Consider the following 57,671-nt stretch of genomic DNA (forward strand, 5'->3'; position numbering starts at 1 on the left):
AAGGCGGCACCTGGAACGACGGCACCCGCGTCCACCTGTGGACCTGTCACACCGGCGCGAACCAGAAATGGACCCTGCCGTAGCAGGAGAGGAGGCAACCGATATGCGTACCACTCTCACCCGGGCCGGCTGCCGGCTCGCGGCAGCGCTGCTGCTGTGCGTGGCCGCCGCCCCCGCCGTGGCCGCGAGCGGCCGGGCACCGGCCGAGCCCGCGCGGACCGCTGTCCGGGCCGCTGTGGCGGATCCGGCGTACAAGGTCCTCGCGTTCTCCAAGACGGCGGGCTTCCGCCACGGTTCCATCGACGACGGCCTGGCCGCGCTGCGCGAGCTGGGCGGCGCGAACAACTTCACCGTCGACGCCACGGAGAACTCCGCGGCCTTCACCACCGCGAACCTGGCGCAGTACAAGGCCGTCGTCTTCCTGTCCACGACGGGGGACGTGCTGAACGGCACCCAGCAGACGGCGTTCGAGCAGTACATCAAGGGCGGGGGCGGCTACGTCGGCATCCACGCGGCCGCCGACACGGAGTACGACTGGCCGTTCTACGCCGGCCTCGCCGGAGCGCTGTTCCACTCCCATCCGCACAACCAGACCGCGACGGTCAGGGTGGAGGACCGGGCCCACGACGCGACCGCTCATCTCGGCGCCACCTGGCAGCGCTTCGACGAGTGGTACAACTACCGCACCAACCCGCGTACGACGGCCCGCGTCCTGGCCTCGCTCGACGAGTCCAGCTACACGGGCGGCACGATGTCCGGCGACCACCCGATCTCCTGGTGCAAGGGGTACGAGGGCGGCCGGGCCTTCTACACCGGCGGCGGTCACACCGACGAGTCGTACACCGAACCGGCCTTCCGCAGGCACCTGCTGGGCGGCGTCCGGTGGGCGGCGGGGATGACGGAGGCCGACTGCCGCCCGGAGACCGGGTACACACCGCTCTTCGACGGCACGGGCACGGCGGGCTGGAAGCAGGCCGGACCCGGTTCGTTCACGCTGGCCGACGGCACGCTGACGTCGCAGGGCGGGCTGGGCATGCTGTGGTACTCCGCCAGGGAGTTCACCGGCGACTACTCCCTGAAGCTCGACTGGCGGGCGGACGGTGACGACAACTCGGGGGTCCTGCTCGGCTTCCCGGCGTCCGACGATCCGTGGTCCGCGGTCGACAACGGGTACGAGGTACAGATCGACGCCACGGACAGCGCCGACCGGACGACGGGGTCCGTGTACGGGTTCAAGTCCGCCGACCTCACCGCCCGTGACGCCGCGCTGAACCCGCCCGGCGAGTGGAACACGTACGAGCTCCGCGTGACCGGTGAGCGGCTGGAGGTCTTCCTCAACGGCCGCAAGATCAACGACTTCACCGGCACCGACCCCGCGCGGAGCCTGCGCCAGGGACACATCGGCCTGCAGAACCACGGCGACGGCGACCAGGTGTCGTTCCGCAACGTCCGGGTCAAGACCGCCGGTGGTACGCCGCCGGGCCCGCGCACCGGAGCGATCAAGGGGGTCAACGGCAAATGCGCGGACGTCGCGGGCGGCGCGTCCGGCGACGGCACCCGAATCCAGCTGTGGACGTGCAACGGCGCGGACGCGCAGAAGTGGTCCCTGCCGGGCGACGGGACGATCCGGGCCCTGGGCAAGTGCCTGGACGTGAGCGGCGGCGGGAGCGCCGACGGCACGAAGATCCAGCTGTGGACGTGCAACGGAACCGGCGCGCAGCAGTGGCAGCCCCAGGCCGACACGACCGTACGCAACCCGCAGTCCGGCAAGTGCCTCGACGCGGAAGGCGGCACCTGGAACGACGGCACCCGCGTCCACCTGTGGACCTGTCACACCGGCGCCAACCAGAAATGGACCCTGCCCTGAGTGGCCGGGGCGCCCGGGGCGAGGGCCTCAGGCGCCCCGGTCCATCACCGTGGCCCGGGCGATGAGCAGAGCGACGTCGTCGTGGTCCCCCGGGTGACGCAGGGCGTGCAGCAGCAGATCGCAGGTCTCCTCCAGGGACCCCGGCGGATCGCCGAGGTACGTGAGGAGGTCGTTCAGCCGGTCGTCGATGGCCTGGTCGCGCGTCTCGACCAGGCCATCGGTGTAGAGGACCAGCCGGTCGCCCGGGTTCAGCCGCACGGCCGTGGTGTGGAAGGTGACCTCGCCGACGCCCAGCGGCGCTCCGGTGGGCAGGTCGAGCAGCTCGGGCGGCCGGCCGGGGCGTACCAGCACGGGTGCCAGGTGGCCGGCGTTGGAAATGAGGCACTCGGCGCTGTGCGGGTCGTAGACGGCGTAGATGCACGTCGTGATCGTCTGCCCCATGCGGTCGGTGATGCGGTCGAGGTGGTGCAGCACCTGGTCCGGTGGGAGGTCGAGTTCGGCGAGGGTACGGGTGGCGGTCCGCAGCTGGCCCATCGTGGCGGCGGCGCTGATGCCGCTGCCCATGACGTCGCCGACGACGAGGGCGCTCTTGTCGCCCGTCAGCGGTATGACGTCGAACCAGTCCCCGCCCACCTCGTCGGCGGCCTGCGCGGGCTGGTAGCGGCTGGCGATCTGCAGGCCGGGCTGGGCCGGCGGCCGCTCGGGAAGGAGGCTGCGCTGAAGGGTGAGGGCGGTGTTGCGCGCCTGGCGGTACCAGCGCGCGTTGTCGATGCACACGGCCGCCCGCGCGGCCAGCTCGCCCGCGAGGATCTCGTCGTCGGCGCTGAAGGGTTCGGGATTGCGGGTGCGCTTGAGGTCGAGGGCGCCGAGGACCGTGCCGCGCGCGATCAGCGGCACGGCCAGATAGGAGTGCAGCCCCGCGCCGGCCAGCAGCTCGGCGGCCTCGGGGCTGCGGGCGATGGACGGCAGGTCGTCGGCGCTCACGTGGGACACGCGCACGGGGCGCCCCGTGTTCACGCACTGGGTGACGAGCCGGTCGGCCTCGTACCGGGCCACCTCACCGGGTGGATCGGCGGCGCGCACCGCCTCGCTGGGGTAGGCGCTGGCCACGGCGAGGGCCCGGAACACCGCGGGCCCTGTCTGCGCCGCGACCGCCGCGCGGCCGTTCAGCACGCTGTCCAGGACGTCCACGGCGGCCACGTCGGCGAGCTCCGGAACCGACACGTCCGCCAGCTCGCGGGCGGTCTCGTCGAGGTCGAGCGTGGTGCCGATGCGAATGGAGGCGTCGGCCACGAGCGACAGACGCTGGCGGGCCTGGGCGGCCTCGATGGTGGCGCGCCGCCGCTCGGTGACGTCCACGACGGAGGTGGCGACGCCGAGCACCTTCCCGTTGGACCCCTCCAGCCGGTAGAAGGACACCGACCAGGCCTTCTCCCGGTCGGGGTCGGCGGCGGTGCGTCCGATGGACTCCCGGTCGACGATCGGCACACCGGTGTCCATCACCTCCCGCATCGCGGCCTCGATGGACTCGGTGTCCAGGAACGGCAGGGCCTCGTGGACGTCGCGGCCGACGTGCTCGGCGGCGGACAGGCCGTTGATGCGCTCCAGCGCCGGATTGACCGTGACGTACCGCAGATCGGTGTCGACGACCGCGAGGCCGATCGGGGACTGGGCGACCAGCCGGGTGGTCAGCGCGAGATCCTGCTCCAGCCGGTGCAGCGTGGCCTGGTCGGTGGCGAGGCCGAGGGCGTACAGGTCCTTGCGGTCGTCCTCCAGCCGCATGTTGCGGAACTCCACCAGCCGCGTACTGCCGTCCCGGTGGCGCATCGGGAAGACGCCCGCCCAGTCGGCGCCGCCCGCCATGACCTCCTGGAACAGGCCGTTCACCAGGTCCAGGTGCTTCTCCTGGACCAGCAGCCGGCCGGCGAACCGGCCGAGCGCCTCCTCGGCGGAGTAACCGAACAGCTCCCCGGCCTGCGGGCTCCACAGCACGATCCGCCCCCGCGCGTCCAGCACCACGGCCGCGACGCTCAGCAGATCCAGCAGGCCGCCCGGTGCCGACGGGGCGCCCCCCGCCTGTTCGAGGGGGGCAGGCACGGGGTCGGTCGCGCGCATCCCGGGCTCCTTCCGCCCGCCGCCGTTGTCTCCCATCCTCTCTTACCCAGCATGCGCCTTCATCCCCTGCGCCGACGCCAACCCGTTGCCGCGCGGGCGAACCGACAACCCCCTGGACAGCGTGATGATGGACAAGGGAGCTGTGTCGCCGCGCGGCACGCCCGGCGCGCTCCCCGGTCCGACCGGAAGGTGGCAGCCATGCCCGCAACCCGTGCGAAGAGATCAGCCGCGGCCACGCTCGCCACGCTGACGCTGCTGCTCGCGGCGGCGTGCGGGGGCGGGGGCGGGGGCGGCGGGGGTACGGCGGACAGGACGTCGCCACCGGGCGGCCGCGTCCTCGCGGTGAAGATCGACAATGTCGGGGCCGCCCGGCCGCCGACGGGCCTGGAGCAGGCCGACCTCGTCTACCTGGAGCAGGTGGAGGCGGGCCTCAGCCGCATACTCGCCGTCTACTCCTCCGAGGTGCCGCCCGTCGTCGGCCCGGTGCGCAGCGCCCGCGAGACGGATCTGGAGCTGCTGCGGCAGTTCGACCGGCCCACGCTCGCCTACTCCGGCGCGCAGGGCAGGCTCACGCCGCTCATCGAGGCCGCGCCGATCGACGCGCTGCCCCCGTCCAAGGCCCCGGGCGCGTACTTCCGCGGCGGCGACCGGCCCGCGCCGCACAACCTGTATCTGCGGCCGGGCGACATCCCGTACCGCGCGTCCGGTACGGACGCCGCCGAGGACATCGGGCTGAGCTTCGGGCCGGCCCCGGCCGGCGGTTCGCCCACCGGCGAGCGGACCGTGCGCTACCCGGCGGCGAGCTTCACCTTCACGTGGTCGGCGGACCAGAAGCGGTGGCTGGTGACGATGGACGGCGCTCCCGCCCGGACCGCCGCCGGGGGCCGGCTCGCCGCGGCCTCGGTGATCCTGCAGGAAGTGACCGTACGCCCGTCCGACTTCGGTGACCGCTCGGGCAACAGGACGCCGTTCACGGACACCGTGGGCTCGGGCTCGGCGACCGTACTGCGCGACGGGAAGGCGTACGAGGCGCGGTGGTCGAGGGACGACGCCGCTTCCGGCACCGCGTTCACGGCCCCCGACGGCAAGCGCATGACGCTCGCCTCCGGGCAGACGTGGATCGCGTACGTCGCACGCTGAGCGGCGCCGTGCCCCGGCCCGCCCCCGCCGGGCGAGCCGGGGCGCGGGGGGCACGAGGCACCGGTCACGGAAGCGCGAGGCGACGGGTCACGGCAGTACGACGCGTTCGACGGCGGCGGCGACGAGTGCGTCGCGCTCGGCCTCCGAGAACACCCCCGGCAGCGTGAGCTGTTCGACGATCAGCCAGTTGAACGCCAGATACAGCAGCCGGACGGCGGTCGCGTCGCCGGGCAGTCCCGACTCCTCGTGGTAGGCCACGTTGGCCTCGACGTCGGCGCGGACGCGCTCGGTCAGCACCGCGCTCAGGTCGGGACGCCGGGTGGCTTCGAGGCGCAGTTCGAGCAGCGCGAGATATCCGGTGCGAAAGCCGCTGACCCGGCCGACCAGCTCGCGCATCAGCTCGACGTACGTGTCGCGGTCGGGCGCGCTCGCCCGCTGCCGCGCGATCGTCTCCTCGTCGGGCTGGAGCCGTTCGTAGACCCGGGCGCCCGCCTGGGTGAGCAGGGCGTCGCGGTTGGTGAAGTAGTTGGAGGCGGTGCCCGCGGGCACGCCAGCCTCCGTGTCGACGGCCCGGAAGGTCAGCCCCCGCGCTCCTTCCCTGGCCAGCACCTCGATCGCGGCGTCCACGAGGGCGGCCCGCCGCTCGTCGTTCCTGCGCACCATCGGCACCACTCCATCCGTAGCACTACATTCAGAGCACTTCGCGCAGAGTACTACGGTAGAAGGGTCCGCACGCCCGCGGCCCGGAACAGGGAGGGGCCCCGGTGCGTCCGGCACCGGGGCCTTCGGGGTTCAACACCATCTATCGGCGCTCGGCGCCGACTCTCGTTGCTCCGCACGTCCGCCGGGAAGGCCGGAAGTGCGGGGATTTCGGATGCCTGACCGGGGACCACCTTCCAATCCGGGGTCTGCGGTACCTGGGTCGACTGCTGGTGACTCAGGCGCTCCTGATGGCGTCTGCTCCTCCCTTTGCGATCAATTCCAACAGGTCTCACTCTTCGTGCGGCGTCGTCGGCCGCACGCGCCGGTCGTCTGTGCCGCGCTGTGCTGACTTCGTTGGTTACGTCAGAAACTCTAATCACCACGGTCTCGGATGTCTACCATCGCCGGGGCAGATATGTGCGTGAAGGAGCGGGCGGCCCCTCCCCGGAACCTCAGCGCCCCGGGTTACTGAGGTGGGCCCTGCATGGTGACCAGGTCGGTCAGCGCCCGCATGCCGCCCTCAGCCAGGGCCCGGCGCTGGAGGTCCGCCGAGGTGCCCTGTTGCAGGAGACGGTGGACCAGGGCGCCGACCTCCCGCGCGTCGCCCGCTTCCTCCAGGGCGGGTGCGATGTGGTCCATCAGCTGGGCGATCACGTCGCCGGCGCTGCGCAGTCTGCCGTCGGGGGCCACCAGTGAACCGCTGATGCCGTCCCGCGCGGCGTACCAGTTCGCGCCGTGCAGCAGCTCCGGCGCGCACGCGGTCAACGGGAGACCGGCCTTCTCGTCGCTGATGGCGGTCGCGACCAGGGCGCGCACGATCCCCGCGAACATGACCGCCTCGTCGGCCTTCAACTGCACGTCCATGCACCGCACCTCGATGGTGGGGTACTTGTCGGACAGCCGGGCCTGCCAGTAGATCTGCCCGGGGTCGGTGATGATCCCGGACGTCAGCAGTCCGCGGACCCGCTGCTCGTGGTCGGCCAGGCCGTCGAAGTGCGGCGGAGGGCCGCTGACGGGCCAGCGGCCGAAGATCACGGTGCGCCAGCTGGAGAATCCGGTGTCACGGCCGTCCCACACCGGTGAGTTCGCCGACATGGCCACCAGGACGGGCAGCCACACCCTGATCCGGTTGAGTACGGCGACGCCCATCGCCGGGTCGGACACGGCCGCGTGCACGTGCATGCCGTTGACCAGTTGCTCGGCGACCAGCTGAGGGGCCTGGGTCTGTATGGCCAGATACCGCGGGGACCGGGTCACCGGCACCGGTGCCACCTCCCGGAAGGGCGCCGTGGCGCACGCGGCGAGCCGGCACCCGAACTCCTCGGCCGCGGCGCCGAGCGCGTGGCGCAGGCGCAGCAGATGCCCGCCGACCTCCTCGAGGTCGGTGCACACCGGAGTCGCGACCTCCACCTGTGCCTGGAGCAGCTCCGCCTGCACCTCGCGGCGGTCCACGACCGGCTCCAGACCGGAGCACCCGCGCACCTCCTCGGCCAGTGGCACCGGCAGGCCCGAGTCCGGATCGAGAAGGAGGTACTCCTCCTCGACCCCCACGGTGATCACGCCGGCCCCCGTCAGCGCGCCGCGCCGGTACGCGGGCGGCGGACGGAGACACCCCGGACCGTCACGGCAGCCGGCAGCGCCCCCTGTCGCACACGGGCCCAGGCGAGCGACGTCGTACGGTGCTGAGCACTCATGACCGCACTTCTTTCTCCTCGGGGCAGCCCACGGCCGCCCGATCGGTCCCGGTACTAGGCATTGTGTACCCAGACGGTCCGCTCGACCAGGCGGTCTTCGGCCGCTGCCGCGCCGCTCACCAGCGGTGAGCGGGCCGGTGCTCGGTACGCGATGCCGGTGCGCTGTGCCGGGTGCGCGGTGCGCCGTGTGTCGCGGAACCCTGGCCGGGCCCTCAGGTGCAAACGACCCTGTGGTGCCCGTCCTGCCCGTCGGCCTGGCCGTCGTGCCTCAGGATCTCCGCCCGCCTGCCCCCGGGGCCCTTGTCGCTGCGCCGACGGCACCGCCGGTCGCCCGGATGGCGCACGCGCCGCTGGGTCAGGCGAGGGCCGCCCCCTGGCCCAGCAGCAGGGCGACGTCGACCGCCGCGACGAGGACCGCCGCCAGGAACGGCAGCCCGGGCCTGCGCCGGCCCAGCAGCGCGCCGCCCGCCGCCAGTGCCGCGGCGACCGCCGACGCGGTGGCCCCGGCCGCGCCGACCGGGCCGGGCCGGGCGAACACCAGCAGCGCGGTGGCCGCCACGAGAGGCACCGGCAGCAGCAACCGCGCCCGGACGGCACCCAGCCGCTGGGGCCAGCCGCGTACCCCGGTGGCCAGATCGTCGCCGATGTCGGGAAGCACGTCGGCCAGGTGCGCGCCGACACCGAGCAGCGCCGCCGCGGCGACGGTCCACCACGGCGGCCAGGACCGCCCCGGCAGCCCGAGCGAGGCGAAGGCGGGCAGCGCCGCGAACCCCGCCGCGTACGGCAGCCAGGACATGGCGGTCGCCTTGAGCCCGAGGTTGTACGCCCAGCCCGCGGCCACTCCGGCGAGGTGGACCGTACCGGCGAGGGGCCCGCACGCCAGGGACAGCGGTACACACAGGGCCAGGGCCATGACGGCGGCCAGGCGTACGGCGGCGACGCCGACCGTGCCGGCCACGACGGGTTTGCCGCGCCGCCCGGCGGCGGCGTCGCGCGCGGCGTCGACGGCGTCGTTGCTCCAGCCGACGGACAGCTGTCCCGCCAGCACCGCGGCTGCCACCAGCGCGCATCCGGCCGCGTCCTGCCCGCCGGCGGCCGCCATCGCGGTCACCAGGGCGACCACGGCGAGCGTCGCGCCCAGATGGCACGCCGTCAGAAGCCCGCCCACCGCCGGGAGCCGGCGCCTCGCGGCGACGGCGGGCGGGGCCGGGCCGACGGCGGGCGCTGCCTTCGGATCCGCGTCGGCGTCCACGTCCACGCGGTCATGCTAGGCCGCCGGACGAGCGACAGGGCGTGTGGCGGCGGCGCGCCGGGGCTACTCATTGCAAGGTCTCCCGCCCCCGGCCTCGGACCGCACATGACCCGGATCGCAGCTGTTCACGGTGTGCTCGCTCCCCACCGGCACGCCCAACGAGAGATCACGGACATGATCGCCCGGGTGAGCCTGCCCGAGGGCGCCGACCGCCGCGTTCTCGACCGGCTCCACGACAGCGCGAAGGTGAGCACCCGGCACACCGCCCTCCCGCTCGGCGCGTACGCGCGACTCCACGACTTCGGCGCGGTCAACGACGCCTTCATCGAGGGCGCGGTGGCTCTCGGCGCCGAGGCCGTCGGCTCGGCGCTCGACGCGGCCGGCCTCTCGCCGCGCGACGTCGACCTGCTGATGTTCACGTCGGTGACCGGCATCGCCACGCCCTCGATCGACGCGCGCCTGGTGGGACCCCTGGGGCTGCGGCCGGACGTCAAGCGCCTCCCCGTCTTCGGTCTGGGCTGCGTCGCGGGGGCCGCCGGCGTCGCGCGTCTGCACGACTGTCTGCTGGGGCGTCCCGACGGCGTGGCGGTCCTGCTGTCGGTGGAACTGTGCTCGCTCACGTTCCAGCGCGGCGACGCCTCACCCGCGAATCTCGTCGCCGGCGCGCTGTTCGGGGACGGCGCGGCGGCGGTGGTCGCCTGCGGCGCCCGCCGGGCCGCGGCCGGCGCCGGCCCCACCGTCGTCGACTCGCGCAGTCATCTCTACCCGGACAGCGAGCATGTGATGGGGTGGGACGTCACCGGCTCGGGCTTCCGCGTCGTCCTGGACGCGAGCGTCCCGGACGTCGTACGCAAGAACCTGGCCGCGGACGTCGACGGTTTTCTCGCCGGGCACGGCCTGCGCCGCGAGGACATCACCGCCTGGGTGTGTCACCCCGGCGGCCCGAAGGTGCTGGAGGCGGTCGACGAAACCCTCGAACTGCCCGCGGGCGCGCTCGACGTCACCTGGCGGTCGTTGGCGGCCGTGGGCAACCTGTCCTCGGCCTCGGTGCTCCACGTCCTGCGCGACACCCTGGCCGAACGCCGGCCGCCCGCCGGCACCGCCGGGCTGATGCTCGCCATGGGGCCGGGGTTCTGCTCCGAACTCGTCCTGCTGCGCTGGTAGAAGGAGGACACGCATGCTCGGTTACACCGCACTCGTCCTGGCGGTCGGCGCGGAACGCGTCGCCGAACTCGTCGTGGCCCGCCGCAACGCACGCTGGAGCCTGGCGCACGGCGCCGTCGAGGCGGGACGCGGCCACTACCCGGCCATGGTCGTCCTGCACACCGGGCTGCTCGTCGGCGCTCTCGCCGAAGTGCGCTTCGGCGGGCGGCCGTTCGACCCCGCGCTGGGCTGGAGCATGACCGCCGTCGTGGTGGCCGCGCAGGCGCTGCGCTGGTGGTGCATCCGTACGCTGGGGCCCCGCTGGAACACCCGGGTGCTGGTCGTGCCCGGTCTGCCGCTGGTGGCGGGCGGCCCGTACCGCTGGATGAGCCACCCGAACTACGTGGCGGTGGTCGCCGAAGGACTGGCCCTGCCGCTCGTGCACGGCGCGTGGGTGACCGCGGCGCTCTTCACCGGGCTCAACGCGGCGCTGCTCACCGTGCGGATCCGCTGCGAGAACGCGGCCCTCGGGCTCGCTCCCCGGCGCGCCGCCGGCAGCCGGGCCGGTGCCGGACTGTGATCGACCTGCTCGTGGCGGGCGGCGGGCCGGCGGGGCTGGCCACCGCCATCCACGCGGCGAGGGCCGGCATGGAGGTGGTCGTCGTCGAGCCGCGCGCCACGCCCGTGGACAAGGCGTGCGGCGAGGGCATCATGCCGGGCGGCGTGCTGGCACTGGAGGCACTGGGCGTGCGGGTCGGCGGGCGCGCGCTGCGCGGTATCCGTTACGTCGACGGGCGCCACCACGCGCAGGCGTCCTTCGCCGGCGCACCGGGCCTCGGAGTGCGCCGTACGGACCTGCACGCGGCGCTCGCGCGGCGGGCCGCCGAGGCCGGCGTCGCGGTGGTCCCCGGCCGGATCACGGAGGTGCGCCAGAGCGCGGACGCGGTGACGGCGGGCGGCCTGCGGGCGCGCTGGCTGGCGGCGGCGGACGGCCTGCACTCGCCGCTGCGCCACACGCTCGGCCTGGACGTGCCGAGCGGCCGGCCCCGGCGCTTCGGGCTGCGCCGCCACTACCGGGTGGAGCCGTGGACGGACTTCGTCGAGGTGCACTGGTCCGGCTGCGGCGAGGCGTACGTGACCCCGGTCGGCGACGGCCTGGTCGGGGTGGCCGTGCTGAGTACGGCGAAGCGTGGGTTCGACGCGCACCTGCGCCACTTCCCGCACCTGCGCCGGCTCCTGGACGGGCGGCCTCCGGACGGCGCGGTGCGGGGTGCGGGTCCGTTGCGGCAGCGGGCCCGTCGCCGTACCGCGGGCCGGGTCCTGCTCGTCGGCGACGCGGCGGGCTACACCGACGCGCTGACCGGCGAGGGCGTCGCGCTCGCGCTGGCGTCGGCCGAGGCGGCCGTGCGGTGCCTGCGGGCGGGGAGGCCGCAGGCGTACGAGCGGTGCTGGCGGCGGCTGTCCCTGCGGCACCGCCTGCTGACCGAGGGGCTCGTACGGATGAGCGGTCACGCGGCCGTCGCCCGTCTGGTCGTACCGGCGGCCGCGAGGATGCCGTCGCTCTTCACGGCGGCCGTCCGCGCGCTCCAGTGAGACCCCGGACCGAGGGGCCCGGACCCCCGGATGCGGATCGGGGACGGCAGGGGTGCCATGGATGCAGAAGGAGGTGGCAGCGGCCATGGCGCGTCCGGTGTGGAGTGGGGCCCTGACCTTCGGGCTGGTGTCCCTGCCCGTACAGATGTTCACCGCGACGGACAGTCACACGGTGCACTTCCACCAGTTGCAGCGCGGTACGTCGGACCGGGTGCGCAACAAGCGGGTGAACGAGCGCACGGGTGACGAGGTGCCGCTCGACGAGATCGTCAAGGGATACGACGCCGGGGACGAGTACGTGCTCATCGAGCCCGGCGAGCTGGAGGACATCGCTCCGGGGCGCTCCCAGGCGGTGGAGATCACCGGCTTCGTCGATCTCGAACAGGTCGAGCCCGTCTTCTTCGACAAGACGTACTACCTCGGCCCCAAGGGCAAGGAGTACGCGAAGATCTACGCCCTGCTGGAGAAGGCGCTGGCGGAGGCGGGCAAGGCGGGCATCGCCACGTTCGTCATGCGCAACCGCCAGTACCTGGTGGCCGTGAAGGCGGAGGGCGGTCTCCTGACGCTGCACACCCTGCACTGGGCCGACGAGATCCGCGATCCGCGCAAGGAGATCGGCGCCCTGCCGCAGGACACCGAGGTCACCGGCCGCGAGCTGAGGATGGCCGAGCAGCTCATCGACACGCTCAGCATGGACTGGAACCCCGAGGACTTCCACGACACCTTCCAGGAGCAGGTGACGAAGCTGATCGAGGCGAAGCGCGGCGGCGAGTCGGTCGAGAAGGCGGAGCCCCCGGCGAAATCCACCAACGTGGTCGACCTGATGGAGGCGCTGCGCGCCAGCGTCGACCAGGCGAAGAGCCCCAAGGGCGGCGGCAAGGAGAAGGCCACCGCCTCCGGCGCCCCCGTCGCCCGGATCAAGGACGCCGCCGACAAGCACCGCTCCGGCCGCGACGCGAAGCCCGAGGGGAAGGCCAAGGCGGAGGACAAGCAGACGAAGGCGTCGTCGCTCGACTCCCTGACCAAGGCGGAGCTCTACCGGCGCGCCACGGAAGCCGGCGTTCCCGGCCGTTCCTCCATGACCCGCGAGGAACTGGTCAAGGCCCTCGGCGGCAAGCGCGGGCGGCGCAAGGCCCAGGCGTCCTAGGCGCACACGCGGCGGCACCCGCACGGACGTGGCGCCGCTGACCGGCCCCGGGACGGCGTTCCGACAGCGGGGGCATTAAGACCCCGGTGCAGGGCAGAGGGATAGAAACCGCATCGCGGGGTGCCTCGTCCAGGTGTGACGTCGGTCGCGTGCGGTGCAGATACGGAACTAGAGCTTGCGCCCGTGCCGCGTCCCCCCGGCCGGCCGTGCCGCGGAGAGGCAGTCGTCGTGCGTAGTGTCGGAGTGGAGGAGGAGCTCCTCCTGGTGGATGCCCGGACCGGTGAGCCGCAGGCGTTGTCCACAGCGGTTCTGGCCTCGGTGTCCCGGGAGGGCGGCGGTGACGCCGAGGTCTTCGAGGCCGAGCTGCACCGGCAGATGCTGGAGTTCGGCACCCGGCCGCAGACCAGCATGGGCGATCTGGCGGAGGAGATCCTCCGCTGGCGCGCGGAGGCCGCGCGCCACGCGGAGGGTCTCGGCGCCGCCGTCGTCGCGCTGGCGACCTCCCCGCTCCCGGTCAGCCCGTCCATCGGCCACGGTGAGCGCTACCGGTGGCTGGAGGAGGAGTTCGGGCTGACCACCCAGGAGCAGCTGACGTGCGGCTGCCACGTCCATGTGTCGGTGGACTCCGACGAGGAGGGCGTGGCGGTACTGGACCGGATCCGGCCCTGGCTGTCCGTACTCCTCGCGATGAGCGGGAACTCGCCCTTCTGGCAGGGCAAGGACAGCCAGTACAGCAGCTACCGCAGCCGGGTGTGGGGCCGGTGGCCGTCGTCCGGGCCGGTGGAGATCTTCGGCAGCGCCGACCGGTACCACGAACAGGTCGACGCCATGGTCGGCACGGGGGCGCTGCGGGACGAGGGGATGATCTACTTCGACGCCCGGCTCTCCCGCCACTACCCCACCGTCGAGGTGAGGGTCGCCGACGTGTGCCTCGACCCCTCCACCACGGTGCTCATGGCCACCCTGGCCCGTGGCCTGGTGGAGACGGCGGCCCGGCAGTGGCGTGACGGCGAGCCGCCCGCCCGGCACGGCGTCGGGCTGCTGCGGCTGGCCGCGTGGCGGGCGGGCCGGTCCGGGCTCGAGGGCGAGCTGATCCACCCGGAGACGATGCGCCCGGCGCCGGCCGAGACGGTCGTACGAGCACTGTTCGACCACGTCCGGGACGCTCTGGAGGACAGCGGCGACGTGATTCCCGCGCAGGAGGGGCTCGCGGCCCTGCTCAAGGGCGGGAACGGGGCGCGTGTCCAGCGGGAGCTGCTGAGCCGGTTCGGTGGCCTGCGCGAAGTGGTCACCGAATGCGTGAACAGGACCCGCGGGTAGTCGCCCACCCCACCCGGGACAGGCCCAGAGGCCCAGAAGGGTCGAAAAGGGGAGCGCCGGCCGACAGTGACGTCGGCCGGCGCGCTCACGGCGGAGACCCGGGAACCGGGAGCCGGTCAGAGAACGCCGGAGTCGGCGATCGTGACCTTGGCCTTCGGGCGGCCGCTGGACGTGCCGTAGCTCTCGATCTTCCTGACGAGCTTCATGCTGTCCTCGTCGGCGACCTCGCCGAACACGACGTGCTTGCCGTCCAGCCACGGCGTCACCACGGTGGTGACGAAGAACTGGGAGCCGTTGGTGTTCGGGCCGGCGTTGGCCATGGAGAGCAGGCCCGGCCGGTCGTGCTTGAGCGTGAAGTTCTCGTCCGCGAACTTCTCGCCGTAGATGCTCTTGCCGCCGGTGCCGTCACCGCGGGTGAAGTCGCCGCCCTGGAGCATGAAGTCCGGGATGATCCGGTGGAAGGAGGAGCCGGCGTAGCCGAAGCCCTTCTCGCCCGTGGCCAGCGCGCGGAAGTTCTCCGCCGTCTTGGAAACCACGTCGTCGAACAGGTTGAACGTGATCCGCCCGGCGGGCTCGTCGTTGATGGTGATGTCGAAGTAAGCCTTGATCGTCATGGTTCCATCCTGACATCCCGGGCGACGTCTCGTGCATCCGGCATCCCGTGAAGGCGATTTTGGTGTCTTCCGCGAGGCCGACGGCATATGCCGCAAGCACCACCGTATCGAGTGTTGCCAAAGCCCTTACGGGCCTTTCCCGGCTGTGCCACAGTCGTACTGGTCCATCCTTCCGGTCCATCCCTCAGACCTGGCTTGGCCGCGCCTGTATCGGAGTACGACATGCCGTCCCATCTGTTCGCGGACCCTCCGGCTCCCCACCCTCCCGAGCGGGGCTCCGTCGACGCGCTGATCTCGCAGACGCGCCGGCTGCGCGTGGACGTGGACGCGGTGCGCAGGGACGCGGCCGCGGGGGACGACGAGGACCCGCAGGGGCGCTGGCAGCGGGCTCTGTGCGACCTGGCGGTCCATCAACTCGATGATCTGGGCGCCCAGTTGGGGCACCTCAAGGCCGGGCTGCCCGCCCAGGCCGCGGAGGCACCCGCCGGCCGCCCTCCGGCCGCGCGCGGTACGTCGTTGCTCTGCCGGGTCGGCAGCGCCGAGTGGAACCTCCTGACCGACGAGGCGCACTGGTCGGACGAGCTGTACGAGATCTTCGGCCGGGCGCCGGGGAGCGGGCCGCTGACCCTCGACGAGCTGCCGTCCATGCTGCTCCCCGAGGACCAGGGCTTCCTCGCCTCGATGGTCACGGACTGCCTGGTCGACGGGAAACCGATCGACGGCGAGTTCCGCATCCGGCGCACGGACGGCGCCGTACGGACGCTGCACATGATGGGCGAGCCCGTACTCGACTCCGACGGCTGCACCGCCTCCATGTGGGCGGTCCTGCGGGACGTCAGCGCGCTGCGCAGCAGCCGGCAAGCCGTGCACGAGACCCAGGACACCCTGCGGCGCCAGCAGCACATCGCCCGGACCGAGCACCGGATCGCCGTCGAGCTCCAGGAGTCCGTACTGCCGCCGTGGCGCGGCTCCCTGCTGCTCCCGCACGGCGGCCCGGCCGCGCTCGACCTCGCCGCCCACTACCTGCCGTCGGCGTCGAGCGAGCTGATCGGCGGCGACTGGTACGACGCGCTGGAGCTGCCGGACGGGCAGACGCTGCTGACCGTGGGCGACCTGACCGGTCACGGGGTGGCCGCCACGTCGGCCATGGCCATGCTGCTGGGCGCGCTGCGCGGGATGGCCGTGGCCGGGATCGCGCCCGGCGCCCTGATGAGGCACCTCAACCAGTTGCTGGAGGCGTCGGCCCAGCCCGCGCTCGGCAGCGCGATGTGCTGCCGCTACGACCCGGTCACCCGGGTCCTCACCTGGGCGCAGGCGGGCCACCCCGCCCCGCTGCTGTTCCGCGACGGGACGGGGCGCTTGCTGACGCCGCCCGAGGGTGTGCTGCTCGGGGCGACGTCCGGGGCCGTCTACGAGCAGGCCGAAGTACAGCTTCGCGCCGGTGACCTGCTGGTTCTGCACACCGACGGGATCTCGCGCCGCACCGCCACCGACGATGCCGGCGCGTCCAGGCTGCTGGATCTCGCACCGCGCTTCGCCGAGGCCCGCAGCGCGCAGGAGTGCGTGCGGCTGGCCGTCGAGGAGTTCGGTGAGGCGGAGCGGGAGAACGACGCGTGCGTGCTGATCGCCCGGATCGCCGCATAGGGGCGGGAACGCCGCAGTGGGCGTGGCGCTCGTCGCGGTCGTGGTGGTCGAAGGAAGCGCGGAAGTCGTAGGGCTCGAACGGTGAGGGGAGTCGGCGGACCGGAACAGCCCGCTCAGATGCTGGTGCTCCGTTTCGCCTTCTTCGCCGGCAGCGCGAGCTGGATCTCCTCGCGCAGGTTTTCGATCTTCGGGTAGCCGGCGTACTCACCGGTGAGCCGGTACATCTGGCGCAGCCGGTCCCAGGTGCGGTGCGACGAGGTCTCCCCCATCGACACCAGCGCGAGGCGTGCGTACCGGTCGGCCTGTTCCGGGTCGTCCGCGATGAAGCACGCGGAGGCCAGTGAGAGGTAGTCGAAGATCTTCGACCGCTGACGGCCGCCGGCCCGGAGGTCGAGCGCCTGCTTGGCGTGCCGCTGGGCCGTGATCGCCGCCGAGGGGTCGTGCTCGGCGAGGGTACGGAAGGCGAGGGCCTGCATCCCGTGCATGTCCGCCTCGTCGAACATCTGCATCCAGCTCGGCGGCGGGACGTCGCCCTTGTCCGAGACGAAGAGGTCCTCCGCCTCCCCCAGCGTGCGCCGCATCGCCTGACCACGGCCCATGGCGGCCTGCGCCCAGGCCTCGATGGTGTGCAGCATGGCGCGGGTACGGGGCAGCATCTGGTCGCCGGATCCGGACTTGGCGAGCTTCATCAGGTCGAGTGCGTCGTCGGGTTTCCCGAGGTGCACCATCTGGCGGGCGGCCCGGGAGAGGGCCTCGCCCGCGCGGGGGCGGTCACCCCCCTCGCGTGCCGCGTGGGCGGCGATGACGAAGTACTTCTGGGCCGTGGGTTCGAGGCCGACGTCGTGCGACATCCAGCCGGCGAGCACCGCCAGGTTGGCGGCGACGCCCCACAGGCGTCGCTGGAGATGGTCGGGGTGGTGGTAGGCGAGCATGCCGCCCACTTCGTTGAGCTGGCCCACCACCGCCTTGCGCTGGAGCCCGCCGCCACGGGCGGCGTCCCAGGCGCGGAACACTTCGACGGACCGCTCCAGCTCTTCGATCTCCTGCGACCCGATGGGGGCGGCCTCGTAGCGGTCGTACCCAGCGGGGTCGGCGTGCAGGGGATCTGCGGAGCGTGGAGCGTCGGCCGTCAGAGCGGGGTCGGTGTGCATCCAGTCGTGCATGGCGCTGCTGAGTGCGGAGCCTGCGGCGAGCGCGGCGCCCGCGCCCACCAAGCCGCGTCGGTTGAGCATGAGGTCCATTCCCGTGAATTCGGTGAGGACCGCCGCCGTCCGTTCGGGCGCCCACGGAAGACCGTCGGGATTATCTGTGTTCCTGACGTCCCGCCGTTTCCCCGTGCGCCCGTGCCGGTCGAACCCGAGGTCCTCGATGGTCACGACACGGCCGAGTCGCTCGGTGAACAGAGCTGCCAGCACTTTGGGCACGGGATCGCGCGGGGCTTCCCCCATGTCGATCCAGCGTCGAACGCGCGAGGTGTCGGTCGCCAGTTGCGGATGGCCCATGGCCGCCGCCTGCCGGTTCACCAGTCTCGCGAGTTCGCCCTTGGACCAGCCGGCGAGACCGAACAGGTCTGCCAGGCGGGTGTTGGGTTCTCCGGTCACTTCAAGCCCCCAGGTTCTCGGCTGATTTCGACAGTAACCCCGTGTCAGAGGCGCCGGGCATATTCGCCAGGGTTCGCCAGGGTTCGCCAGGGTCCGCCAGATGGTGTGCCACCCGCAGGCGGGTGTCAGGTAAGAAAGCGCCACCCCGTTCCGGCAACCGGCCGGCATTCCCCAGGGTGCTGACCGGTTGCCGGGGCGGGCGGCGCACGTAACTCGTCGGCGCGCGAAGGGATCTGTCCCATGTACACAGCATCGTCCTCCGTGTCCGCCCCGCCTCGGCCGTACCGTCCCGTGGCAACGGGCAGCGGACCGTATCTCGACCCCAACCACGCCGGCGGAGCGTCCCTCGGCGCGGGACGGGCCCGGCGCGCGGCGGCAGGGCTGGGTTCCCCACCGCTCAGCGGGAGACTCGACTTGTCCGGCCCCCAGGGCGCGCAGCTGAGGAAGGCCATCGCCTCGGTGCACCGGATCTGCCCGGAGTTCAACCCGGTGCAGGTACTGCGTCGCAGCGGACGTTCCGTACTGCTCGTCGGCACCACAGGCCGCGCCACCGCGGTCGCCAAGTGCTTACTCGATCACTCCCCCGCCTGGGCGGAGCGGTTCCGGCACGAAATAGCTGCTTACCGCGCGTTCGTCCGGCACCGCCCGCCTGTGCGGGTGCCCCGGCTGATCGCCGCGGATCCCGACAACTGCACGCTGGTGATCGAGCGGATGCCCGGCCGGGTCGCCGCCCTCACCCGGCACCCGGTCGAGGCGCCGCCGCGCGCCGACCTGCGGGCCGTGCTCGGCGCGATCACCCGGGTCAACGCGTGGCGGCCGCCGCCCGGCATCTTCGAGGCACCGCTCGACTACGCCTCGCGGATCTCCCGGTACCACGCACTGGGGCTGCTCACCGACCGCGACCTGGGTGACCTCCAGAAGCTCCTGCACGGAGTGGCGCACGCGGCCGGCGGCCGGCAGAACATGGGCCAGTTCTGTCACGGCGACGCGCTGCTCTCGAACATCCTGATGTCGCCGGCCGGGCCCGTCCTGGTCGACTGGGAGCACGCCGGCTGGTACCTGCCGGGGTACGACCTGGCGACGCTGTGGGCGGTGCTGGGCGACGCCCCGGCGGCGCGACGGCAGATCAGCCAGCTGGCGCAGGCGCCCGGCACGGCGTCGCGGGACGCGTTCCTGGTGAACCTGATGCTCGTACTGACCCGGGAGATCCGTACGTACGAGACCGCTGTCCAGCGCACCATGCGCGAGGCGGCCCCGGCCGGCGGGGCGGCGGGGCAGACGCCGGCGGGCGCGTTGTCGACCGGTGAGGAGCAGCGGTTGCTGCTCCGGCGGCTGCACGACGACTGCGCGATGGCCCGGCGGGCCGTCCGCGCCGCTGTCGGCACCCGCTGACGGAGAGGGGAAAGCACTGGCCGCGCCCGGTTGCACACCGGGTGGGCCGGTGCTTCGTCATGTGCGGTGCGGACCGCACGGGGCGCCGGGGCCGGAGCCCGGAAACGGCGGCACAATGGCGGTGTCACCCGCCTGCGTGCCGTGGAGCGCGAGGCATCGGGCGCTGACGGGGAAGGCTCCGTGTATCCACCCCGGAGGGAAGGCCACGATGAGCACGGAAGGCAACGCCGCGTACGGGAAAAGCCCCTTCGTACGGTCGAAGAGCCACTTCGCGGACCGCATCACGGCCGACGGCAGGGACGGCTGGCCCGTCGAGGCGGGCCGCTACCGGCTCGTGGTGAGCCGCGCCTGCCCCTGGGCCAGCCGCGCGGTGATCTCGCGGCGGCTGCTCGGCCTGGAGAACGCCGTCTCCCTGGCGGTGGCCGATCCGGTCCAGGACGACCGGAGCTGGCGGTTCACCCTCGATCCCGGTGACCGCGACCCCGTCCTGGGCATCCGGTTCCTGAGCGAGGCGTACGACGCGCGGGCGACGCGGTACGACGGAGGGGTCAGCGTGCCCGCCGTCGTGGACGTGCCGAGCGGCGAACTGGTCACCAACGACTACCAGGGGATCACACTGGACTTCGCCACCGAGTGGTCGGCGCTGCACCGGCCGGGTGCGCCGGACCTCTACCCCGAGCCGCTGCGCGCGGAGATCGACGAGGTCATGGACGGCGTCTACCGCGACGTGAACAACGGGGTCTACCGGGCGGGCTTCGCGACGCACCAGCGGGAGTACGAGGACGCCTGCCAGGACGTGTTCCGGCGGCTGGAGCTGGTGGCGCGGCGGCTGGCGGAGCGCCGCTACCTCGTCGGGGACACCGTCACGGAGGCGGACATCCGGCTCTTCACGACGCTGGTGCGGTTCGACGCGGTCTACCACGGTCACTTCAAGTGCAATCGGTGGAAGCTGAGCGAGCACCCGGTGCTGTGGGCGTACGCACGGGACCTGTACCAGACGCCCGGCTTCGGGGACACCGTCGACTTCGACCACATCAAGCGCCACTACTACCGGGTGCACACCGGTGTCAACCCGACCGGCATCGTGCCGCTGGGGCCCGACCTGTCCGGGTGGCCGGCCCCGCACCACCGCGAGGAGCTGGGCGGTCGCCCGTTCGGGGACGGTACGCCGCCGGGTCCGGTGCCGGTGGCGGAGCGGGTGTCGGCGGCGGGGCAGCCGTAGGGCCGCTGCCCGGCACGTGCCGTACCCGGACGTGCGCCGGCCGCGGCCCCGGGTGAAGCTGGACGTCCCTGCCGGCCCGGGTACGTGCGAGAGGTGCCGATGAATCCCGTCGAGGCTCTGGAACGGATCGCGTTCCTGCTGGAACGGGCCCAGGCCCCCACCTACCGGGTACGCGCGTTCCGCACCGCCGCCGCCGCCGTCGCCGCGCTCCCCGAGGAGGAGACGGCGAGCCGCGCGGCGGCGGGCTCGCTGGAGCGGCTCAAGGGCGTCGGGCCCAAGACCGCGCAGGTGGTCCGCGAGGCGCTGGCCGGTGGGACGCCCGCGTACCTGGAGCGGCTGGAGGAGGAGAGCGCGGGGCCGCGGACCGAGGGCGGCGAGCGGCTGCGCGCGCTGCTGCGCGGCGACTGCCATCTGCACTCCGACTGGTCGGACGGCGGAAGCCCCATCGAGGAGATGGGGCGTACGGCGGCGGCGCTGGGCCACGAGTGGGCGGTTCTCACGGACCACTCCCCCCGGCTGACGGTCGCGGGCGGCCTGTCGCCCGAACGGCTGCGCGAACAGCTGGACGTGGTGGCGGAACTCAACGCACGCTGGGCGCCGTTCCGGCTGCTCACCGGCATCGAGTGCGACATCCTGCTCGACGGCTCGCTCGACCAGGAACCCGAACTGCTGGAACGGGTCGACCTGGTCGTCGTGTCCGTGCACTCCAAGCTGCGCATGGAGGCCCCGTCGATGACGCGCCGCATGGTCGCCGCCGTGACCAACCCGCACGCGGACGTCCTCGGCCACTGCACCGGCCGGCTGATCACCGGGCGCGGGCGGCCGGAGTCGCAGTTCGACGCCGACGAGGTCTTCGCCGCCTGTGCGGAGTCGGGCACGGCGGTGGAGATCAACAGCCGGCCCGAGCGTCTCGACCCGCCCCGGCGGCTGCTGCGCCGTGCCGTCGACGCGGGCGTACTGTTCTCCGTCGACACCGACGCGCACGCGCCGGGGCAGCTCGACTGGCAGATCTACGGGTGTGCCAGGGCGGAGGAGTGCGGCGTGCCGCCGGAGCGGGTCGTGAACACCTGGGCCTTGGACGACCTGCTGACATGGACCCGAACGCGCGACGTGCCGTCGTCCGGTGCCTGAACCGCTTCTCGGGCGGGCAGACGAGGCAATAGAGTGCGCCGGACGTGAGCCGCCTGGAGGCCGTATGAGCACCGAAGCCTGGACCCTGCTTGTCGTCGCCGTGGTGCTGGTGGTGGCGATGCTCGCTGGGGCCGTGTTCGTGCTCGTACGGCTGGTCCGCGCCCGCCGGAGTCTGCGGGAGGCGGGACTGCCGGAGGGGCGCCCGTGGGTCTTCTGGGCCGCCGTCGCCTACCTCGTGCTGCCGGCGGACCTGATGCCCGATCCGGTGTTCCTGGACGACATCGGCGTGCTGCTGCTCGCCCTGAAGTCGGTGCGCGGCGGGCGCGAGGTGACCAAAGGTCAGTGACGCGTCTGCCACCGGCGATTGGTTCACACCACTGACGCGTCGCAGGCCCGCACGCCGTCGCCGCGAAACCCCGCCGCACCGGCGCTGACGTGCGCGATGCCGCACTGCTGAGCCTCATTGACGGAACGTCCGGGAGCCGATACCCCTGGAGGCGAGTTCCCGCCCGCAGGTCCTTCGCGCACCACCCGTCCCTGGAGGCCGCCTTGCAAGGATCCGTCACGTCTCGTTCCACGAGCGCGCGCAGCCGCGCCTGGCGGGCGGGGGGCTTCGTGGCCTGTTCCGCGCTGGTGCTGCCGCTGCTGTCGGCCGCCCCGTCCGCCACGGCCGGGCAGCCCGCGCCGGCCGCGTCGGCCGCGTTGCAGCGCGAGTTCGCGGCGGCCGCAGCCGAGTACCGGGTACCGGCGCGTGTGCTGCTCGGTGTGTCGTACCTCCAGTCCCGCTGGGACGCGCACGGCGGCGCGCCGAGCGTGACCGGCGGCTACGGCCCGATGCACCTCACCGACGCGGGGACCGCCCTCGCGCGGGCGCCGCACCACACCGACTCCGGCGAGGACCCGCGCGGTGACGACGCGCGCCCCGCGCGGACCGGTGGGGACGCCGGCCTCCCGGAGGCTTCCGAGCTCCCCGCGCGGCTCAGGACCCTGGAGCGGGCCGCCGACCTCACCGGCCTTCCCGGCGCGGAGCTGCGCCGGAGTCCCGCCGCGAACATCCGGGGCGGGGCCGCGCTGCTGGCCGCCGCGCAGCAGCGGCTCGGGCGGCCGCTCAGCCCCGATCCTGCCGACTGGTACGGGGCGGTCGCCCGGTTCTCCGGGGCCGACGACACGGCGACCGCGACGACGTACGCCGACGACGTGTACGACGTGATCCGCACGGGCGGTCGGCGTACGACCGACAGCGGCCAGCGGATCGCCCTGCCCGGCACGCCCGGGATCGAGCCGGACCGTGCGCAGGCGGCGGACCTCGGTCTGCGGACGGCCGACACCGGGCTCACCGAGTGCCCGAGGACGGTGGCGTGCGAGTGGATTCCGGCGCCCTACGAGGAGTTCGGGGACGGCGACTACGGCAATCACGACAAGGCCGACCGCCCCCGGGGCCAGGGCATCGACTACATCGTCGTCCACGACACCGAGGCCACCTGGGACACGACCCTGAAGCTGGTCCAGGACCCGCGGTACGTGTCGTGGCAGTACTCGCTGCGCTCCTCGGACGGGCACATCGCCCAGCACGTGCCGCTGAAGGACGTGGCGTGGCACGCGGGGAACTGGTACGTCAACTCCAAGTCCGTGGGCCTGGAGCACGAAGGGTTCCTGACCTCGCCGGACGCCTGGTACACGGAGGCGATGTACCGCACCTCGGCGCGGCTGGTGAAGTACCTGGCGAAGCGGTACGGAATCCCTCTCGACCGGCAGCACGTCCTCGGCCACGACAACGTCCCCGGCACCGTCACCGCCAACATCAGCGGGATGCACACCGACCCGGGCCCGTACTGGGACTGGGCGCACTACTTCGAGCTGCTCGGCAGGCCCTTCACCCCGACGGCGGGCCCGGACGGCGGCGTGGTGACCGTCCGCCCCGACTACGCGCGCCACCAGCCGCTCTACACGGGCTGCGTGAAGGCCGGCGAGCCCTGCGCCCCGCACGGCTCGGGCGCCGTCCGGCTGCACACGGCGCCGGCCGACGACGCTCCGCTGGTGAAGGACATCGGGCTGCGTCCGGGCGGCCAGGACTCGACGAACGGCGTCAACGACACGGGCGCCCGTGCCTCGACGGGGCAGCAGTACGCCGTCGCCGGGCGCAGCGGCGACTGGACGGCGATCTGGTACCTGGGGCAGAAGGCCTGGTTCCACAACCCGCGCAGCCGGCCGACGGCGGTGAACGCCCGCGCCCTGGTGCTGACGCCGAAGGACGGCCGCACCGAGGCGCCGGTGTACGGGCGGGCCTACCCGGAGGCGGCGGCGTACGCCGGGACGTCCGTACCGGTGCAGGCCCTCTCGCCGCTGCCGTACAAGCTGCTCGCCGGCCAGCGGTACGTGATCGGCGACCGTGCACCGGGCGAGTACTACTTCGCTCCGACGTTCGACACCTCGGGGCACCGGGTGATCCGGGGCGAGGAGACGTACTACGCGATCCAGTTCGGGCACCGGGTGGCCTATGTGAAGGCCTCTGACGTGCGGGTACTCAAGTCGTAGCGAGGAAGGGCGAGCACGGGGGCGCCATCGGCCGCAGGCGGCGACGGCGCCCTCTTGTGTGACTAATCAGCGCGGAGAGTGGGCCGTACGGGCTACGGGTAGGGCTGGGCGGAATTGACCGGTCCGCGCGACGGTGGACGCGCGGACGTCCTGGAAAGGCCGGACGTACATGGCACAGCAGCCCTTCACACTGCCGGACTTCTACGTTCCGTATCCGGCGCGGCTCAACCCCCACGTCGACGAGGCCCGTCGGCACACGAGGGAGTGGGCGCGGCGGATGGAGATGCTGGAAGGCTCCGGCATCTGGGAGGAGCGCGACCTGGAGGCCCACGACTACGCACTGCTCTGCGCGTACACCCATCCCGACTGCTCGTCCGAGGTACTGGCGCTGGTCACCGACTGGTACGTGTGGGTCTTCTTCTTCGACGACCACTTCCTGGAGACCTTCAAACGCTCGCTGGACCGGGAGGGCGGCAAGCGCTACCTCGACCGGCTGCCCGCCTTCATGCCGATGGATCTGGCCGACGGCACTCCGGAGCCGGAGAATCCGGTGGAGGCGGGTCTCGCGGACCTGTGGGCACGGACCGTGCCGAGCATGACGCAGGCCTGGCGGGAACGGTTCGCCGAGTCGACCCGCCACCTCCTCAACGAGTCGCTGTGGGAACTGTCCAACATGGACGAGGGGCGGATCGCCAACCCCGTCGAGTACATCGAGATGCGCCGGAAGGTGGGCGGCGCGCCCTGGTCGGCGGGGCTGGTGGAGTTCGCGGCGAACGCGGAGGTCCCGGCCTCGGTGGCGCACGGGCGGGCGCTCGGCGTACTGCGCGACACGTTCTCGGACGCGGTACACCTGCGCAACGACCTCTTCTCGTACCAGCGCGAGGTCGAGGACGAGCAGGAGAACAGCAACGGCGTGCTGGTCCTCGAGCACTTCCTCGGCTGTACGACGCAGGAGGCCGCCGAAGCCGTCAACGACCTGCTGACGTCGCGGCTCCAGCAGTTCGAGAACACCGTGTTCACCGAAGTCGGTCCGCTCTGCGCCGAGAAGGGGCTGGGTCCCGAGGAGACCGCCGCCGTACTGGCGTACGCGAAGGGCCTCCAGGACTGGCAGTCGGGCGGCCACGAGTGGCACATGCGGTCGAGCCGGTACATGAACGGCGGCGGGAAGGCGGCCGGGCCCGCCACAGCCGGCTGGGGCATGGCGGCGGCGACGATCCACCTCACACCGCGGGCCGAGACCGCGCGGCTGCGCCGGCACAGCCATGTGCCGTACCAGCACGTCGGTCCGTCGATCGTGCCCGATCTGGACTTCCCGTACCGCCTCCAGCTGAGCCCGCACCTGGCGGGGGCGCGGGACCGCAACATCGAGTGGGCGCGGCGGATGGGGATGCTGGAGCCGCAGCCGGGCCGGCCCGCGTCGCACGTCTGGGACGAGCGGCGGGTGCGCAACATCGACCTGCCGCTCTGCTCGGCGGGCCTGCAGCCGGACGCGACCGAGCAGGAGCTGGACCTGTCGTCGAACTGGCTGACCTGGGGGACGTACGGCGACGACCTGTACCCCGTGATCTACGGGCGCACCCGCGACCTGGCCGGCGCGCACGCGGCGAACGAGCGGCTGCGGCTGTTCATGCCGCTGGACGGCGAGCCCGTGCCCGAGCCGGCCGACGCGATGGAGCGGGGGCTGGCCGATCTGTGGCAGCGGACGGCGGGGCCGATGGACGACGCTTCGCGGCGGACCTTCCGCACGTCGGTCGACGACATGATCGCGAGCTGGGAGTGGGAGCTGGCCAATCAGGCGCTGCACCGGATCCCCGACCCGGTCGACTACATCGAGATGCGCCGGTTCACCTTCGGGGCGGACATGACGATGCGGCTGTGCCGGCTGTCGCACGGGGACCGCGTGCCCGACGAGGTCTACCGCAGCGGCCCCGTCCGGTCGCTGGAGAACGCCGCCGTCGACTACGCCACGCTGCTCAACGACCTCTTCTCGTACCAGAAGGAGATCGAGTACGAGGGCGAGGTGCACAACGCCGTCCTGGTCGTGCAGAACTTCTTCGCCGTCGACTACCCGACCGGGGTCGACATGGTGCACGAGCTGATGAAGGGGCGGATGCGGCAGTTCCAGCACGTCATCGCGGTGGAACTGCCGGTGCTGTACGACGACTTCGCGCTGGACGCCGAGGCCCGTGAGATCCTCGACGGCTATGTGCGCGAACTCCAGGACTGGATGGCCGGAATCCTGAACTGGCACCGCGAATGCGTCCGTTACCGCGACGAGGACCTGCGGGGCGGCTCGGGCGGCGCCCCGTGGCAGCTGAGCGGTCCGACGGGGATCGGCACTTCGGCCGCGCAGATCCTCACCCTGCTGGGCCGGCCGGCCGGGGCGCTCACGTAGGCGGGCACGTCGGCGGGCACGTCGGCGGGCAAGAACAGCGGGGGCGACAACCGGAGTTGCCGCCCCCGCGCCGACTGGCCCGCCGGCTGCCCTACGTGTCGATGGCCGGCCGGCCGAACGTGTCCGGCACCGGCAGGTTGTCCAGCCGGTCGAGCGGCCAGGCGACGACGACCGCGCGCCCCACCACGTCGTCCACCGGCACCATGCCCGCGCCGGGCTCGTGCTGGTGGTACCGGGAGTCGCCGGAGGCCTGACGGTGGTCGCCCATCACCCAGAGGTGGCCCTGGGGCACCGTGACCTTGAACTGTCCGCCCTCGTCCGTGCTGCACGCGGTGTTGCCGGGGAAGACGTACGGCTCGTCGAGCGCCTTCCCGTTGACCTTCAGCGGTCCCTCGCCCTCGCACTCCACCGTGTCGCCGCCGACTCCGACGACCCGCTTGATCAGGTCCTTCTCCTCGGCGGACGGCATGAGTCCGACGAAGCTCAGGGCCTTCTGCACGCCGTTGGTGCGGGGCGTCGGCTCGTTCTTCAGCCATTCGCCCGGGTCGTGGAAGACGACGACCTCGCCGCGTTCCGGCTCGGAGCCGAACCACGGGGTCAGCTTGTCGACGAGGACCCGGTCGCCCTTCAGAAGGGTGTTCTGCATGGAGTCCGAGGGGATCGAGAACGCCTGGAGCAGGAAGGTCTTTATCAGCAGCGCCAGCACCAGCGCGATGCCGACGAGGAGCGGCAGCTCCATCCAGAAGGAGCGCTGCTGCCTCCGCCCTGGCTTCCGGTACCGGCTCTCCGGTGCTCCGACCGCCGTGTCCGCCACGACCACTCCTCGCCTCACAGGGACTCAGCCCTGCTGGAACAACTCCGCGGGCAGGGGCTTCAGCAGCGCGTACAGGTCGTCGGTGATCGGCCGGTCCCAGCTGGCGATCGTGACGAGCACGTTGTCGCTACGGTCGAACTGTACGCAGGAGATGCGGGTTTCGGAGAGTTTGATACGGCGCACGATCAGCAGGTTGTCGCCCTGCATGACCGGCATGTCCTCGCTGCCGGTCACCGTGACGGGCTCGTCGTTCTCCAGCGCCAGGAGGAGCTGCGCGACCTCGAAGGGCACCTGGTCCTCCTCGAGCTCCCGGGCGGGCGAGCCCTCGGGGAGGTTGCCGATGATCATCGCGGGGCCGCGGCCGCCGAACAGGTCGTAGCGCAGGAAGACACCCTGGCAGCTGCCGTCGGGCGCGGGCAGCAGGCCGGCTCCGAGGTTGCCCGGCCAGTCACCCGGGTCCATGGCCAGGACATCGAATTCCGGGCCCGCGGGCGTGGCGGAGGGGCGGCGGCGGAGGAAGGACATGCCGCCATGGTACGTGGCCTGGGGGGCCTTCCGGCGTCAGGGGCGGCCCGGGGCGCGGGGCCGCCGTCGGCCCCGGGGCCCGGTCGCCGTACGGCTCGGCTCTGCGCCGTACGGCTGTCGGGGGGGAGCCGGCGGGGTGCGCTACGTCAGGTCGAAGGCGCCGTTGCGCGCGTTCAGGACGAAGGCGCGCCACTCGGCCGGATTGAAGATCAGCGGGCTGCCTGGGGTGGCGGCGTTGCGCATCGCGATGAATCCCTCGACGAACGCGATCTGGACGTCGCCCGCCCCCTGACCGCCCGACTGCCAGTCCGCTGTGCTCAGGTCCAGTTCCGGCTTGTCCCGGCCCGCAAGCCGCTGCGCGGTGATGGTCTCGGCCACGTCCCTGCTCCTCCCGGTTCGTCGTCCGCCGGTCAGCCTAGCCATCGTCCCCGGCGACGGACAGGCCGCGTGGGGAGCGCCGTGGGGCGGCGGTTCAGCCGGGGGGCGGTTCGGAGCCGACCAGCCACATGGCGAAGAACTGCGCGCCGCCGCCGTAGGCGTGCCCCATCGCCCTGCGGGCGCCGTCGACCTGGTGCTCCCCGGCCTGCCCGCGCACCTGGAGGGCCGCCTCGGCGAAGCGGATCATGCCGGAGGCGCCGATGGGATTGGTGGACAGGACCCCGCCGGACGGGTTCACGGGCAGGTCGCCGTCGAGCTCGGTGGCGCCGGACTCGGTGAGCTTCCAGCCCTCCCCCTCGGCGGCGAAGCCCAGGTTCTCCAGCCACATGGGCTCGTACCAGGAGAACGGCACGTACATCTCGACGGCGTCGATCTCCCGGCGCGGGTCCGTGATCCCTGCCTGCCGGTAGACGTCGGCGGCGCAGTCCTTGCCGGCCTGCGGGGAGACGAAGTCCTTCCCGGCGAAGAGGGTCGGCTCGCTGCGCATCGCGCCGCCGTGCACCCAGGCGGGCGGGTGCGGGGCGCGGGCCGTCCCGGCGCGTCCGGTCAGGACCATCGCGCAGGCCCCGTCGGAGGAGGGGCAGGTCTCGGAGTAGCGGACGGGGTCCCAGAGCATCGGTGACGCCTGGACCTTCTCCAGGGTGATGTCGTGCTCGTGCAGGTGGGCGTACGGGTTCTTGAGCGCGTTGCGGCGGTCCTTGTACGCCACGACGGAGCCCACGGTGTCGGGTGCGCCGCTGCGCCGCATGTACGCCCGTATGTGCGGCGCGAAGAAGCCGCCGGCGCCGGCGAGCAGGGGCTGCTGGAAGGGGACGGGCAGGGACAGGCCCCACATCGCGTTGGACTCGGACTGCTTCTCGAAGGCGAGGGTGAGGACGGTGCCGTGGACGCGGGCGGCGATCAGGTTGGCGGCGACGAGGGCGGTGGAGCCGCCGACGGAGCCGGCCGTGTGGACGCGGAGCATCGGCTTGCCGACCGCGCCGAGCGCGTCGGCGAGGTAGAGCTCCGGCATCATCACGCCCTCGAAGAAGTCGGGCGCCTTGCCGATGACGACGGCGTCGATGTCCGCCCAGTCCAGCCCCGCGTCGTCCAGGGCGCGCCGTGCGGCCTCGCGCACGAGACCGGCGATGGAGACGTCCCGGCGGGCGGCGACGTGCTTGGTCTGGCCGATGCCCACGACCGCTACGGGCTCCTTGCCCGTGGCTGTCCTGCTCATGACTCCCCCTCCAGGACGGCGACGAGGTTCTGCTGGAGGCAGGGCCCCGAGGTGGCGTGCGCGAGCGCCCGGTCGGACGCGCCGCGGTGGATCCGGGCCGCCGCCTCGCCGATCCTGATGAGCCCGGCCGCCATGACGGGGTTGGCGGCGAGCGCCCCGCCGGACGGGTTCACGTCGACGTCGTCGCCCAGCCGCAGCGCCTTGCGCAGGACGACCTCCTGCGAGGTGAACGGCGCGTGCAGTTCGGCGGTGTCGACGGGCTGCTGGAAGGCCCCGGCCCGCTCGGCGGCCAGCCGGGCCGACGGGGAGTCGGTGAGGTCGCGTACGCCCAGGCTGTGCGCCTCGATGCGGTGGTCCATGCCGCGGATCCAGGCCGGGCGCGCGCACAGCCGGCGCGCGGTGTCGCCCGCCGCCAGGATCACCGCCGCCGCGCCGTCGCCGATGGGAGGGCAGTCGCCCGTACGCAGCGGCCGCACGAGGTAGTCGCCGGCGGGGACGGGACCGCTGAGCTGGGCGTGCGGATTCGCCCTGGCGGCGGTGCGGCTGCGGGCGGCGACCGCCGCGAGGGCGGGCTCGTCGGTGTCGCCGGCGTCGATCAGCGCCCGCGCCTGGAGCGCGGCCAGGGACACCGAGTCCGGCCACAGAGGGGCGACGCAGTACGGGTCGAGCTGGCGGGTGGTGACGTCCCGGATCTCGCCGGGCGAGGTCTTGCCGTACGCGTAGACGAGCGCGGTGTCCACCTCGCCGGTCAGGAGCTTGACCCAGGCCTCGTACAGGGCCCAGGCGCCGTCCATCTCCACATGGGACTCGGAGATCGGCGGCCAGGCGCCGACTCCGTCGAGGGCCATGGTGAAGGAGAACGCCCGGCCCGCGAGGTAGTCGCTCGAACCGGAGCAGGTGAAGCCGATGTCGCCGGTCCTGAGGCCGGTGCCGGCCAGCACCTCGTGCAGCACCGGCATCAGCATCTCGACCTCGGACAGCTCGTCGGAGCGCCGGCGGTGGTCGGTCTGCGCGAAGGCGACGACGGCGACGTCGCGCCTGCCGGGGAGCCCGGGCATTCAGATCAGCTCCTTGTACGCGTCGTAGTCGGCGTCCGGTTCGCCGGTGGGCCGGTAGTGGTCGGGGTAGCGGCCGCCCTCGGTCCACACCGGTTCGACGCGCAGGCCCATGCGCACCTGGTCGTACGGGATGCCGCCGATCCGGCCGTGCAGGGCGAGGTCGGCGCCGTCCAGTGCGATGTGCCCGTAGACGTACGGGACCTCGATGTCGAGGTTGCGGGCCTTGATGTTGACGATGCAGAAGGTGGTGACGGTGCCGCGCGGGCCGACCTCGACGCGTTCGGCGGTCGCGATGCCGCAGGTGGGGCAGGCGCCCCGGGGCGGCACGTACACCTTGCGGCAGGAGGGGCAGCGCTCACCGACGGTGCGCCGCTCGGCGAGCGCGTTGAGGTAGTCGGTGGGGGCCCGGCCGGGGCTGTACGTGTAGTCGAGGCGGGCGGGGGCGACGATGCCGGTGACGGGGTCGGCGAAGCGGCCGTCGTGCGGGGCGGCGGGGGCGCCGGGCTCGCCCTCGTACGGTTCGAAGCAGGCGATGTCGGTGATGGCCCCGGCGCGTTCGGCGGCCCAGCGGACCCGGACGCGCATGCCGGTGCGCACGGCGTCGGGGCCTGGGGCGTCCAGGACGTGCAGGAGGGCGGTGTCGGCCCCGTCGAGTCTCACCAGGACCCAGGCGAACGGGGTGCGCAGGGGCTGGTCGCGCCGCGGGGCGGGGTTCCAGGCCCAGGTGGTGACGGTGCCGGTGGGGGCCACTTCCACGAGGTCGCGGATCTCCTCGGCGGTGGCCGGGTCGTACTCGACGGGCGGCACGAGGACCTGGCCGCGGGAGGTCTTCACGCCGAGGACGGTCCGCTCGCGCAGGCCGGTGAGGAAGGCGCTCTGCACGGGGCCGAGCGAGCGGGTGAAGGGGAACTCGACGACGAGCGGGGCACTGAGGACTTCGGGCATGGACGGCTCCTTCTCGGGCGTCGTTCTCACGCGCGGCGGTAGTGGGGCTCACGCTTCTCGGCGAAGGCGCGGGCGCCCTCCTTGGCGTCGTCGGTGTCGAAGACGGGCCAGCCGCGCCGGAGTTCGGCCGCGAGGCCCTCCGCCTCGGTCAGCTCCGCCGTCTCGTACACCGACGCCTTGACCGCCTCGACGGCGAGCGGGCCGCAGGCGTTGATCCGCTCGGCGATGGCGAGGGCCTTGTCGAGGGCGGTGCCGTCCGGCACGACATGGCCGACGAGCCCGATGCGTTCGGCTTCCTCGGCCGGGTACGGGCGGCCGGTGAGCAGCATCTCCAGGGCGTGGGTGCGCGGGATCTGGCGCGGCAGGCGCACGGTCGAGCCGCCGATGGGGAACAGGCCGCGCCTGACCTCGAAGAGGCCGAAGGTGGCGCTGCGGCCCGCGACGCGGATGTCGGTGCCCTGGAGCATCTCCGTACCGCCTGCGACGCAGTATCCCTCGACGGCGGCGACGACCGGTTTGCGGGGGCGGTGGTGGCGGAGCATGGCCTTCCAGTGGAGGTCGGGGTCGGCCTTCATGCGGTGGCGGTACTGGTCGCCGCCCATCCCCTGGTCTCCGGCGAGGGCCTTGAGGTCCATGCCGGCGCAGAAGTCGCCGCCCGCTCCGGTCAGCACGACGGAGCGGACGCCGTCGTCGGCGTCGGCGGCGAGCCAGCCGTCGTACAGGCCCACCAGCATCGGCAACGACAGCGCGTTCTTCGCCTCGGGCCTGTTCAAGGTGAGCACCAGCGTGGCGCCTTCGCGCCGTACGTCGAGGTGTTCCGTACCACCCATGGACTGCCTCCCGTCTCAGGAACGAGAACAGGTTGCAGTAGGGCGGCCCCTACTTCAATAGTTTTCTGACAGGCAGTCAGTTTTCTTCGGTGCGGCCTCTTCCCACTTGGTGCGGGCTTTGCTCTGATGACCGTCGTACGACCGTCGAGCAATTCCGCAGCCCGGGTCAGGAGGAACGGTGGAGTACAACCTTGCCGACCTGTTCGAGTCGGTCGTCGACGCGGTCCCCGACCGTGAGGCGCTCGTGTACGTCGATTACCCGGGTACGGGCGCCGAGCGCCGGCTCACCTACGCCGAGCTGGACGCGGCGGCCAACCGCGTCGCCCACCACCTGACCGACGCCGGCGTGAAGCCGGGCGAGCACCTGGGGCTGCACCTCTACAACGGCGTCGAGTACCTCCAGACCGTGCTGGGCTGCCTCAAGGCGCGCGTAGTGCCGGTCAACGTCAACTACCGGTACGTGGCGGAGGAACTGGTCTACCTCTACCGGGACGCGGACCTCGTGGCGCTCGTGTTCGACGCCGAGTTCACCGAGCGGGTCGCGGCCGCCCTGCCCCGGACGGAGAAGCTCCGCCATCTGGTGCGCGTGGGCACGGCGCCGGCCGGCGCGCCGGAGCCGGCCGTCCGGCCGGTGCCGTTCCCGGCGGCCGAGGCGTCGGGCTCGGACGGGCGGGGCTTCGGGCCGCGCTCGGGCGACGACCAGTTCATCATCTACACCGGCGGCACCACCGGCATGCCGAAGGGGGTGATGTGGCGCCAGGAGGACCTGTTCTTCTCCGGGCTCGGGGGCGGCGCGCCGACCGGCGAGCCGGTGAAGTCCCCCGAGGAGCTCGCGGAGCGGGTGGCGGCCGGCGGGGACGGCATCACCTTCTTCCCCACTCCCCCGCTGATGCACGGCACGTCGACGCTCACCGCGTTCATCGGGTTCTTCTTCGGCCAGCGCGTCGTCGTGCACCGCAAGTTCGTGCCCCACGAGGTGCTCCGTACGATCGAGAAGGAGAAGGTCACCAGCGTGTCGCTGGTCGGCGACGCCATGATGCGGCCGCTGGTGGACGCGCTGAACGGGCCCATGAGGGACACCGACTGCTCGTCGCTGTTCAGCGTCTCCTCGTCGGGCGCGATCCTCTCGGAGACGGTGCGCGAGCAGTTCCGGGCGCTGGTGCCCGATGTGATGCTGCTGAACAACTTCGGCTCGTCGGAGTCCGGCTTCAACGGCACCGCGACGGACGACTCGGGTCCGGGCAGGGGGTTCAGGCTGCGGGTCAACTCCCGTACGGCCGTGGTCGATCCGGCGACCAACGCACCGGCGGCGCCCGGCGAGGTGGGCCGCATCGCGCAGCGCGGGCACGTACCGCTGGGGTACTACAACGACCCGGAGAAGACGGCGGAGACCTTCTTCCAGGCGGGCGGCGAGCGGTGGGTGCTGCTGGGCGACATGGCGACGGTGGACGAGGAGGGCATCGTCACCGTGCTCGGCCGGGGCTCGCAGTGCATCAACACGGGCGGCGAGAAGGTGTATCCGGAGGAGGTCGAGCAGGCGCTGAAGTCCCATCCGGACGTGTACGACGCGCTGGTGGCCGGGGTGCCCGACGAGACGTGGGGCAACCGGGTGGCGGCCGTGGTGCAGGTGCGCGGGGGCGCGGACGCGCCGGGCCTCGACGCCATCCAGGCGCACTGCCGGACCCGGCTCGCGGGGTACAAGGTCCCCCGGCAGCTGGTGATAGCGCCGGAGATACAGCGCTCGCCGAGCGGCAAGGCGGACTACCGGTGGGCCCGTTCGGTCGCGGCGGACTCCGGCGGCCCTCAGGGGTGAGCGCGCGGGCTGGGGAACAGGCAGCCGCCGTCCGGCAGGGTTCGGACGGGGTATCAGGACACGCATGAAGCTGACCGACCCGCTGAAGTACGCGTCGCTCGCGCTGGGCCTGTACGGGGTGTGCGTACTCGTGCTCCGGTTCGGGCGCGACGGCATGGGATGGGGCCAGGCGCTGCTGATCGGCGTCGTGGTGACGCCCGTCGTGTGCCTGTGGAGCCGGCTCCAGGACCGCCTGAACCGCGGGGCCGGGGATGCGGGCCGGCGGTGGCGCGCGAGGCGACGGGCCTGACGACGCGGGACCCCGGTCCGCTCCCGGGCGCATGTCGCGCCCGGGAGCGGCCGCCGTGTCAGTCCCGGCCGACGTCCTCGCTCAGGACCTCGCCCGTCGTGGCGTCGATGTCGAGCGTGGTCTTGTTCCAGTCGTCGGTGGACACGACCTCGACGGACCAGATGACGTCGCCGCTGTCGGCGTCGTCGAGCTCCATGGAGGTGATCGTGCCCTTCTTCCGGTCGGTGGCGGCCTTCGCCACCTGCTCCGGGGTCTGCTTGATCTTCGTGATCCAGGAGGCGCGTTCCGCCTTGTCGTCGGCGTCCTGACCGGGGTCCGTGCGGGACCGGATGACGTCGCCGGACTCGGCGTCGATGCGGACGTTGTGCTCCGTGCCGTCCTTCTCGGACACCTCCGCCACCCATACCGGTTGCCCGGTCCGGGGGCTCGAAGTGGGGCTCGGGCTGCCCGTGGGGCTGGGACTCGCGGAGGATCCACTGGACCTGCGCTTCAGCTCGATCGAGAGCAGCGTGCTGCCCGACACCTCGCCCACCGCCGTGGCGGCGGCCTTGTCGGCGGTCACCTTGGCGGTCGGGACCAGGGCCTTGCGTGCGGCCTGGTCCTCGGTGAGCCGGCCGGTCCCCGAAGGGCTCGGGGAGGTGGTCTGCCGGACCTCGGGCCGCCCCGGCGCGGCATGGGACGTCCCGGTGTCGCCGCCACTCCCGCACCCGCTGACGAGCGCGCCGGAAGCCACGGCGCAGAGGGCGGCCAAACGGACGCGCCGGGCACGCGGGCTGCCGGCGCGGTTCCTGCTGATGGACCGAAGGTTCATGACCGCACGATTAACCTGCCCGCCGCTCCGGCATGTCGCCGGACGCCAAGAGTCACCCGATCGCACGGCCGTTCGCCGCCGCCCGCGCACACCGGGGAGCGCGGGGACGCGGGGTCGGGGGCGGGAGGTCGTGACGGGCATCGCGCGGGGCGGCCCGGTGCGCTCACCGGTCGGCCGGCAGGGCCAGGAGCCCCCTGAGCGCCCGGCTGAAGACCAGGCGGCCCGCGCGCGCGACCACCCCGTCGAACGCCCCGGGCAGTCCCCGCAACCGCAGGTCCTCCGTCCAGACGGCCACGGCCCCGCCGGGCGCGGGGCGTACGTCGATCTCGGCCCACCCCAGAACCACCCGGCCGCGCTTCTCCAGCCGGCAGTGCCCGGGGCCGCCACCGGCCGGCGGCTCCCAGGCCACCACCTCCATCGGGTCGTCGAAGCCCAGACGCCCCACGCGGGTACGGGCGACGACCAGCGTCCCGGGGCCGGTCGGCGGTGCCGGGGTGACGGTGACGCGGGTGAGCGGGACCTGGGCGGCGTGGTGTTCCCACGCGGTCAGGCGCCGCCACGCCTCGTCGGGGGACAGCGGGGTTCGGCGTTCGACACGGAAGAGGGCCACCACCCGACCTTAAGCACTGCGGGGCGGTGTACGCCGTTGCAGGATGGGGGCATGCTGCTGGCCACACTCGCCCGGGCCTCCCGGGAGATCGCCTCGACGTCCGCACGCTCCCGCAAGACCGCGCTGCTGGCGGAGCTGTTCCGCAGCGCCGGGCCCGACGACGTACCGATCGTGATCCCGTACCTCTCGGGCCGCCTTCCCCAGGGGCGCATCGGGACCGGCTGGAGCCTGCTGCGGGAGCCCGTGGCTCCGGCGGCCGAGCCCACCCTGACGGTGCGTGACGTGGACGCGGCGCTGACCGCGTTCGCGGCGGTGGCGGGGGCCGGCGCGCAGGCGCAGCGGTTGCGGGTGGTGCGGGAGCTGATGGGGGCGGCGACGGAAGAGGAGCAGAAGTTCCTGTTCGGGCTGCTCACCGGTGAGGTGCGGCAGGGCGCACTGGACGCACTGGCGGCGGAGGGCCTGGCCGCGGCGGCGGAGGTGCCGGCGGCCGACGTGCGGCGGGCGGTGATGCTGAGCGGTTCGCTGGTCGCGGTCGGGCGGGCGCTGCTGGCCGAAGGGCCCGCGGCGCTCGCGGAGTTCAGGCTGGAGGTGGGCCGGGCGGTGCCACCGATGCTGGCCCAGCCGGGGCAGAGCGTCGGCGCGGCGGTCGGCAGGCTCGGGGCGTGCGCGGTGGAGGAGAAGCTGGACGGCATCCGCGTGCAGGTGCACCGCGACGGCGAGCGGGTACGGGTGTTCACCCGCACCCTGGACGACATCACGGACCGCGTACCGGAACTCACCACGGTGGCGGCAGGGTTGGACGGCGACCGGTTCATTCTCGACGGCGAGGTCATCGCGTTCGGGCCGGACGGCAGGCCGCTCCCCTTCCAGGACATCGCGGGCCGGGTCGGCTCCCGCCTCGACGTGGCGGCGGCCCGCCAGGCGCTGCCGCTGTCCCCGGTCTTCTTCGACGTACTGGCGCTCGGCGGCGAGGTCCTCCTGGACCTGCCCTACCGGGAGAGGTACGAGCGGCTGGAGCGGCTGGTGCCCCAGCCGATGCGCGTACGCCGCACGGTGGTGGCCGGTGTCGACGACACGTCGCGGGCGGAGGAGTTCCTGGCGCGGACCCTGGAGCGCGGTCACGAAGGGGCGGTGCTCAAGTCCCTGGACGCGGCGTACCAGGCAGGGCGGCGCGGCGCGTCCTGGCTCAAGGTGAAGCCCGTGCACACGCTCGACCTGGTGGTGCTGGCCGCCGAGTGGGGCCACGGACGCCGGACCGGGAAGCTCTCCAACCTGCACCTCGGGGCCCGGCGGCCCGACGGCTCGTTCGCCATGCTGGGCAAGACGTTCAAGGGCCTGACCGACGTGATGCTCGACTGGCAGACGCAGCGGCTGCGGGAGCTCGCGACCGGCGACAACGGCCATGTGGTGACCGTGCGCCCGGAACTCGTCGTCGAGATCGCGTACGACGGGCTTCAGCGGTCCACCCGCTACCCGGAGGGCGTGACCCTGCGGTTCGCGCGGGTGGTGCGCTACCGCGAGGACAAGCCGGCGTCCGAGGCCGACACGGTCGCCGCCGTCCTCGCGACGGGGCCGGTGCGGGCGGAGGAGTGAGCCGGCCTCGCCCCGCCGGTCCGCGGGCTGTGGCCGACGCGTCCCGCCACCATGGGCCGTGTGGGTTCGCCCCTCTCACTGACGCCGCAGAAGCGGCCGGGCGGAGGGTTCGCCTAGTCGCCGTCGGCGGTCGCCCGGATGCGGTGCAGGACTTCCTCGTAGAGGGGGCGTTTGTCCGGGCGGGCGTGGGCTGCGGCGTACCTGAGCGCGGGAGCCGCCGGCCCGGGCATCAGGGCCAGTCCCTCGCGCGCCGCCTCGCGGACGACCGGGTGCCCGTGGTCCAGCAGGCCGATCACGGCGGGGACCGCGGGTTCCCAGCCGGCGTGGCAGACCGTGCGGACCGCCAGGCGTGCCACGTCGGGCTGGGGGTCGTCCAGCAGGACCGCCGTGTGCCGGAGGTACGCCGGCCGGTCGAGCACGGCCCGCGCGGTCCGGTGGGCGTGGAGGCGGACGCCGGGCCTGGGGTGCCGCAGCAACGCGCCGATCAGGGAACGCAGTTCCGGGTCGGCGTCCGGGTCCGGGCCCCGGTGGTCCTCGGCCAGGCGGGTGAGCGCGCGGCGTATCTGCTCGGGGGTGCCCGTCCTGGCGAGGTCCAGCAGCTCGGTCCTGGACGGCGGTCCGGGAGCGTCGTGCCGCGCGGCCCGGGCGCGCTCGCGCAGTGCGGCAAGGGCGGCGGCGGCGTGCCGCCGCGCGTCCGGGCCGCGCAACGGCCCGTCGACCAGGCGGAGCCGGTCGGCGAGGTCGTCGCGCCCCTCGGCGCGCAGTCGCCGTCGGGTCCGGGTCAGGGCGGGCGTACGCAGCAACGGCCGGCCCGTGAGGAGGTCGAGGAACCCCCACACGCCGGCGTCGAGGCGGTCGGCGAGGGCGGCGGCCAGCGTGTCCCCCGGGATGCGGCGCAGGGCTTGTGCGGCGTCCGGCCGGACGGCGGGCGGGCCGTGCTCCCACCACTCGAGGAGCAGGGGCAGGAGCCGGTGCCGGTCCCCCGGGTCGTCGAGCCGCTGGGTCGCGAGGATCGCTCGGTCCGGCAGGATGTCACCGGACCGCAGTTCCGCCTCGCTCAGGGTGTTCAGCGCTCCGGCCGGCACCGCCCCGAGGGGCAGGTCGGCGCGGCCCTGGAGGAAGGCGCGCAGCACGTGGCGGGCGGCCTCGGGCTCGGGCCACCGCGCGAGCGCCAGGGCGGCGGCGTCGCGCCGCTGCGGAGCGGCGGCTTCCAGCAGGCCCAGCAGCCGCTCGCGCTGGGCGGCCGACCGGGGTTGGTCGAGGTCGTCGACGCGTACGCGTCGCGGTGCCGGGGCCGGTGCGGCGGCCGTCTCCGCCAGGGTCCAGGGCGGTGCGTCCAGGGGCTGAAGGGACGTCATCCAGTCGAGGAGCGCGGCGCGGACCTCGGGACCCGCGGGCCCGTAGGCGTCGATCAGGGCGTTCAGCCGTTCCCGTGAGCCCGGGGCGCCGTCGCCCGCGCACAGCCGGAACGCCTCCAGGGTGCCGGTCGTACGCACGGCTTCCCGCAGCGCGGCCCGCCATGCCGCCCGTGTCCCCGCTCCGTTCCCCGCGGCCGCGTCGGCGTGTGTCCTGGCGTCGGGCCCGTCCTCGGCGGGCACGGATGGCGACGGCACGGCGAAGGCGTCGCGCAGTACGGCCGTTTCGGCGCGCCACGGATCGGCGCCGGTCCGTACGGCGGCCAGCGCACGGTCGAGATCGGCGCGGACGAGTACGGCGTCGCAGTTCCGCAGCAGCGGCAGCGGGGAGCGGCCTTGGGTGGCCGCCGGGGGCAGGGCGCGCACCGCGTCCGCCACCGACAGTCTCGCGACGGCGGGCAGGAGCGGGGCGACCTCTTCGAGCAGCGCGACCAGACCCGCGCCGTTCCCGCCCGGCACGTCGGCGAGCTCGTCGAGCAGTACGGGCGCGAACCGGGTGAAGGTCGCGCGTTCACCGGCCGCCCACGGTGCGGGGCACAGCCGAAGCGTGAGCCGCAGCACGCGAGTTCGTACCGTGGGCGCGGGCGCGGAGGCCGCCAGACGCAGCCAGTCCGCGAGCATCGGCCGCAGTTTCCTCAACAGGTCGGCGGGTGGCGGCTCGTGCCGGTCCGCGAGGCGCAGCGCGACGGAGGGGTCCCAGCCCCCGGTCAGCAGCGAAGCGACGTCGCGGTCCGCCTCCCGTACGACGGGGTCCGGCTCCCGCACCGTGGCCCCGCCGAGACCGTGCCGGGCGAGCGCCGCCGCCAGCTCGTCGACCGACCCGGCGGCCAGACCCATCCGCCCGGCCGCCAGCAGGGCGAGCAACGTCGGCACGGCCGGTGATCCCTGGGTGTCCAGGGCCAGCACCGAGCGCGCCGGAAGTACGCCGTCGAGTCCGGCCAGGAGCAGTGCGCGCGTGCGCCCGTCACCGGCGCGCTCGGCGGCGGCGAGGAGGGTCGCGGCGTAGGCGTCGCCGAGGATCGCGCGCAGCGCCTCGACGAGTGCGTCGCGCAGCCCGGGATTGTCGTGGCGCCCGAGCCACCGCAGCAGGGCCGGCACGGCGGCGGGGGCGCCGGCCGGGACCAGGGCCCCGGCCGCGGTCTTCTTGACGTTCATGTTCGGGTGCCCGAGACAGGCCGCGATCTCGGCGGCCGCCCACGTGGCCCGCGCGTGCCCGAGGGCCAGGAGCGCCTGCCGTACGGTCTGGATGTCGTCGGCCGCGGTCAGCGTGATCAGGCTTGCCGACAGGGCCTCGGCGCCCTGCCCTGTGGCGTCCTGGGCGAGCAGCGCGACGACGCGCCCGCGCACCCGCCGGTCACGGGAGCGCAGCAGTCGGTGGACGCGGGGGCGGGTGCGGGCGCTGGGCGCTCTGAGCAGCAGTTCGAGCAGGATCGACTGCTCGTCGCCGGTGAGCCCTGGCCGGTCGAGGAGGCTCAGGGCCGTGTCCGCGACGAGTGCGGGGCCGGCCTGTGGTGTGTGCGGTGTGTCGAGGAGGCAGGCCGGCCGGATCTTTCCGCGCGCGTGGAGGCGGCGGCCGAGTGCGGACAAGGCGTCCACCACTTCCTGCGGCACGGTGGGTTCACCGGCGGGCTGCCCGCCGTCCGGGCCCCGGTGGGCCCGGTCCGGCTGCCGGGACGCGGCCAGGTCGCGTACGACGGCGAGCAGCAGATCGGTGATGACCGGCAGTGTGCCGGCGTCGCCGTGCGCCGCCAGCCGGCACACCGCCTCCACCGGCCGGGACGGGTCCACGTGGGAGCTGAGGACGGCCAGTTCGCGCGCGTCGGGGGCGCCGAGGTCGGTGGCGATACGGGGCGGCAGATCGGCCGGGGCGAGACGCGCCAGCAGGCGCTGCCTCCGGTGCGGTTCGGGACTCAGGTGCCACAGCAGTTCGAGGGCCCGGCCGCGCACGGCTCGGAGGTGGGGCGCGATCGTGTGCAGGGCTGTGTCCGGCGTCGCGTCGGGTGCCAGGCCGAGCCCTTCGGCCAGCGCCGCCGCGGTCCGTCGGCCGCCGATGGCCTCCAGGGCGTCCAGGGCGGCCGAGGGAGCCGTGGGCAGGAGGGCGAGTACGGCCTCTTCCGCGCCCGTGTGGCGCAGCCGGCGGATCGCGCCGAGGAACGGTCCTGGCGTGGGAGACAGGGGAAGCACCCGGGTGATCTCCTCCCCGACCGGCAGGTCGCCCGGCCCCTGCCCGGCGAGAGCGACGAGCAGGTCGAGCCGCCGGGGCCAGGCCGGGTCGTCGGCGGTCGTCTCCACCAGAATCCGGAACATCTCCTGGCGGCAGGTGAACAGGACCGTGGCGATCTCGTCGGGCGCGATCGTGTGGTCGGCGAGTGCCAGGGCGAGGACGGACCCGACGGTCCGCCCGTCCGCGAAGTGCCCCCGCCGGTGGAGACCGCGCAGGCAGGTCACGGCCGGCCCGCCCAGCAGCAACGGGTCGCGGACGGCGAGCGTCGTCAGGCCGTCGATGTCGCCGCGTTCCGCCACGTCGCCGAGGAGTTCCAGCGCCCGCCGGCGCAGGAGCGGCGGCAGTTCCGGGTCCTCGACGGTCTGCCGCAGTACGTCGCGGTGCCCGTGGCGGGCCGCGGCCGCGAGCGCCGCGTCGGCCACCTCAAGGTGGTCGGCCACCGCGTCCGCGGTGAGGAAGGAGGACAGGCGACGCTGCGGCAAGGGGTGCGGCGCGGCCCACGGCTGGGCGAGTTCGCCGAGTGCGGCGGCCACGACGTCGGCGCTGCCCGCGCCGAGCAGGGCGACCAGGTGCTCCCGTACGAGCCCGGGGGCCAGCAGTCCGGTGTGCAGGCCCTCGCGGGCCAGCCGCAGCGCCTCGGCCTGGAGCACCGGGTCACCGCTGTCCGCGAGTCCCGCCACGAGACGCGCGGGGCGGTGGGCGCTCGTGACGCTCGCTCCCCGTACGGCCTGGTACAGGAGTTCGCCCGGCGGTTCCTCCGTCAGGCGCTCCGGCTCGTTGAGGAGCTCGGCGCGCAGCAGGGCGATCCGTACGGTGACCGGCAGTCCGGCCGCGCGCCACGACGGCGGGCGCCATCCGCCCAGTCTCGGTCCGAGGCGCTCGTACAGCCGGGCCAGGACGAGCGCGGCCTCCGGCGACCGCGGCGTGAAGCGGGGCAACAGCTCCGCGAGTTCGGCCACATCGCGCTCGTCGGCCGGGCGGTCCTGCGCCACTCGCTGGGCCAGCAGGACCAGACGGGGGAGAGCGGGGTCGTCCGTCGGCTTGTGCACGGTCGGATACTAGGCGGGCCAATCACCGCCCCACCAGCGGGATTTACGGGCGGGGCGGGGCAGCCGACGGGGCCGAGGGCGCATGGTGCGGGCCGGACGGGAAACCAGTACGGCATCGGATCCCACCCGAGGAGGGCGTCGACCATGCCGATCACGTTCCGCAAGAGCTTCCGGATCCTCCCGGGGGTGCGGTTGAACATCAACCGTCACTCCTGGTCCATCACCACCGGTGGCCGCAACGGCCCCCGCCGCACCACCAGCAGCACGGGCCGCCGTACCTCGTCGATGGATCTGCCGGGCCCCTTCGGCTGGCGCAGGACCACGCGCACGCGCCGCCGGTGATCCACGCGATGCCCGGCCCGCGCGTACCCGCCGTCCCGTGCGACGTCCGGTAGGGCGCGCCCCCGGTGGGTCAGCGGGCGGCTTCGCGCCCGACCTTCGCGGCCCACAGGACGAGCGGGACCTGGAGCGGGAGCCGCGCGTAGGCGAGTGACTTGAGCGCGGCGGGCTTGTGCCGCCAGTCGTACGCCATCTTCACGTTGGCCGGGAAGACGCCCGCGAAGAAGCACGCGGCGGCGACCGCGCTCACCCGCCGCGTGCGGGGCACGGCGATGCCCGCCGCCAGCAGGAGTTCGGCGACGCCGCTCGCGTGCGTCCATGCGCGGGGGCTTCCCGGCAGTGCCTGCGGAATGGTGGCGTCGAAGGGCTTGGGCGCCACCATGTGGGCGGCGCCCGCCGCGGCGAGCAGTCCCACGAGCAGACGCGCGGAACGGTCGGTGGCGTTCAACGGGGCCTCCTGGGCGGTCCTGGGGTGAGCGTGTGCGCGGGGCGGCACACGATCGAGCGCGGTCGTGCGGTCCATGGGTTCAGCGGTCGCGCGGCATTGCGGTGCGGATGCAGTCGCGCGGCATTCGCGGTGCGGTCAGGCAGTCATGCGGTCCAGCGCCGCGGCACTCCCGGCAGCCTGATAATTACCCGCCGGTACGCCGCAGTGCTAGACATCGCGTCAACAGCCCGCCGCCCTGCGTTCCGCGAGGAACGCCTCGGGAGCCTCCTGATGCACCAGGTGGCCCACGTCGAGGGTCACCGGACGCCGTTCGCCGGTACGCCGCGCAGTCCGGCGTCGAAGAAGGCGCCGACCGTCCGGACGAACCAGCCGGGGTCGTCGAGCCACGGGAAGTGCCCGCCGCCGGGCTGTACGGCCAGCTCGGCTTCGGGGAAGAGCGCGGCGACCTCGGTGGCCCGCTCCGGGGTGGGCACCCCGTCGCGTTCGCCCGCGAGCACCAGCACGGGCGCGGCCCAGTCCGCCAGCGCGGCGCGGGTCGCCGGCGGGTCGAAGGCGCTCTGCGTGGCGAACACCTGCGCCGCCGCGCGGTTGAGCTGGCGCGGGCTCGCCGCCGCGTGCGCCCGCGCGGCCTCGTCCCAGCGCCCGTAGAAGAACGGGTAGGCGGAACCGGTCGTCTCCTCGCCGCGCAGCTGCGCTTCGAGAGCGGCGTACGCCTCCTCGAACCACGGCTCGCCCCTCCGCGCCCGCGCCGCCGAGAGCCGGTCCTCGGCCGTCACGGGCACCCCGGCCGCCCACGCGGTCGGCGTGACGAGCGCCAGACGCCGTACGCGCCCGGGGTGGGCGGCGGCGTACAGCATGCCGAGACTGCCCGCCGCCGAGTGTGCCAGCACGTCCACGCGCTCCAGGCCCAGATGCTCGCGCAGCGCCTCGACGTCGTCGACGAGGCGCTCGCAGCGGTACGTCGCCGGGTCGTCCGGGACGGCGGAGTCGCCGGTGCCGCGCAGATCGAACAGGACGAGCTGCCGGTGCGCGGAGAGTCCCCCCAGATCGCCGAGGTAGGCGGACGCCCGCATGGCGCCGCCGGGCAAACAGATCAGGGGCTCTCCCGCACCGACGAGGTGGTAGGCGAGCGCGGTGCCGTCGTACGCGCTGAACATCCTGGTGCCGCATGTCCCCGTAGCCGTCATGTACAAGATCATTACAAGTGCGGGGCGGACAAAGCAATCCCATTCTCTTGACGCCCGAGCGGCCTCCTGGATTACTGGCCCCGGAAGATCAACCGAATGATCGGTTGTCCGGTCGGTACGGGAGTGTCACTCATGGCGGTTCTGCTGGACGCGGCGGAGGAGCTCGGGCGCGAGGAACTCGGGGCGCTGCAACTGGACCGGTTGCGGACGACTCTGCGGCACGCGTACGAGAACGTCCCGTTCTACCGCCGGTCGTTCGACGAGGCCGGGCTGCGCCCCGACGACTGCCGTTCGCTCGCCGACCTCGCCCGCTTCCCGTTCACCGTCAAGACCGACCTGCGCGACAACTACCCCTTCGGGATGTTCGCCGTCCCGCAGTCCGACGTCCGCCGCCTGCACGCGTCCAGCGGTACGACGGGCCTCCCGACGGTCGTCGGCTACACCCAGGGCGACCTGGACATGTGGGCCGACATGGTCGCCCGCTCGATCCGCGCGGCCGGCGGCCGCCCCGGTCACAAGGTGCACGTGGCGTACGGATACGGCCTGTTCACCGGCGGACTGGGCGCGCACTACGGGGCCGAGCGCCTCGGCTGCACCGTCATCCCCGCCTCGGGCGGCATGACCGCGCGCCAGGTGCGCCTGATCCAGGACTTCGGCCCCGAGGTCATCATGGTGACGCCCTCCTACATGCTGACGCTGCTCGACGAGTTCGAGCGCCAGGGCGTCGACCCCCGTAGCACCTCCCTGAAGGTCGGGATCTTCGGGGCGGAGCCGTGGACCGAGGAGATGCGGCGCGAGATCGAGGAGCGGTTCGCGATCGACGCCGTCGACATATACGGGCTCTCGGAGGTCGTGGGATCGGGCGTGGCCCAGGAGTGCGTGGAGACCAAGGACGGTCTGCACATCTGGGAGGACCACTTCTACCCGGAGGTCGTCGACCCGGTCACCGGCGAGGTGCTGCCGGACGGCGAGCAGGGCGAGCTGGTGTTCACGTCGCTCACCAAGGAGGCCATGCCGGTCGTCCGCTACCGCACCCGTGACCTCACCCGGCTGCTCCCGGGAACGGCCCGTCCGGGCTTCCGGCGGATGGAGAAGGTCACCGGCCGCAGCGACGACATGGTCATCGTGCGCGGCGTGAACCTCTTCCCCACCCAGGTCGAGGAGATCGTGCTGCGTACGCCCGGGGTCGCCCCGCACTTCCAGCTCCGGCTGACCCGCGAGGGGCGGATGGACCGGCTGACGGTACGGGCGGAGGCCCGGCCGGAGGCCACCGGCGACCAGCGGGCCGCAGCCGCGACGGCGATCGCGGCCGCCGTCAAGGAAGGCGTCGGGGTCACGGCCGGGGTGGAGATCGTCGACCCCGAGACGCTGGAGCGGTCGGTGGGCAAGCTCAGGCGGATCGAGGATCTGCGGGAGAAGTGAGCGGAGCCAGGCGGTCCCGCAGTTCGCGCTTGAGGATCTTCCCGCTGGCGTTGCGCGGCAGCGCGTCGACGAGGACCACCCGTTTCGGGGCCTTGAAGTGGGCGAGCTTCTCCCGGGCGTGGGCGAGGAGTTCGGCCTCGCTCACCTCGCCGCGCGGCACGACGACGGCGGTGACGGCCTCGATCCACCGCGCGTCGGGCAGGCCGACGACCGCGGCCTCCGCGACGCCGGGGTGGGTGTAGAGCGCGTCCTCGACCTGCCGGGAGGCGACGAGCACGCCACCGGAGTTGATGACGTCCTTCACGCGGTCGACGACGGTGAAGTAGCCCTCGCTGTCGCGCGTGGCGAGGTCCCCGGAGCGGAACCACCCGTCGCGGAAGGCGTCCCTGGTCTCGGCCGGCTTGTTCCAGTACCCCTCGCACAGCTGGGGCGACCGGTAGACGATCTCGCCGGCCGTCCCGTCCGGGACCTCCGCGCCGTCCTCGTCGACGACCTTGGCCTCGACGAACAGCACGGGCCTGCCGCACGAGTCCATCCGCCCCTCGTGCTCGTCCGGACCGAGGACCGTCGCGAGGGGGCCGATCTCGCTCTGCCCGAAGCAGTTGTAGAAGGCGAGAGCGGGCAGCCGGCCGCGCAGCCGCTCCAGTACGGGTACGGGCATGACGGAGGCGCCGTAGTACGCCTTGCGCAGTCCGCCCAGGTCGCGGGTGGCGAAGCCGGGATGCCGGGAGAGGCCGATCCAGACCGTGGGCGGGGCGAAGAGACTGTCCGCCCGCCCCGCCTCCACCAGGTCGAAGATCGTCTCCGCGTCGGGCGCGTCGATGACGGTGTTCTCGGCGCCGACCGCGAGATACGGCAGCAGGAACACGTGCGTCTGGGCCGAGTGGTAGAGCGGCAGCGAGTGCACCGGACGGTCGCTCTCCTTGAGGTCCAGCGCGGTGATGGCACTGACGTACTCGTGGACGAGCGCCCGGTGCGTCATCATCGCCCCCTTGGGGAGCGCGGTCGTGCCGGAGGTGTAGAGCAACTGCACGATGTCCCGGGCGTCCCGGTCCGCGTCGAACGGGCGCGGCGTGCCCAGCGCGCCGAGCAGCGAACCCTCGGCGTCGCGCAGCGGGCGTACGGGCACACCGCGCGGCAGCCGGTCCGCCAGGGCCGGGTCGGCGAGGACCAGCGCGCTGCCGGAGTCTTCGAGGATGTACGTCAGGTCGTCACCGGTCAGGTGCTGGTTGACCGGCACATGGACGAGCCCCGCCCGGGCGCAGGCGAGGAAGGCGATCAGGTACGCGTCGGAGTTGTGGCCGTAGGCGGCCACCCGGTCGCCGTCCTCCAGGCCGTGGGCGACGAGTTCTGCCGCGGCGGTGGACACGGCGGCGTCCAGCTCGGCGTACGTCCAGGACCGGTCCGCGTACCGCAGGGCGGTGCGGCCCGGGGTCCGGCGGGCGCTGCGGCGCACGATCCCGTCGACGGTGCTGCTGCGTACGTCTGTCGTCATGGCGTGATCCTGGGGCGGGGCGCCGAGCGGGGTCAAGGGGCCGAACGGGCGCGGGCCCGGGTCCGCGGCGGGGGTCGACGGCGATGACCCGGCGGAGCCGGTGGAGGGTTCGGCGGGGCCGGTGGAAGGTCCGGCGGCCGGATACCGAACGGGACGTTGACATGAGCGCGCCCGGCTGCGTGCATGGACCAATCACTGCGCCAACTTCTGCGCACCGCAGTCACTTTGGGAGGCACGTTGCACTTCCGCACCCGCCTGAGACGCCTCGCGCTCACCTCCATCGCCCTGGTGACGGCCGCGGCCGCGCTGCCTCCGGCCACGGCCGGGGCCGACGACGGCTCCCGCGACCGGCACCCGTCGTCCGGCCGGCTGTCCGCCCTGATCCGCTACACGGAGTACGGCGTCCCGCACATCGTGGCCAAGGACTACGCGAACCTGGGCTTCGGCACCGGCTGGGCCCAGGCCGCCGACCAGGTGTGCACCCTCGCCGACGGCTTCGTGACCGTGCGCGGCGAGCGCTCGCGCCACTTCGGCCCGGACGCGGCGCCCGACGGCTCCCTCTCGTCGGCCGCCAGGAACCTGTCCAGCGACCTGTACTTCGCCGGGGTGCGCAAGGCGGGCACGGTCGAGAAGCTACTGGCCACGCCCGCCCCGGCCGGGCCCAGCCGGCAGATCGAGGAGTCGATGCGCGGCTGGGCCGCCGGGTACAACGCGTGGATCGCGCAGAACCGCGTCACCGACCCGGCCTGCGCGGGCGCCGACTGGGTGCGCCCGGTCACACCCCTGGACGTCGCCCGGCGCGGCTTCGCGGTGTCCGTGCTCGGTGGTCAGGGGCGCGCGGTCGACGGCATCACCGCCGCGACGCCGCCGGGCTCCGCGCCGGTCGCCGAGGCCGACCCCGGGCGGACGGCGCGTGCGGCACGCGAGCTGTTCGCTGCGGACGGCGCCGACATGGGGTCCAACGCGGTGGCGTTCAGCGGGAAGACCACCGCCAGCGGACGCGGACTGCTGCTGGGCAACCCGCACTACCCGTGGCAGGGCGGCCGGCGCTTCTGGCAGTCGCAGCAGACCATCCCGGGCGAACTGAACGTCTCGGGCGCCTCCTTGCTCGGCACGACCATCGTCGGCATCGGTTTCAACGAGAAGGTGGCCTGGAGCCACACCGTGGCGACCGGCGTCACACTCAACCTCCACGAGCTGGAACTGGATCCGGCCGACCCGACGGCGTACCTCGTGGACGGCAAGCCGGAGCGCATGACGCAGCGGACCGTGTCGGTGCCGGTCAAGGGCGGCCCGCCGGTCACCCGGACGCAGTGGTGGACCCGCTACGGGCCGGTCGTCTCAGGGCTCGGCGCCACGCTGCCCCTCCCCTGGTCGGCGACGACGGCGTACGCGCTCAACGACCCGAACGCCGCGAACCTGCGGGGCTCCGACACCGCGCTCGGCTTCGCCAAGGCCCGCTCCACGCGGGACATCCACAGCACCCTGCGCCGCGTCCAGGGCCTGCCCTGGGTGAACACCGTCGCCGCGGACTCCGCCGGGCACTCGTTCTTCAGCCAGGCGCAGGTCCTGCCCCGGATCACCGACGAGCTGGCGGGGCGCTGCTCGACGCCGCTCGGGAAGGTGACGTACCCGGCCTCCGGAGTCGCCGTACTGGACGGGTCGCGCGCCGACTGCGGGCTCGGCTCCGACAAGGACGCGGTGCAGCCGGGGATCTTCGGCCCGGCGCGGATGCCGGTGCTCAAGGACGCGCCGTACGCCGAGAACTCCAACGACAGCGCCTGGCTGACCAACGCCGACCGGCCCCTGACGGGCTACGAGCGGGTCTTCGGCACGGTCGCCACGCCCCGCTCCCTGCGCACGCGCGGCGCGGTCGAGGACGTGTCGGCCATGGCGCGCGGGGGCCGGCTGACGGTCGGCGACCTGCAGCGCCAGCAGTTCGCGAACCGGGCGCCCGCCGGAGACCTGGCGGCGGCCGACGCGGCGAAGGCGTGCACGGCGCTGGCGGCGGAGCGTCCGGACCTCGGCCTGGAGGAGGCGTGCGAGGCGCTGGGGCGCTGGGACCGGACGGTGAACACCGACAGCGCGGGCGCGCTGCTCTTCGACCGCTTCTGGCGCAGGCTGGTGGCATCGGTGCCCCCGGCGCAGCTGTGGAAGGTGCCCTTCTCCGCCGCGGATCCGGTGCGTACGCCGCACACGCTCAACACGGCCGCGCCCGGTTTCGCGAGCGCCCTCACCGGGGCGGTGTCGGAACTCAGGGCGGCGGGCATCGCGCTGGACGCGCCGCTGGGCAGGCACCAGTTCGCCGTACGCGACGGCGAGCGCCTCCCGCTGCACGGCGGCACGGAGTCGCTCGGCATCTGGAACAAGATCGAGCCCGTGTGGGACGCGGCGGGCGGCGGCTACACGGGGGTGTCGACCGGCTCCAGCCACATCCAGGCGGTGGGCTGGGACGGCGGCCGGTGCCCGGTGGCGCGCACGCTGCTGACGTACGCCCAGTCGTCGAACCCCTCGTCGCCGCACTACAGCGACCAGACCCGGCTCTACTCGGGTGAGCGCTGGGTGACGTCCCGGTTCTGCGAGAAGGACATCCTCGGCTCGCCCGCCCTGCGGGTGGAGCGGGTGCGCGAACGCTGACGCCACGGCATCGTCGCGCCGGGGCCCCCACCGCTGTGGTGAGGGCCCCGGCGTGTGGGGGGCTCCGGGCGTGGGGGGCTCCGGATGTGGGGGCTCCGGGCGGAACGGTTCGTGGCCTCGCTCGGACGGCGCGCTGGTGGCCCTCCCAGGTGGCCTCGCTCAGACGGCGCGCTGGTGGCCCTCCCCGTACGGCTCGCGCAGACGGCGCTTGTACAGCTTGCCGTTGGGGTCGCGCGGCATCACCTCGACGAAGTCGACGCTCCTGGGCCGCTTGAAGGCGGCGAGCCGCTGTTCGCAGTGCGCGAGGACGGCGGCGGCCAGCGCGTCGCCGGGGAGGTGGCCCTCGGCGGGTTCGACGACGGCCTTGACCTCTTCGCCCCAGTCCGCGTGCGGGATGCCGAAGACGGCGGCGTCCGCGACGGCGGGGTGGCTGAGGAGGGCCGCCTCGATCTCGGCGGGATAGATGTTGACGCCGCCCGAGATGATCATGTCGATCTTGCGGTCGCGGAGGAAGAGGTAGCCGTCCTCGTCGAGGACGCCGAGGTCCCCGACGGTGAAGAAGTCGCCGATGCGGTTCTTCCGTGTCTTACTCTCGTCCTTGTGGTAGCTGAAGCCGCCGGTGCTCATCTTCATGTAGACCGTGCCCAGTTCGCCGGGCGGCAGCCGGTTGCCGTCGTCGTCGAAGACGGCGAGTTCGCTGATGGGCCAGGCCCTGCCGACGGTGCCGGGCTTCTTCAGCCAGTCCTCGGCGGTCGCGAAGGCCCCGCCGCCCTCGCTGGCGGCGTAGTACTCCTCCACGCAGTGGCCCCACCAGTCGATCATCGCCCGCTTGACGTGGTCGGGGCAGGGCGCCGCGCCGTGGATGGCGTGGCGCATCGAGGACACGTCGTACGACGCCCGTACGACTTCGGGGAGTGCGAGCAGCCGGTGGAACTGGGTGGGGACCATGTGCGTGTGGGTGCACGCGTGCCGGTCGATGAGGCGCAGCATCTCCTCGGGCGTCCACTTGTCCATGAGGACGAGCGGATGACCGATGTGCAGGGACGCGCCCGCGAACTGGAGCACGGCGGTGTGGTAAAGCGGTGAGCAGACGAGGTGGACGTTGTCGTCGAAGGGCCGGATGCCGAAGATGGCGAGGAAACCGCCGAGGTAGGACTCCTCGGGGAGCTTGCCGGAGAGCGGGCGGCGGATGCCGCGGGGGCGTCCGGTCGTTCCCGAGGTGTAGTTCATGACCCAGCCGAGGGTGCGGTCGGCGGGTGCGGACTCGGGCTGTCCCGCGAGCAGTTCGGCGTACGGACGGAACCCGGGAACGTTCCCGACGGCGTAACGGCTGTTCCCGGGAAGGTTCGCTTCGTCGGCCGCCGCGGTGGCCGCTTCGGCGAAGCGCTCGTGCGCGATGACGACTTTGGCGCCGGAGTCGGCGACGATCCAGGCGATCTCCGGTCCGACGAGGTGGTGGTTGACCGGTACGAGGTAGAAGCCGGCCTGGGAGGCGGCCAGGTAGGCGGTGAAGAACTCGACGCCGTTGGGCAGGACGACGGCGAACGCGTCGCCCTGTCGCATGCCCGCCGCGCGCAGTCCGTGGACGAGCTGGTTGACGGCGGCGTGCAGCCGTCCCGCCGTCCACTGTTCGCCGTCCGGTGCGGTGAGCACCGTTCGGCCGGGGTCCGCCGTCGCCTGGGCCCAGAAGCCGTTGGGCGGCTGAGTCGCGGTCATGACCGGTCGCTCCTTCCGGCGATGCGGCCGAGGCGTTCCACGGCGCGTTCGAAACCGCGTGTGAGATCGTCGAAAATGGCCTGGACGCTGCGTTCGGACGTCATACGGCCGACGATCTGGCCGACGGGCGTGCCGAGCAGCGGTGCGACTTCGTACTTCTGGATGCGGGAGACGGCTTCGGCCACGAGCAGTCCCTGGAGCGGCATGGGAAGCGTCCCGGGTCCGCTCGGGTCGTCCCAGGCGTCGGTCCATTCGGTGCGCAGCTGGCGGGCGGGTTTGCCGGTGAGGGCGCGGGAGCGGACGGTGTCGCCGGAACCGGCGGCGAGGAGCTTGGCGGTGAGGGCGCGCGAGTGCAGGTCGGCCTCCTCGGTGGTCAGCCAGATCGAACCGAGCCAGGCGCCTTGGGCACCGAGGGCGAGACCGGCGGCCACCTGCTCACCGCTGCCGATGCCTCCGGCCGCGAGTACGGGCAGGGGGTGGACGGCGTCGACGACTTCGGGGACGAGGACCATGGAGGCGATCTCGCCCGTATGGCCGCCCGCTTCGTACCCCTGCGCGACGACGACGTCGATGCCCGCCTCGGCGTGGTGCCTGGCGTGCCGGGCGCTGCCGGCCAGGGCGGCGACGAGGACGCCGTGGTCGTGGGCGCGGGTGATGACGTCGGCGGGCGGCGAGCCGAGGGCGTTGGCGAGCAGCTTGATGGGGTAGTCGAACGCGACGTCGAGCTGGTTGCGCGCGACCTCCTCCATCCAGCCGGTGATGCGCCACCCCGACGCCTCGCCCTGGGCGAGTTCGGGCACGCCGTGCTTGGCAAGGGTCTCCTCGACGTACGTGCGGTGCCCGTCGGGGATCATCGCCTCGACGTCGGCCTCGGTCACGCCCTCGACCTTCTTCGCGGGCATGACGACGTCGAGGCCGTACGGCTTCCCGCCGGTGTGCTTCGTCATCCAGTCGAGGTCACGCGCGAGTTCGTCCGGCGCGGTGTAGCGGACCGCTCCGAGTACGCCGAACCCGCCCGCGCGGGTGATCGCGGCGGCCACCGCGGGGAAGGGTGTGAAGCCGAAGATGGCGTGCTCGACACCCAGTTTCTTACTCAGCTCCGTCTCCATGGGCGGCAGGATGCCGCAGTGGGGCGGACGAGGGAAGAGATTCTCTGATGATGCGTCAGATTTCTGCGACTCTCCGGCGTGGTTGACACCATCCACCGCCTGCAAGAAAGTTTCAGTTGTTGAACACGTGGCGGCAGTTACTTTCACTAGGGGTGGCTCGTGACCGACGGTGCGACGGGTGCGGAAGCGGAAGCGGGCAGAGGAATCAGCCGGCGCAGGCTCGGCGGCGGCATCATGGCCCTGGGCGGCGCCCTCGTGCTCGCCACAGGGGCCGCGGGCCACGCGGGCGCGACGCCGAACGAGGCGGCGGACCGCGCCGGCCCCGGCTGCCCGACACTGCGGCGCGGTTCACCCGAACGCGCCGGGCTCCTGCCCGGCCCCCTGACGCAGCTCGTCGCCGACGCGGAGCGCTATCTCGGCCCCTCCCCCAAGTACCCCTGGTACGCCGGCGCGGTCCTGCTCGCCGGGCGGGGCGGCACGGTGGCGTTGCATCAGGCGATCGGTTCGGCGGTGCGCTACTCGGCGTACGACGAGAAGACCGACACGGCGGTGGAGTTCCCGGCCGACCAGCGGATCGCGATGGCCGAGGACACCCTCTTCGACCTGGCGTCGGTCTCGAAGCTCTTCACCTCCGTCCTCGCCGTGCAGCAGATCGAGCGCGGCACGCTGGAACTGGAGGCGAAGGTCGCCGCGTACCTCCCTCGGTTCGGCGGCGCGGGCAAGCAGGACATGACCGTACGCCAGCTGCTCACGCACACATCGGGGTTCCGGGCCTGGATCCCGCTCTACAAGGAGCCGACACGGGAGGGGAAGCTGCGCCTGCTGTGGAACGAGGTGCCGGCCAGCCCGCCCGGCACCAAGTACCTGTATTCCGACCTGAACCTGATCTCCCTGCAGCTGGTACTGGAGGCGATCACCGGCCGCACTCTGGACGCACTGCTCCACGACGAGATCACCGCTCCGCTCGGGATGCACCGCACTCGCTTCAACCCGCCCGCCTCCTGGAAGCCGAAGATCGCCGCCACCGAGGACGCCCGGCTGCCCTGGTCGGGCCTCGACCGGGGGCTGGTGTGGGGTGAGGTGCACGACGAGAACGCGTACGGCTTCGGCGGTGTCGCCGGCCACGCCGGTGTCTTCTCCACCGCCTGGGACCTCGCGATCCTCGCCCGTACCCTCCTGAACGGCGGCGCGTACGGCCGGGCCCGCGTCCTGGAGCCCGAGTCGGTGGAGCTGATGTTCACCGACTTCAACACCGCCTTCCCGGGCGACGAGCACGGCCTCGGTTTCGAGCTCCACCAGCACTGGTACATGGGGGCCATGGCGACGCCGCGCACGGCGGGCCACACCGGGTTCACCGGCACGAGCCTGGTCCTCGACCCGTCCACCGACTCCTTCCTCGTCCTCCTGGGCAACTCGGTCCACCCGGTGCGCACCCACCGTTCCGGCAGCGCACCGCGCGTGGCCGCGGCCAACCACCTCGCCCGCGCGGTCGCCGTACGCCCGGTGCGCGGCCGCACCGCGTGGTTCTCCGGCATGGCCTCGGCCACCACGGCCACGCTGACGCTGCCCGCTCTCCCCCTCGCCCCCGCTCCCGCCGCCGAGTCCGCCGCCGCCTCGGGGCGTCCTCGGCTGCGCTGCCTGCTGTGGTGGGACACCGAGCCGGGGTCCGACCGCCTCTTCCTCGAGGCGTCGGCGGACGCGGGCGCCCCGTGGCAGGCGGTGCCGTTCACGACCGTACGCAAGGGGCAGGAGCCGCGGTCGCACCCGGCGGGCGAGGTCACCGGGTGGTCCGGGCGGGTCTGGCACCGGCTGGACGCCGACCTCTCGCAGTGGCGCGGCCAGGAGGTGCGGCTGCGGTGGCGCTACCGGACCGACGCGCTGTACGTCGGACGCGGGGCGTACGTCGACGGGCTGCGGGTCGACGACGGCCGCCGCACGCTCTTCGACGAGGCCAGGCCCGGGGACGCCGCCCGTATCGAGGCGGCAGGCTGGGCGGCCTCCGAGGACTGAGCGCGACGGGCCGCCCCGCGGCACGTGCGCCTGTGCGCCTCAGCGACCCAGGACCGCCATCGCCGCGTTGTGGCCGGGGATGCCGCTCACTCCGCCGCCCCGGACCGCGCCCGCCCCGCACAACAGGACATTGGGGTGCGCCGTCCCGACGCCCCAGCGGCCGACGGCTTCCGGCCCGTCGGCGTACGGGAAGGACAGCGGGCGGTGGAAGATGTTGCCGCCCGGCAGCCGCAGTTCCCTTTCGAGGTCCACCGGGGTCTTCGCCTCGATGCACGGGGCGCCGTTCCCGTCGAGCGCGAGACAGTCGGCGAGCGGCTCTTCGAGGTACGTGTCGAGCTGCCCCAGGGTGGCCGCGAGGAGTTCGGCGCGGGTCGCTTCGTTGTCGCCGGCGAAGAGCCGGGCGGGGGTGTGCAGGCCGAAGAGGGTGAGGGTCTGGTAGCCCTGTGCGGCGAGTTCCGGGCCGAGGATCGAGGGATCCGTCAGGGAGTGGCAGTAGATCTCCGAGGGCGGTGCGCTCGGCAGCCGCCCCGACGCGGCTTCGGCGTAGGCGGCCGCCAGTTGGCCGTACCCTTCGGCGACATGGAACGTTCCCGCGAACGCTTCTTTCGCTTCCACGGAACGGTCGCGCAGACGCGGAAGCCTGCGCAGCAGCATGTTGACTTTGAGCTGCGCCCCCTCAGTGCGGTTCGCGGGCGAGGGCGCGTCCCCGAGGAGCATCCCGAGCGCGTCGGGCGAGGCGTTCACGAGAACGTGCCGCGCCGCGACGGTTCCCTCCCCCGTGTCGCTGCGGAACGTCACCTCGGCACGCTTCCCGTCGGTGTCGACACGCGTCGCCTCGTGGCCGGTGGCGATCTCGGCGCCGACGGCCACCGCCGCTTTCGCGAGCGCGTCCGTGAACGCCCCCATGCCGCCCACGGGCACGTCCCAGTCGCCCGTGCCGCCGCCGATCACGTGGTAGAGGAAGCAGCGGTTCTGGACCAGCGTCGGATCGTGGGCGTCGGCGAACGTGCCGATGAGCGCGTCGGTGAGGACCACGCCCCGTACGAGATCGTCCGCGAAGTACTCCTCGATCGCGACGCCGATGGGCTCCTCGAACAGCATCCGCCAGGCCGCCTCGTCGCCGATCCGGGCGCGCAGCGCGTCCCGGGTGGGCAGCGGCTCGGTGAGGGTGGGGAAGACACGCTCGGCGACCTGCCGCATGAGGCCGTAGAAGGACTGCCACGACGCGAACTCCGCTTCGCCTCCCGTGAGCCGGGCGAACGACTCCCGGGTCCGGTCCACGCCGCCGCCGACGAGCAGCCCGCCGCGCCCGCTCGGCGTGTACGAGGAGACGGTGCGCTTGCGCACGGCGAAGTCCAGCCCCAGATCGCGGACGATCCGCCGGGGCAGCAGCGACACCAGGTACGAGTAGCGCGAGAGCCTGGCGTCGACTCCCGCGAACGGCCGGGTGGACACCGCCGCGCCACCGGTGCGGCCGAGGCGTTCCAGTACGAGCACGGAGCGGCCCGCGCGGGCGAGATAGGCGGCGGCGACGAGGCCGTTGTGTCCGCCGCCCACGATCACGGCGTCGTAGCTGTCCTGTACGGGCATGGCGTGCGCACTCCTGTCGTCGCGGTCCGCGGTACCGGTACGTTCCCCGGAACGGGTCAGGGGCCCTGGGCTCCGCGCCGTTGCCGCAGCGCCGCCACCCGCCGGTACAGCTCGACGGCCTCCGCGCCGCGTCCGAGCTGTTCCAGGCAGTGTGCCTCGTCGTTGCGGCTGGCGAGGGCGTCGGGATGGTCGGCGCCCAGGACGCGTTCGCGGGCCTCGGCGACCTGCCGGTAGACGGTGAGCGCGTCGGACCAGCGGCCGAGCCAGCCGAGGCCGACGGCGACCTCCCGGCGGCTGACGAGCGTGTCCGGGTGGTCGGCGCCCAGGACGCGTTCGCGGATCGCGCACACGTCGCGTGCCTCGGCCAGAGCCTCCTCCCAGCGGGCGAGCCGGCCGAGGTTGACGCCGAGCCCGTGCCGCGCGCGCAGCGTCTCGGGATCGGAGGGTCCCTGCGCCCGGGTGCGGTCGTCGACGAGGGCCCGGTAGAGCTCCAGCGCCTCCACGCTGCGGCCGAGCCGCCCCAGGCTGATGCCGACCTCGTAGCGGGCGGCCAGCGTGTCGGGATGGTCGGGGCCGAGTGCCTGCGCGCGGGCCTGGGCGACCTCCCGGTAGGTCTGGAGGGCCTCCGTCCAGCGCCCGAGCTGCCCGAGCGCGTACGCGACCTCGTACCGCGTGACGAGCGTGTCCGGGTGCGTCGCGCCGAGCACCCGGGCGCGGGCCTGCGCGACGTCGTGCGCCATGCGGTACGAGTCCTCCAGGCGGCCCAGCCTGCTCAGGTTGAACGCCAGGTTGTGCCGGCAGCGCAGCGTGTCCGGGTGATCGGCCCCCATCGTGCGTTCCCGGGAGGCGAGGACAGCGGCGTACACCTGGTGCGCCTCGAAGTGCCTGCCGAGCTGCCCGAGCACGTACGCCGTCTCCTGGCGGGCGGCGAGGGTTTCGGGGTGATCGGGCCCCATGGTGCGTTCGCGGCCCTCGGCGACCCGGCCGAACTCGCGCAGGGCGTCGGCGGCGCGGCCGGTCCTGCTGAGGGTGAAACCGACCTCGTAGTGGCTGGCGAGCGTGTCGGGGTGGTCGGGCCCCAGGGCGTGTTCGCGCTCGGCGGCGACGGCGCGGTGCACCTCGCCGGCTTCGTTCCAGCGGCCGAGGCGGCCGAGGCTGAGCCCGGCGTTGTGCCTGCTGGTCAGGACCGCCAGCGCCTCGGGCGTGGGGGTGGGCCGCTCCGGCCGGCGCGCGGCGGGGACGGCTGCGGGCGCCCGCAGGCCGGCACCCGTGGTCCACTCCCCCGTCAGCCCAGCGGAGTGGTCGGGCGGCGTCGCGGGCAGCGCCCACGTGCCGCTCGCCTTGTGGCCGGTGGTCATGCCACGCGTCCAGGAGGGCAGTCTCGGGGCGCGGGACGGCGGCTGTTCCGGCCGTCCCGCCTGCGGTCGCGGGGCGAGTACGGCGACCGGACCCGACGAGCGGCCGGCGGTCAGACGGTGGGCCAGTTCCCTGGCGTCGGCCGGTCGTTCCTCGGGGGTCTTGGCGAGCAGGTCGAGGACGGCGCGGTCGAAGAACGCGGGCAGCTCCGGGCGGTGCGCGCGC

At 73.2% G+C, this 57,671-nt stretch carries 44 protein-coding genes and 1 pseudogene (1 of these 45 running past the window's edge); 21 read left to right on the forward strand and 24 right to left on the reverse strand.

Annotation, left to right across the window (positions count from 1 at the left end; genetic code table 11):
- The first annotated feature begins 103 nt into the window (after window positions 1-103).
- The gene (locus IE185_RS12225; protein ID WP_138897776.1) at window positions 104-1,867 is read left to right on the forward strand and encodes a ThuA domain-containing protein; all 1,764 of its coding nucleotides are present in this window, start codon (window positions 104-106) and stop codon (window positions 1,865-1,867) included.
- A gap of 27 nt (window positions 1,868-1,894) precedes the next feature.
- On the opposite strand, the gene IE185_RS12230 is transcribed toward IE185_RS12225, so the two are convergent.
- Window positions 1,895-3,982, reverse strand: a complete 2,088-nt coding sequence (locus tag IE185_RS12230) for a SpoIIE family protein phosphatase (RefSeq protein WP_138897775.1) — start codon at window positions 3,980-3,982, stop codon at window positions 1,895-1,897.
- 198 nt (window positions 3,983-4,180) lie between these two features.
- On the opposite strand from IE185_RS12230, the gene IE185_RS12235 reads away from it, so the two are divergent.
- Window positions 4,181-5,122, forward strand: a complete 942-nt coding sequence (locus IE185_RS12235; RefSeq protein WP_189715142.1) for a DUF3048 domain-containing protein — start codon at window positions 4,181-4,183, stop codon at window positions 5,120-5,122.
- A gap of 87 nt (window positions 5,123-5,209) precedes the next feature.
- Here IE185_RS12235 and IE185_RS12240 read toward each other — a convergent pair whose 3' ends face one another.
- The 4 genes from IE185_RS12240 to IE185_RS12250 all read right to left on the reverse strand — a co-directional run bounded on the left by IE185_RS12240 (window position 5,210) and on the right by IE185_RS12250 (window position 8,776).
- Entirely contained in the window at window positions 5,210-5,785 is a 576-nt protein-coding gene (locus tag IE185_RS12240; RefSeq protein ID WP_138894610.1) for a TetR/AcrR family transcriptional regulator, read from the reverse strand.
- A gap of 504 nt (window positions 5,786-6,289) precedes the next feature.
- Window positions 6,290-7,384: a carboxylate-amine ligase gene (locus IE185_RS12245; protein ID WP_138894609.1), complete on the reverse strand. Its 1,095-nt coding sequence runs from the start codon at window positions 7,382-7,384 to the stop codon at window positions 6,290-6,292.
- 11 nt (window positions 7,385-7,395) lie between these two features.
- Entirely contained in the window at window positions 7,396-7,518 is a 123-nt protein-coding gene (locus IE185_RS33645) for a hypothetical protein (protein ID WP_268245818.1), read from the reverse strand.
- A 355-nt stretch (window positions 7,519-7,873) separates the two neighbouring features.
- The gene (locus IE185_RS12250; RefSeq protein WP_138894608.1) at window positions 7,874-8,776 is read right to left on the reverse strand and encodes a UbiA family prenyltransferase; all 903 of its coding nucleotides are present in this window, start codon (window positions 8,774-8,776) and stop codon (window positions 7,874-7,876) included.
- Window positions 8,777-8,875: 99 nt separating this feature from the next.
- Here IE185_RS12250 and IE185_RS12255 point away from each other — a divergent pair, with 99 nt between their 5' ends.
- From IE185_RS12255 to IE185_RS12275, 5 genes are all read left to right on the forward strand, one after another.
- Window positions 8,876-9,934 carry a type III polyketide synthase gene (locus IE185_RS12255; RefSeq protein ID WP_138894607.1) on the forward strand — a complete coding sequence of 353 codons (1,059 nt, stop codon included), beginning with the start codon at window positions 8,876-8,878 and terminating at the stop codon, window positions 9,932-9,934.
- Between the two features lie 13 nt (window positions 9,935-9,947).
- On the forward strand, window positions 9,948-10,493 hold the full coding sequence (locus tag IE185_RS12260) for an isoprenylcysteine carboxyl methyltransferase family protein (RefSeq protein ID WP_138894606.1): 546 nt from the start codon (window positions 9,948-9,950) through the stop codon (window positions 10,491-10,493).
- A complete protein-coding gene (locus tag IE185_RS12265; protein WP_138894605.1) occupies window positions 10,490-11,506 on the forward strand; it encodes an NAD(P)/FAD-dependent oxidoreductase in 1,017 nt (338 codons plus the stop codon). The genes IE185_RS12260 and IE185_RS12265 overlap by 4 nt, the downstream gene beginning before the upstream one ends.
- A gap of 61 nt (window positions 11,507-11,567) precedes the next feature.
- Window positions 11,568-12,653: a non-homologous end joining protein Ku gene (ku, locus tag IE185_RS12270; protein ID WP_229843463.1), complete on the forward strand. Its 1,086-nt coding sequence runs from the start codon at window positions 11,568-11,570 to the stop codon at window positions 12,651-12,653.
- Window positions 12,654-12,881: 228 nt separating this feature from the next.
- A complete protein-coding gene (locus IE185_RS12275) occupies window positions 12,882-13,973 on the forward strand; it encodes a glutamate--cysteine ligase 2 (protein ID WP_138894604.1) in 1,092 nt (363 codons plus the stop codon).
- Between the two features lie 116 nt (window positions 13,974-14,089).
- Here the strand turns inward: IE185_RS12275 and IE185_RS12280 are convergent, their stop codons facing one another.
- The gene (locus tag IE185_RS12280) at window positions 14,090-14,587 is read right to left on the reverse strand and encodes a peptidylprolyl isomerase (protein ID WP_138894603.1); all 498 of its coding nucleotides are present in this window, start codon (window positions 14,585-14,587) and stop codon (window positions 14,090-14,092) included.
- Window positions 14,588-14,809: 222 nt separating this feature from the next.
- On the opposite strand from IE185_RS12280, the gene IE185_RS12285 reads away from it, so the two are divergent.
- Complete coding sequence (locus tag IE185_RS12285; RefSeq protein WP_138894602.1) at window positions 14,810-16,231, forward strand: PP2C family protein-serine/threonine phosphatase; 1,422 nt, start codon at window positions 14,810-14,812, stop codon at window positions 16,229-16,231.
- Window positions 16,232-16,344: 113 nt separating this feature from the next.
- Here IE185_RS12285 and IE185_RS12290 read toward each other — a convergent pair whose 3' ends face one another.
- Window positions 16,345-17,832 (reverse strand): DNA-binding protein NsdB, encoded by a 1,488-nt coding sequence (locus tag IE185_RS12290; protein ID WP_138894601.1) that lies wholly within the window; start codon window positions 17,830-17,832, stop codon window positions 16,345-16,347.
- Between the two features lie 240 nt (window positions 17,833-18,072).
- Here IE185_RS12290 and IE185_RS12295 point away from each other — a divergent pair, with 240 nt between their 5' ends.
- From IE185_RS12295 to IE185_RS12320, 6 genes are all read left to right on the forward strand, one after another.
- On the forward strand, window positions 18,073-19,224 hold the full coding sequence (locus tag IE185_RS12295) for an aminoglycoside phosphotransferase family protein (RefSeq protein ID WP_138894600.1): 1,152 nt from the start codon (window positions 18,073-18,075) through the stop codon (window positions 19,222-19,224).
- 208 nt (window positions 19,225-19,432) lie between these two features.
- A complete protein-coding gene (locus tag IE185_RS12300; protein WP_138894599.1) occupies window positions 19,433-20,446 on the forward strand; it encodes a glutathione S-transferase family protein in 1,014 nt (337 codons plus the stop codon).
- A gap of 99 nt (window positions 20,447-20,545) precedes the next feature.
- Window positions 20,546-21,577 carry a PHP domain-containing protein gene (locus IE185_RS12305; protein WP_138894598.1) on the forward strand — a complete coding sequence of 344 codons (1,032 nt, stop codon included), beginning with the start codon at window positions 20,546-20,548 and terminating at the stop codon, window positions 21,575-21,577.
- 64 nt (window positions 21,578-21,641) lie between these two features.
- Window positions 21,642-21,923: a YkvA family protein gene (locus IE185_RS12310; protein ID WP_138894597.1), complete on the forward strand. Its 282-nt coding sequence runs from the start codon at window positions 21,642-21,644 to the stop codon at window positions 21,921-21,923.
- Window positions 21,924-22,126: 203 nt separating this feature from the next.
- Entirely contained in the window at window positions 22,127-24,112 is a 1,986-nt protein-coding gene (locus IE185_RS12315) for an N-acetylmuramoyl-L-alanine amidase (RefSeq protein WP_138894596.1), read from the forward strand.
- A 169-nt stretch (window positions 24,113-24,281) separates the two neighbouring features.
- Window positions 24,282-26,507, forward strand: a complete 2,226-nt coding sequence (locus tag IE185_RS12320) for a terpene synthase family protein (protein ID WP_138894595.1) — start codon at window positions 24,282-24,284, stop codon at window positions 26,505-26,507.
- A gap of 115 nt (window positions 26,508-26,622) precedes the next feature.
- On the opposite strand, the pseudogene lepB reads toward IE185_RS12320, so the two are convergent.
- From lepB to IE185_RS12355, 7 genes and pseudogenes are all read right to left on the reverse strand, one after another.
- Window positions 26,623-27,246: pseudogene (gene lepB, locus IE185_RS12325) on the reverse strand (signal peptidase I); the annotation flags it as partial.
- A 99-nt stretch (window positions 27,247-27,345) separates the two neighbouring features.
- Window positions 27,346-27,846: a hypothetical protein gene (locus IE185_RS12330; protein WP_138906937.1), complete on the reverse strand. Its 501-nt coding sequence runs from the start codon at window positions 27,844-27,846 to the stop codon at window positions 27,346-27,348.
- Between the two features lie 141 nt (window positions 27,847-27,987).
- Window positions 27,988-28,224, reverse strand: coding sequence for a DUF397 domain-containing protein (locus IE185_RS12335; protein ID WP_138906936.1), 237 nt, complete (start codon window positions 28,222-28,224; stop codon window positions 27,988-27,990).
- Window positions 28,225-28,318: 94 nt separating this feature from the next.
- Window positions 28,319-29,500, reverse strand: a complete 1,182-nt coding sequence (locus tag IE185_RS12340) for a thiolase family protein (protein WP_138906935.1) — start codon at window positions 29,498-29,500, stop codon at window positions 28,319-28,321.
- Entirely contained in the window at window positions 29,497-30,558 is a 1,062-nt protein-coding gene (locus IE185_RS12345; RefSeq protein ID WP_138899172.1) for a thiolase family protein, read from the reverse strand. The genes IE185_RS12340 and IE185_RS12345 overlap by 4 nt, the downstream gene beginning before the upstream one ends.
- Window positions 30,559-31,503 (reverse strand): Zn-ribbon domain-containing OB-fold protein, encoded by a 945-nt coding sequence (locus tag IE185_RS12350; protein WP_189715143.1) that lies wholly within the window; start codon window positions 31,501-31,503, stop codon window positions 30,559-30,561. It abuts the gene before it with no gap.
- 26 nt (window positions 31,504-31,529) lie between these two features.
- Entirely contained in the window at window positions 31,530-32,333 is an 804-nt protein-coding gene (locus IE185_RS12355) for a crotonase/enoyl-CoA hydratase family protein (RefSeq protein WP_138898676.1), read from the reverse strand.
- A gap of 178 nt (window positions 32,334-32,511) precedes the next feature.
- Between IE185_RS12355 and IE185_RS12360 the strand changes: the two genes are divergently transcribed.
- On the forward strand, window positions 32,512-34,146 hold the full coding sequence (locus IE185_RS12360; protein ID WP_138898677.1) for an acyl-CoA synthetase: 1,635 nt from the start codon (window positions 32,512-32,514) through the stop codon (window positions 34,144-34,146).
- Window positions 34,147-34,210: 64 nt separating this feature from the next.
- Window positions 34,211-34,435: a hypothetical protein gene (locus tag IE185_RS12365; RefSeq protein ID WP_138898678.1), complete on the forward strand. Its 225-nt coding sequence runs from the start codon at window positions 34,211-34,213 to the stop codon at window positions 34,433-34,435.
- A 58-nt stretch (window positions 34,436-34,493) separates the two neighbouring features.
- Here the strand turns inward: IE185_RS12365 and IE185_RS12370 are convergent, their stop codons facing one another.
- Together IE185_RS12370 and IE185_RS12375 are read right to left on the reverse strand one after the other, a co-directional pair.
- Window positions 34,494-35,246, reverse strand: coding sequence for a PepSY domain-containing protein (locus tag IE185_RS12370; protein ID WP_138906930.1), 753 nt, complete (start codon window positions 35,244-35,246; stop codon window positions 34,494-34,496).
- A gap of 163 nt (window positions 35,247-35,409) precedes the next feature.
- Window positions 35,410-35,856 carry an SRPBCC family protein gene (locus tag IE185_RS12375; RefSeq protein ID WP_189715144.1) on the reverse strand — a complete coding sequence of 149 codons (447 nt, stop codon included), beginning with the start codon at window positions 35,854-35,856 and terminating at the stop codon, window positions 35,410-35,412.
- 51 nt (window positions 35,857-35,907) lie between these two features.
- Here IE185_RS12375 and IE185_RS12380 point away from each other — a divergent pair, with 51 nt between their 5' ends.
- Entirely contained in the window at window positions 35,908-37,449 is a 1,542-nt protein-coding gene (locus IE185_RS12380) for an ATP-dependent DNA ligase (RefSeq protein ID WP_189715145.1), read from the forward strand.
- 113 nt (window positions 37,450-37,562) lie between these two features.
- Here the strand turns inward: IE185_RS12380 and IE185_RS12385 are convergent, their stop codons facing one another.
- Window positions 37,563-42,137 carry a HEAT repeat domain-containing protein gene (locus IE185_RS12385; protein ID WP_189715146.1) on the reverse strand — a complete coding sequence of 1,525 codons (4,575 nt, stop codon included), beginning with the start codon at window positions 42,135-42,137 and terminating at the stop codon, window positions 37,563-37,565.
- Window positions 42,138-42,281: 144 nt separating this feature from the next.
- Here IE185_RS12385 and IE185_RS12390 point away from each other — a divergent pair, with 144 nt between their 5' ends.
- Complete coding sequence (locus tag IE185_RS12390) at window positions 42,282-42,479, forward strand: DUF4236 domain-containing protein (protein WP_138898346.1); 198 nt, start codon at window positions 42,282-42,284, stop codon at window positions 42,477-42,479.
- A 70-nt stretch (window positions 42,480-42,549) separates the two neighbouring features.
- Here IE185_RS12390 and IE185_RS12395 read toward each other — a convergent pair whose 3' ends face one another.
- A complete protein-coding gene (locus IE185_RS12395) occupies window positions 42,550-42,924 on the reverse strand; it encodes a DoxX family protein (protein WP_138898345.1) in 375 nt (124 codons plus the stop codon).
- Window positions 42,925-43,220: 296 nt separating this feature from the next.
- A complete protein-coding gene (locus IE185_RS12400; protein WP_229843464.1) occupies window positions 43,221-44,111 on the reverse strand; it encodes an alpha/beta fold hydrolase in 891 nt (296 codons plus the stop codon).
- Between the two features lie 132 nt (window positions 44,112-44,243).
- On the opposite strand from IE185_RS12400, the gene paaK reads away from it, so the two are divergent.
- Window positions 44,244-45,533 carry a phenylacetate--CoA ligase PaaK gene (gene paaK, locus IE185_RS12405; protein ID WP_138898344.1) on the forward strand — a complete coding sequence of 430 codons (1,290 nt, stop codon included), beginning with the start codon at window positions 44,244-44,246 and terminating at the stop codon, window positions 45,531-45,533.
- Here paaK and IE185_RS12410 read toward each other — a convergent pair.
- Window positions 45,502-47,028, reverse strand: coding sequence for an acyl-CoA synthetase (locus tag IE185_RS12410; RefSeq protein ID WP_189715147.1), 1,527 nt, complete (start codon window positions 47,026-47,028; stop codon window positions 45,502-45,504). The genes paaK and IE185_RS12410 overlap by 32 nt on opposite strands.
- 237 nt (window positions 47,029-47,265) lie before the next feature.
- Between IE185_RS12410 and IE185_RS12415 the strand changes: the two genes are divergently transcribed.
- Window positions 47,266-49,665 carry a penicillin acylase family protein gene (locus IE185_RS12415; RefSeq protein ID WP_138899144.1) on the forward strand — a complete coding sequence of 800 codons (2,400 nt, stop codon included), beginning with the start codon at window positions 47,266-47,268 and terminating at the stop codon, window positions 49,663-49,665.
- Window positions 49,666-49,824: 159 nt separating this feature from the next.
- On the opposite strand, the gene IE185_RS12420 is transcribed toward IE185_RS12415, so the two are convergent.
- Window positions 49,825-51,381, reverse strand: a complete 1,557-nt coding sequence (locus IE185_RS12420; RefSeq protein WP_138893970.1) for an acyl-CoA synthetase — start codon at window positions 51,379-51,381, stop codon at window positions 49,825-49,827.
- Entirely contained in the window at window positions 51,378-52,490 is a 1,113-nt protein-coding gene (locus tag IE185_RS12425) for an NAD(P)H-dependent flavin oxidoreductase (RefSeq protein ID WP_138893971.1), read from the reverse strand. Before IE185_RS12425 ends, IE185_RS12420 begins: the two co-directional genes overlap by 4 nt.
- A 234-nt stretch (window positions 52,491-52,724) precedes the next feature.
- Here IE185_RS12425 and IE185_RS12430 point away from each other — a divergent pair, with 234 nt between their 5' ends.
- Window positions 52,725-54,500: a serine hydrolase domain-containing protein gene (locus IE185_RS12430; RefSeq protein ID WP_138893992.1), complete on the forward strand. Its 1,776-nt coding sequence runs from the start codon at window positions 52,725-52,727 to the stop codon at window positions 54,498-54,500.
- Window positions 54,501-54,539: 39 nt separating this feature from the next.
- On the opposite strand, the gene IE185_RS12435 is transcribed toward IE185_RS12430, so the two are convergent.
- Both IE185_RS12435 and IE185_RS12440 read right to left on the reverse strand, forming a co-directional pair.
- Window positions 54,540-56,090 carry a phytoene desaturase family protein gene (locus tag IE185_RS12435; protein WP_138893972.1) on the reverse strand — a complete coding sequence of 517 codons (1,551 nt, stop codon included), beginning with the start codon at window positions 56,088-56,090 and terminating at the stop codon, window positions 54,540-54,542.
- A 56-nt stretch (window positions 56,091-56,146) separates the two neighbouring features.
- A protein-coding gene (locus tag IE185_RS12440; protein ID WP_138893973.1) for a serine/threonine-protein kinase crosses the window boundary here: on the reverse strand, window positions 56,147-57,671 show its 3' portion. It continues 722 nt past the right edge of the window; 1,525 of the gene's 2,247 nt are visible here — the last part of the coding sequence; the start codon falls outside the window, past its right edge; it ends in the stop codon at window positions 56,147-56,149.

The organism is Streptomyces chryseus, from assembly GCF_014650755.1.
In the GTDB taxonomy this organism is placed as follows: domain Bacteria; phylum Actinomycetota; class Actinomycetes; order Streptomycetales; family Streptomycetaceae; genus Streptomyces; species Streptomyces chryseus.

Excerpts from the sequence above, each read along its gene's own strand:
- IE185_RS12420 (WP_138893970.1), bottom strand. The coding sequence starts at position 51,381 with ATGACCGCGACTCAGCCGCCCAACGGCTTCTGGGCCCAGGCGACGGCG.
- IE185_RS12435 (WP_138893972.1), bottom strand. The coding sequence starts at position 56,090 with ATGCCCGTACAGGACAGCTACGACGCCGTGATCGTGGGCGGCGGACAC.
- IE185_RS12380 (WP_189715145.1), top strand. The coding sequence starts at position 35,908 with ATGCTGCTGGCCACACTCGCCCGGGCCTCCCGGGAGATCGCCTCGACG.
- IE185_RS12310 (WP_138894597.1), top strand. The coding sequence starts at position 21,642 with ATGAGCACCGAAGCCTGGACCCTGCTTGTCGTCGCCGTGGTGCTGGTG.
- IE185_RS12365 (WP_138898678.1), top strand. The coding sequence starts at position 34,211 with ATGAAGCTGACCGACCCGCTGAAGTACGCGTCGCTCGCGCTGGGCCTG.
- IE185_RS12255 (WP_138894607.1), top strand. The coding sequence starts at position 8,876 with ATGACCCGGATCGCAGCTGTTCACGGTGTGCTCGCTCCCCACCGGCAC.
- IE185_RS12400 (WP_229843464.1), bottom strand. The coding sequence starts at position 44,111 with ATGACGGCTACGGGGACATGCGGCACCAGGATGTTCAGCGCGTACGAC.
- IE185_RS12320 (WP_138894595.1), top strand. The coding sequence starts at position 24,282 with ATGGCACAGCAGCCCTTCACACTGCCGGACTTCTACGTTCCGTATCCG.
- IE185_RS12280 (WP_138894603.1), bottom strand. The coding sequence starts at position 14,587 with ATGACGATCAAGGCTTACTTCGACATCACCATCAACGACGAGCCCGCC.
- IE185_RS12345 (WP_138899172.1), bottom strand. The coding sequence starts at position 30,558 with ATGCCCGGGCTCCCCGGCAGGCGCGACGTCGCCGTCGTCGCCTTCGCG.
- IE185_RS12235 (WP_189715142.1), top strand. The coding sequence starts at position 4,181 with ATGCCCGCAACCCGTGCGAAGAGATCAGCCGCGGCCACGCTCGCCACG.
- IE185_RS12330 (WP_138906937.1), bottom strand. The coding sequence starts at position 27,846 with ATGTCCTTCCTCCGCCGCCGCCCCTCCGCCACGCCCGCGGGCCCGGAA.
- IE185_RS12390 (WP_138898346.1), top strand. The coding sequence starts at position 42,282 with ATGCCGATCACGTTCCGCAAGAGCTTCCGGATCCTCCCGGGGGTGCGG.
- IE185_RS33645 (WP_268245818.1), bottom strand. The coding sequence starts at position 7,518 with ATGAGTGCTCAGCACCGTACGACGTCGCTCGCCTGGGCCCGTGTGCGA.
- IE185_RS12410 (WP_189715147.1), bottom strand. The coding sequence starts at position 47,028 with ATGACGACAGACGTACGCAGCAGCACCGTCGACGGGATCGTGCGCCGC.
- IE185_RS12370 (WP_138906930.1), bottom strand. The coding sequence starts at position 35,246 with ATGAACCTTCGGTCCATCAGCAGGAACCGCGCCGGCAGCCCGCGTGCC.
- IE185_RS12240 (WP_138894610.1), bottom strand. The coding sequence starts at position 5,785 with ATGGTGCGCAGGAACGACGAGCGGCGGGCCGCCCTCGTGGACGCCGCG.
- IE185_RS12285 (WP_138894602.1), top strand. The coding sequence starts at position 14,810 with ATGCCGTCCCATCTGTTCGCGGACCCTCCGGCTCCCCACCCTCCCGAG.
- IE185_RS12305 (WP_138894598.1), top strand. The coding sequence starts at position 20,546 with ATGAATCCCGTCGAGGCTCTGGAACGGATCGCGTTCCTGCTGGAACGG.
- ku (WP_229843463.1), top strand. The coding sequence starts at position 11,568 with ATGCAGAAGGAGGTGGCAGCGGCCATGGCGCGTCCGGTGTGGAGTGGG.
- IE185_RS12340 (WP_138906935.1), bottom strand. The coding sequence starts at position 29,500 with ATGAGCAGGACAGCCACGGGCAAGGAGCCCGTAGCGGTCGTGGGCATC.
- IE185_RS12300 (WP_138894599.1), top strand. The coding sequence starts at position 19,433 with ATGAGCACGGAAGGCAACGCCGCGTACGGGAAAAGCCCCTTCGTACGG.
- paaK (WP_138898344.1), top strand. The coding sequence starts at position 44,244 with ATGGCGGTTCTGCTGGACGCGGCGGAGGAGCTCGGGCGCGAGGAACTC.
- IE185_RS12430 (WP_138893992.1), top strand. The coding sequence starts at position 52,725 with ATGGCCCTGGGCGGCGCCCTCGTGCTCGCCACAGGGGCCGCGGGCCAC.
- IE185_RS12350 (WP_189715143.1), bottom strand. The coding sequence starts at position 31,503 with ATGCCCGAAGTCCTCAGTGCCCCGCTCGTCGTCGAGTTCCCCTTCACC.
- IE185_RS12260 (WP_138894606.1), top strand. The coding sequence starts at position 9,948 with ATGCTCGGTTACACCGCACTCGTCCTGGCGGTCGGCGCGGAACGCGTC.
- IE185_RS12295 (WP_138894600.1), top strand. The coding sequence starts at position 18,073 with ATGTACACAGCATCGTCCTCCGTGTCCGCCCCGCCTCGGCCGTACCGT.
- IE185_RS12230 (WP_138897775.1), bottom strand. The coding sequence starts at position 3,982 with ATGCGCGCGACCGACCCCGTGCCTGCCCCCCTCGAACAGGCGGGGGGC.
- IE185_RS12425 (WP_138893971.1), bottom strand. The coding sequence starts at position 52,490 with ATGGAGACGGAGCTGAGTAAGAAACTGGGTGTCGAGCACGCCATCTTC.
- IE185_RS12355 (WP_138898676.1), bottom strand. The coding sequence starts at position 32,333 with ATGGGTGGTACGGAACACCTCGACGTACGGCGCGAAGGCGCCACGCTG.
- IE185_RS12225 (WP_138897776.1), top strand. The coding sequence starts at position 104 with ATGCGTACCACTCTCACCCGGGCCGGCTGCCGGCTCGCGGCAGCGCTG.